General features: G+C 50.3%; 42 protein-coding genes (2 of these 42 only partly in view). 23 read left to right on the forward strand and 19 right to left on the reverse strand.

What is annotated here, in order from left to right; all coding sequences use genetic code 11:
- The 9 genes from glgB to nadE form a co-directional block, all read left to right on the forward strand.
- Positions 1-606: the final stretch of a 1,4-alpha-glucan branching protein GlgB gene (gene glgB, locus BMX22_RS06060; protein WP_074741582.1), read on the forward strand. The gene continues 1,368 nt to the left of window position 1, outside the view; the window shows 606 of its 1,974 coding nt (coding positions 1,369-1,974); the start codon falls outside the window, past its left edge; the stop codon is at positions 604-606.
- Positions 607-627: 21 nt separating this feature from the next.
- The gene (locus BMX22_RS06065; RefSeq protein ID WP_143055483.1) at positions 628-1,854 is read left to right on the forward strand and encodes a glucose-1-phosphate adenylyltransferase; all 1,227 of its coding nucleotides are present in this window, start codon (positions 628-630) and stop codon (positions 1,852-1,854) included.
- A 14-nt stretch (positions 1,855-1,868) separates the two neighbouring features.
- Positions 1,869-2,993, forward strand: coding sequence for a glucose-1-phosphate adenylyltransferase subunit GlgD (gene glgD, locus BMX22_RS06070; protein WP_074741584.1), 1,125 nt, complete (start codon positions 1,869-1,871; stop codon positions 2,991-2,993).
- A gap of 18 nt (positions 2,994-3,011) precedes the next feature.
- Positions 3,012-4,433: a glycogen synthase GlgA gene (glgA, locus tag BMX22_RS06075; protein WP_074741585.1), complete on the forward strand. Its 1,422-nt coding sequence runs from the start codon at positions 3,012-3,014 to the stop codon at positions 4,431-4,433.
- Between the two features lie 382 nt (positions 4,434-4,815).
- Positions 4,816-8,745: a carbohydrate binding domain-containing protein gene (locus BMX22_RS06080; protein ID WP_074741586.1), complete on the forward strand. Its 3,930-nt coding sequence runs from the start codon at positions 4,816-4,818 to the stop codon at positions 8,743-8,745.
- 412 nt (positions 8,746-9,157) lie between these two features.
- Entirely contained in the window at positions 9,158-13,810 is a 4,653-nt protein-coding gene (locus BMX22_RS06085) for a S8 family serine peptidase (protein WP_074741587.1), read from the forward strand.
- A 24-nt stretch (positions 13,811-13,834) separates the two neighbouring features.
- Positions 13,835-14,632 carry an HAD-IIB family hydrolase gene (locus BMX22_RS06090; protein WP_074741588.1) on the forward strand — a complete coding sequence of 266 codons (798 nt, stop codon included), beginning with the start codon at positions 13,835-13,837 and terminating at the stop codon, positions 14,630-14,632.
- A 55-nt stretch (positions 14,633-14,687) separates the two neighbouring features.
- Complete coding sequence (locus tag BMX22_RS06095; RefSeq protein WP_074741589.1) at positions 14,688-15,224, forward strand: cysteine hydrolase family protein; 537 nt, start codon at positions 14,688-14,690, stop codon at positions 15,222-15,224.
- A 16-nt stretch (positions 15,225-15,240) separates the two neighbouring features.
- The gene (gene nadE, locus BMX22_RS06100) at positions 15,241-15,990 is read left to right on the forward strand and encodes an NAD(+) synthase (RefSeq protein WP_074741590.1); all 750 of its coding nucleotides are present in this window, start codon (positions 15,241-15,243) and stop codon (positions 15,988-15,990) included.
- Positions 15,991-16,081: 91 nt separating this feature from the next.
- On the opposite strand, the gene BMX22_RS06105 is transcribed toward nadE, so the two are convergent.
- Together BMX22_RS06105 and BMX22_RS06110 are read right to left on the reverse strand one after the other, a co-directional pair.
- Positions 16,082-16,792, reverse strand: coding sequence for a GTP pyrophosphokinase (locus tag BMX22_RS06105; RefSeq protein WP_318259696.1), 711 nt, complete (start codon positions 16,790-16,792; stop codon positions 16,082-16,084).
- A 68-nt stretch (positions 16,793-16,860) separates the two neighbouring features.
- Positions 16,861-18,828, reverse strand: coding sequence for an EAL domain-containing protein (locus BMX22_RS06110; protein ID WP_074741591.1), 1,968 nt, complete (start codon positions 18,826-18,828; stop codon positions 16,861-16,863).
- A gap of 261 nt (positions 18,829-19,089) precedes the next feature.
- Here BMX22_RS06110 and BMX22_RS06115 point away from each other — a divergent pair, with 261 nt between their 5' ends.
- Both BMX22_RS06115 and BMX22_RS06120 read left to right on the forward strand, forming a co-directional pair.
- Positions 19,090-19,752, forward strand: a complete 663-nt coding sequence (locus BMX22_RS06115; protein WP_074741592.1) for a metallophosphoesterase family protein — start codon at positions 19,090-19,092, stop codon at positions 19,750-19,752.
- 207 nt (positions 19,753-19,959) lie between these two features.
- The gene (locus tag BMX22_RS06120; protein ID WP_074741593.1) at positions 19,960-20,430 is read left to right on the forward strand and encodes a TspO/MBR family protein; all 471 of its coding nucleotides are present in this window, start codon (positions 19,960-19,962) and stop codon (positions 20,428-20,430) included.
- 191 nt (positions 20,431-20,621) lie between these two features.
- Here BMX22_RS06120 and BMX22_RS06125 read toward each other — a convergent pair whose 3' ends face one another.
- The 14 genes from BMX22_RS06125 to BMX22_RS06190 all read right to left on the reverse strand — a co-directional run bounded on the left by BMX22_RS06125 (position 20,622) and on the right by BMX22_RS06190 (position 37,418).
- The gene (locus tag BMX22_RS06125; protein WP_074741594.1) at positions 20,622-21,803 is read right to left on the reverse strand and encodes an ABC transporter permease; all 1,182 of its coding nucleotides are present in this window, start codon (positions 21,801-21,803) and stop codon (positions 20,622-20,624) included.
- On the reverse strand, positions 21,790-22,920 hold the full coding sequence (locus BMX22_RS06130; protein ID WP_074741595.1) for an ABC transporter permease: 1,131 nt from the start codon (positions 22,918-22,920) through the stop codon (positions 21,790-21,792). Before BMX22_RS06130 ends, BMX22_RS06125 begins: the two co-directional genes overlap by 14 nt.
- A 103-nt stretch (positions 22,921-23,023) precedes the next feature.
- Positions 23,024-23,974 (reverse strand): ABC transporter ATP-binding protein, encoded by a 951-nt coding sequence (locus tag BMX22_RS06135; RefSeq protein WP_074741596.1) that lies wholly within the window; start codon positions 23,972-23,974, stop codon positions 23,024-23,026.
- 199 nt (positions 23,975-24,173) lie between these two features.
- Complete coding sequence (locus BMX22_RS06140) at positions 24,174-24,710, reverse strand: hypothetical protein (protein WP_074741597.1); 537 nt, start codon at positions 24,708-24,710, stop codon at positions 24,174-24,176.
- A gap of 299 nt (positions 24,711-25,009) precedes the next feature.
- Positions 25,010-26,236: a hypothetical protein gene (locus BMX22_RS16380; RefSeq protein ID WP_074741598.1), complete on the reverse strand. Its 1,227-nt coding sequence runs from the start codon at positions 26,234-26,236 to the stop codon at positions 25,010-25,012.
- Between the two features lie 62 nt (positions 26,237-26,298).
- Entirely contained in the window at positions 26,299-27,213 is a 915-nt protein-coding gene (locus BMX22_RS06150; protein WP_074741599.1) for a PP2C family serine/threonine-protein phosphatase, read from the reverse strand.
- 48 nt (positions 27,214-27,261) lie between these two features.
- Positions 27,262-28,104 (reverse strand): vWA domain-containing protein, encoded by an 843-nt coding sequence (locus BMX22_RS06155; RefSeq protein ID WP_074741600.1) that lies wholly within the window; start codon positions 28,102-28,104, stop codon positions 27,262-27,264.
- Between the two features lie 27 nt (positions 28,105-28,131).
- Positions 28,132-29,475, reverse strand: coding sequence for a protein kinase (locus BMX22_RS06160; RefSeq protein WP_074741601.1), 1,344 nt, complete (start codon positions 29,473-29,475; stop codon positions 28,132-28,134).
- A gap of 42 nt (positions 29,476-29,517) precedes the next feature.
- Positions 29,518-30,555: a leucine-rich repeat protein gene (locus BMX22_RS06165; RefSeq protein ID WP_074741602.1), complete on the reverse strand. Its 1,038-nt coding sequence runs from the start codon at positions 30,553-30,555 to the stop codon at positions 29,518-29,520.
- A gap of 266 nt (positions 30,556-30,821) precedes the next feature.
- On the reverse strand, positions 30,822-32,501 hold the full coding sequence (locus BMX22_RS06170; protein WP_074741603.1) for a [Fe-Fe] hydrogenase large subunit C-terminal domain-containing protein: 1,680 nt from the start codon (positions 32,499-32,501) through the stop codon (positions 30,822-30,824).
- A 42-nt stretch (positions 32,502-32,543) separates the two neighbouring features.
- Positions 32,544-33,605 carry a hypothetical protein gene (locus BMX22_RS06175; protein WP_143055484.1) on the reverse strand — a complete coding sequence of 354 codons (1,062 nt, stop codon included), beginning with the start codon at positions 33,603-33,605 and terminating at the stop codon, positions 32,544-32,546.
- 219 nt (positions 33,606-33,824) lie between these two features.
- Positions 33,825-34,382, reverse strand: a complete 558-nt coding sequence (locus BMX22_RS06180; RefSeq protein WP_074741605.1) for a hypothetical protein — start codon at positions 34,380-34,382, stop codon at positions 33,825-33,827.
- 406 nt (positions 34,383-34,788) lie between these two features.
- Positions 34,789-36,006: a GGDEF domain-containing protein gene (locus BMX22_RS06185; RefSeq protein ID WP_074741606.1), complete on the reverse strand. Its 1,218-nt coding sequence runs from the start codon at positions 36,004-36,006 to the stop codon at positions 34,789-34,791.
- A gap of 14 nt (positions 36,007-36,020) precedes the next feature.
- Positions 36,021-37,418: a substrate-binding domain-containing protein gene (locus BMX22_RS06190; protein WP_074741607.1), complete on the reverse strand. Its 1,398-nt coding sequence runs from the start codon at positions 37,416-37,418 to the stop codon at positions 36,021-36,023.
- Positions 37,419-38,144: 726 nt separating this feature from the next.
- Between BMX22_RS06190 and BMX22_RS06195 the strand changes: the two genes are divergently transcribed.
- A complete protein-coding gene (locus tag BMX22_RS06195; protein ID WP_074741608.1) occupies positions 38,145-39,218 on the forward strand; it encodes a sensor histidine kinase in 1,074 nt (357 codons plus the stop codon).
- Positions 39,215-39,841 (forward strand): response regulator, encoded by a 627-nt coding sequence (locus BMX22_RS06200; RefSeq protein WP_074741609.1) that lies wholly within the window; start codon positions 39,215-39,217, stop codon positions 39,839-39,841. The genes BMX22_RS06195 and BMX22_RS06200 overlap by 4 nt, the downstream gene beginning before the upstream one ends.
- An 85-nt stretch (positions 39,842-39,926) precedes the next feature.
- Here BMX22_RS06200 and BMX22_RS06205 read toward each other — a convergent pair whose 3' ends face one another.
- The 3 genes from BMX22_RS06205 to BMX22_RS06215 all read right to left on the reverse strand — a co-directional run bounded on the left by BMX22_RS06205 (position 39,927) and on the right by BMX22_RS06215 (position 44,407).
- Positions 39,927-42,311 (reverse strand): DUF2157 domain-containing protein, encoded by a 2,385-nt coding sequence (locus BMX22_RS06205; protein ID WP_074741610.1) that lies wholly within the window; start codon positions 42,309-42,311, stop codon positions 39,927-39,929.
- 180 nt (positions 42,312-42,491) lie between these two features.
- Entirely contained in the window at positions 42,492-43,967 is a 1,476-nt protein-coding gene (locus BMX22_RS06210) for a PH domain-containing protein (protein ID WP_074741611.1), read from the reverse strand.
- Positions 43,964-44,407 (reverse strand): hypothetical protein, encoded by a 444-nt coding sequence (locus BMX22_RS06215; protein WP_074741612.1) that lies wholly within the window; start codon positions 44,405-44,407, stop codon positions 43,964-43,966. Before BMX22_RS06215 ends, BMX22_RS06210 begins: the two co-directional genes overlap by 4 nt.
- A 113-nt stretch (positions 44,408-44,520) precedes the next feature.
- On the opposite strand from BMX22_RS06215, the gene BMX22_RS06220 reads away from it, so the two are divergent.
- The 10 genes from BMX22_RS06220 to BMX22_RS06265 all read left to right on the forward strand — a co-directional run.
- Positions 44,521-45,747, forward strand: coding sequence for an alanine/glycine:cation symporter family protein (locus BMX22_RS06220; protein WP_074741613.1), 1,227 nt, complete (start codon positions 44,521-44,523; stop codon positions 45,745-45,747).
- Positions 45,748-45,796: 49 nt separating this feature from the next.
- Positions 45,797-46,915 (forward strand): hypothetical protein, encoded by a 1,119-nt coding sequence (locus BMX22_RS06225; RefSeq protein ID WP_074741614.1) that lies wholly within the window; start codon positions 45,797-45,799, stop codon positions 46,913-46,915.
- A gap of 288 nt (positions 46,916-47,203) precedes the next feature.
- On the forward strand, positions 47,204-49,081 hold the full coding sequence (locus BMX22_RS06230) for a ribonuclease J (RefSeq protein WP_074741615.1): 1,878 nt from the start codon (positions 47,204-47,206) through the stop codon (positions 49,079-49,081).
- A gap of 58 nt (positions 49,082-49,139) precedes the next feature.
- Positions 49,140-51,116, forward strand: coding sequence for a DHH family phosphoesterase (locus tag BMX22_RS06235; protein WP_074741616.1), 1,977 nt, complete (start codon positions 49,140-49,142; stop codon positions 51,114-51,116).
- Positions 51,117-51,135: 19 nt separating this feature from the next.
- Positions 51,136-51,582 (forward strand): 50S ribosomal protein L9, encoded by a 447-nt coding sequence (rplI, locus tag BMX22_RS06240; protein WP_074741617.1) that lies wholly within the window; start codon positions 51,136-51,138, stop codon positions 51,580-51,582.
- Positions 51,582-52,934 (forward strand): replicative DNA helicase, encoded by a 1,353-nt coding sequence (gene dnaB, locus BMX22_RS06245; protein ID WP_074741618.1) that lies wholly within the window; start codon positions 51,582-51,584, stop codon positions 52,932-52,934. Before rplI ends, dnaB begins: the two co-directional genes overlap by 1 nt.
- A 1-nt stretch (position 52,935) precedes the next feature.
- On the forward strand, positions 52,936-54,312 hold the full coding sequence (tilS, locus tag BMX22_RS06250) for a tRNA lysidine(34) synthetase TilS (protein ID WP_074741619.1): 1,377 nt from the start codon (positions 52,936-52,938) through the stop codon (positions 54,310-54,312).
- Positions 54,266-56,218, forward strand: a complete 1,953-nt coding sequence (ftsH, locus tag BMX22_RS06255) for an ATP-dependent zinc metalloprotease FtsH (RefSeq protein WP_074741620.1) — start codon at positions 54,266-54,268, stop codon at positions 56,216-56,218. Before tilS ends, ftsH begins: the two co-directional genes overlap by 47 nt.
- 160 nt (positions 56,219-56,378) lie before the next feature.
- Positions 56,379-56,801, forward strand: a complete 423-nt coding sequence (locus tag BMX22_RS06260; RefSeq protein WP_074741621.1) for a PH domain-containing protein — start codon at positions 56,379-56,381, stop codon at positions 56,799-56,801.
- 17 nt (positions 56,802-56,818) lie between these two features.
- Positions 56,819-57,671, forward strand: the 5' portion of a protein-coding gene (locus BMX22_RS06265) for an FkbM family methyltransferase (RefSeq protein ID WP_074741622.1). 212 nt of this gene lie beyond the right edge of the window; only the first 853 of its 1,065 coding nucleotides appear in the window; its start codon is at positions 56,819-56,821; its stop codon lies off the right edge, out of view.

Below are 57,671 nucleotides of genomic sequence, written 5' to 3' on the forward strand. Positions count from 1 at the left end.
TTCCTCGCCTATATGATGGCTCACCCCGGCAAGAAGCTCCTCTTCATGGGACAGGAATTCGGTCAGATGAACGAGTGGAACTACAAGGGACAGCTCGACTGGAACCTGCTCGACTTCGACTCTCACCGCAGCCTCCTGAAGTTCAATGAGAAGCTCAATAAATTCTACATCGAAAACGCGCCTCTGTGGCAGAACGATGACTCGTGGGGCGGATTCAGCTGGATATCCAATGACGACTACAAGCAGAGCGTCATCGCGTTCAGACGTATCGACGACAACGGTGAGGAGATATTGGCTGTATGCAACTTCGTTCCCGTTGAGCGCCGCGATTACCGCATAGGTGTTCCCGCCAAGGGCACGTACAAGGTCGTGTTCAACTCGGATGCTACCGAATTCGGCGGCGCAGGGCTCTCCGAGAAGTCATACAAGTCTGAGGCGGTAGGTATGCACGGATTCGACGACAGCATATCGCTCACGCTCGCTCCGCTCTCAGTCATGTACCTCAAAGCTTCTCCCGCAAGGAAGAGGGCTGAGAAGTCATCGACGGCAGCAAAGAAAACAAAAGCTCCTGCAAAGAGGAAAAAAACCTCAGCAGCTGACAAATAATACAGACACTGGAGGAATATTATGTACACTAAGAAAAAAGTCGTAGCCATGCTGCTTGCAGGCGGTCAGGGAAGCAGGCTTTATGCGCTGACCAAGAACGTCGCAAAGCCCGCAGTTCCCTACGGCGGAAAATACCGCCTGATAGACTTCCCGCTATCCAACTGCACCAATTCGGGCATTGATACAGTCGGCGTACTCACACAGTACCAGCCGCTCGTGCTCAACGAGTACATCGGCAACGGTCAGCCGTGGGACCTTGACAAGCTCAACGGAGGCGTTCACGTTCTGCCGCCGTATGAGACTCAGGCAGGCGCCTCATGGTACGAGGGAACGGCTAACGCCATCTACCAGAATATGCGCTTCATTGAGAGATATGACCCCGAGTATGTAGTCGTCCTCGGCGGCGACCACATCTACAAAATGGACTACTCGAAAATGGTGGACTTCCATATCGCAAATGATGCTGACTGCACTATCTCCGTCATTGACGTCCCGCTCGCTGAGGCTTCGCGCTTCGGTATAATGATATGCGACGAGCAGAATAAGGTCATCGACTTCGTAGAGAAGCCCAAAGAGCCCAAGTCTACGCTCGCGTCTATGGGAATCTATGTATTCAGCTGGGACAAGCTGAAAAAATACCTCATAGAGAACGAAGAGGACGCAAACGCAAAGCGCGAGCGCGGCGAGGCATGGTCAAAGGACTTTGGCAAGGACATCATTACTTCAATGCTCCGCGACGGTCAGAGACTCTTCGCATATGAGTTCGAGGGCTACTGGAAGGACGTGGGAACTCTCGATTCTCTCTGGGAGGCTAATATGGACCTTCTCAGCCCGAGCGTACCGCTCGACCTCTACGACAAGAGCTGGAAGATATACTCGCGCAGCAGCTACAGTCCGCCGCAATATGTCGGCGATAATGCCAACATCGAAAACTCTATGATAGCAGAGGGAAGCTCCGTGGACGGCTCAGTCGACTTCTCTATCCTCTTTGCGGGCGTTACCGTTGAAGAGGGCGCTACCGTCAACTACAGCATAATCATGCCCGGCACGGTCATCAAGTCCGGCGCAGTGGTAGAGTATGCCATAGTCGGAAGCGACTGCGTGATAGAAAGCAACGCTCATATAGGCAAGAGCCCCGAGCAGGTTGAAAACAGGGACGACTGGGGCATCGCAGTCGTCGGACATAACGTAACGGTATCTGACGGCAAAAACGTTGAGCCCAAGCAGATCATCGGAGAGAACATCTGATCGGAGGAATCATAATGAGCAGTGTAAATTATAATGTTTTGGGTCTTATCTTCGCGAGTATGCATGACTCCTACGTCAGCGAGCTCACGAAGCAGAGAACTATGGGTTCTATACCCTTTGGCGGACGCTATCGCCTGATAGACTTCCCGCTTTCCAACTTCGTTAATTCAGGTGTGTCCGAGGTCGGTGTCATCACGAAGTCGAACTACGGCTCGCTCCTCGACCACCTCGGTTCAGGACGTGACTGGGACCTCTCACGTAAGAAGGGCGGCCTTCACCTCCTGCCTCCGTACAGCCAGACAGGCGGAATTTACAAGGGCAGGCTCGACGCTCTCAGCAATATATGGGGCTTTGTTGAGCATTCCAACGCAAAGTACGTTATACTCTCGAACTGCGATGTGGTCGCGACTATCGACTTCACCCCCGTGCTCAAACAGCACAAGGAGACTGAGGCTGACATCACCCTCATCTACAGCAAGGGCTTCTACGACAGCGAGAAGAACAACTGCGCTACTATACTCGAATTCAACGAGGACAACACCCTCGGCGGCGTACTCGTTGACCCGATGATATCCGGCGAGTGCAACCAGTGGCTCGATATGATGATAGTCACCAAGGACTTCCTGAAGAAAATAGTTTCCGACGCCGCGAGCCGTAATCTCTACAGCTTCACGCGCGAGATACTCCAGAACAGCTCCAACGACTACCGCATTCTCGGCTACGAGCACAAGGACTTCTTCGTACGCATAGACGGCGTGCAGAATTACTACCTCGCAAACAGGATGCTCCTCCAAAAGGAGAAGAGAGATGCGCTCTTCAGGACAGGTCAGCCCGTCTACACCAAGATAGGCGACAACGCTCCCGTGAAGTACGGTCTCGAATCAAGCATAAAGGATTCGCTCATTGCAGACGGCTGCGTCATCGAGGGTACAGTCGAGAACTCTATCCTCTTCCGCGGTGTAAAGGTCGGCAAGGGCGCAGTCATCAGAGATTCAGTCATCATGCAGGGCACCAAGATAGGCAGCAATTGCAGCATATCCTCCGTGATCACTGACAAGAACGTCGAGATAAGCGATGACAAGGTGCTCACTGGCTCTGAGACATACCCGCTCTATATAGGCAAAAACGGTAAGATCTAAGGATTTGGTGGTTCACGTATGAAAATACTATTTGCTGCCAGCGAGGCTGTACCGTATGCAGCCTCGGGCGGTCTCGCCGATGTTGTCGGCTCTCTCCCCAAGGCAATAAGCGCCAAGGGGCACGAGTGCGCGGTGGTGATCCCGCTGTATCAGTCAATTAAACCCGAACTTCGCGGAGATATGGAGTTCGTCACCAATATCACCGTTGACGTATCGTGGCGTAAACAGTACTGCGGTATTTATACTGCCGAACGCGACGGAGTTACCTATTTCTTCATCGACAACGAATACTACTTCCAGAGAGTAGGACTGTACGGTTTCTACGACGACTGCGAACGATTCGTATTCTTCGACCGCGCTGTGCTTGAAATGCTGAAGTATATCAGCTTCAAGCCCGACATAATCAATTGCAACGACTGGCAGACCGCGCTGATACCCGTATACTATCAGATATACTACAAGTATCAGCAGGGCTATGACAAGATAAAGACCGTGTTTACCATACACAATATCGAATATCAGGGCAAATACGGCAAGGAGGTACTCAGTGAGGTCATGGGTATCCCCTCATACAATACAGGGCTTCTCGAGTATGACGGCTACATCAATATGCTCAAGGGCGCACTCGAGACCTCAGATAAGCTCATCACCGTTTCCCCAAGCTATGCATGGGAGATACTCGACCCGTGGTATGCTCACGGACTCGACCGCATTCTCGTCACCAAGCAGTACAAGCTTCAGGGCATTATGAACGGTATCGACACCAAGCTCTACGACCCTGCACATGACCCGTGCATTGCGTGGCGCTACACGTCCGATGAGCTCTCGGGAAAGGTCAAATGCAAGGCGGAGCTCCTCAGCGAGCTCGGTATGAACGATAACGGCGAACCTCTCATCGGTATCGTTACGCGTTTCGTCCGCCACAAGGGCATCGACCTCATCCGCTGTGTTTTCGAGGAGATAGTCAGAAGCGGTGTAAAATTCGCAGTCCTCGGAAGCGGCGAGAAAATGTACGAAGATTTCTTCCTTGAAATGGCTCGGCGCTATCCCGAGAGAGTTTCGGTGAACGTAGGATTTATCCCCGAGCTCTCCCATAAGATATACGCCGGCGCGGATATGTTCCTCATGCCGTCTCAGAGCGAGCCGTGCGGTCTGGCTCAGATGATAGCCATGCGCTACGGAACTATCCCCATCGTACGTGAGACAGGCGGTCTGCGCGACTCTGTCCGCGACAACGGCGGTGAAAACGGCAACGGCTTCACTTTCAAGACATACAATGCGTTCGATATGCTCGATGCGGTATGGCGAGCCAAACGCGACTACTACGACTCCGACCGCTGGGAAGCTCTTGTCAAGCGGGCAATGAGCTGTGATTTCAGCTGGTCGTCGTCAGCCGATACCTATATCGAGACCTTCGAGGATATGATAAAAGAGCAGTAAGTTTAAAACTTGTCTGCACAAAAAGCACTATTTAAGGCTCTCCGCAAGGGGAGCCTTATTTTTTTGTCAGCTTGTACGTACAAATATAAATTTGTACGAATGGTAAATTGTTGACATTAACAGTTTGCATCGCGAACCATTAATTGCGGTCTGCAAACCGCCTGTTTTACGGTTTCACGTGGCAAATCAATCAGATATTGCGATGAATTTGCTAAAAAAATGGACTTGTCATAAATCCATTTTTTCACAAAAAAGTGAACTCGATATTCAAAAATTACACCATTTCTTCGTTTTTTCGGTTGTCAAATGCGCAAAAGATATGTACAATAAAATTAATAGAATATTAACATTTTACAAGTGACTATTTATAGGAGGGTTAATCATGAATGTATTAAAACGTATCCTGTCGGGCGCAGTCCTCTCAGCTGTTGCCGCGACATACGTCGGCACTGTCATGCCCCAGATAAAAAATGACGTTGTTTCTCTCGAGGCTTCCGCTGCGGGTACTGTGAACAACCCTATCATCTGGGCAGACGTTCCCGATGACGACATCATCCGCGTAGGCGATACTTATTATATGGTAAGCACCACCATGTACTTCAGCCCTGGCGCTCCCATTATGAAGTCCAAGGACCTCGCCAACTGGGAAATATGCAATTACGTTTTTGACACATATGCCAACGGCGACGTGCAGAACCTCGCAAACGGCAAGCACGACTATTCTCACGGACAGTGGGCAACCAGCCTCCGATACAACGAGAAGAAGAAAAAGTTCTACGCATTCTTCGGAAGCTATGGCTCGGGCAAGTCGTACATCTGCTCAACGGATGACATTGAGAACGGCGAGTGGTCACGCGTTGAACTCAACGGTATGTACCACGACGCTTCCATCCTCTTCGATGACGACGGAAGGAACTACCTCGTTTCGGGTGCAGGCGGTACCTGCAGCATCAAGGAGTTCAACTCCGATATGACAGGCTGGAAGTCGGGCGGACTTGAGAAGCAGCTCTTCAAGACCAACTTCAATAACCTCGCAGGCGAGGGCTGGCATATCCAGAAAATCAACGGCTGGTACTACATCTTCGGTATCGCATGGCCTTCGGGTCACGGACGTCTCGAGTTCGTGTACCGCTCAAAGAGCCTCACAGGCAACTGGGAAAGCAAAACTATCCTTGACTCAGGTCTGGGTACCTACGGAAGCGGATGCGCTCAGGGCGGTATCGTTGATACTCCCGACGGAAAATGGTACGGTCTCCTGTTCCAGGACCACGGCGCTGTTGGACGTATCCCCGTCCTCGTTCCCGTTAATTGGCAGAATGACTGGCCGATGATGGGCGTTAACGGCAAGGCTCCGATAACTCTCGACCTCGGCACGAACAAGGGTACTGATGTCGCAGGCGATGACAGCTTTGACTACAGTTCCAACGACCTGGCTCTTGAGTGGTCGTGGAACCACAATCCCGACAACACCGCTTGGTCGGTAACAGAGCGTCCCGGCTGGCTCCGTCTCAAGAACAAGCACACTGCTACCCATCTGCTCAACGCCCGCAATACGCTGACAATGCGTACAGAGGGCCCTGCTTGCAGCAGCTATATCAAGCTCGACACGAAGAATATGAAGCCCGGCGACTATGCTGGTCTTTCAGCGTTCCAGCTCAAGTACGGCTGTATCGGCGTTCACGTAAACGACGACGGCTCCAAGAAGATATATATGTCTGTGAATACAGGAAACGATGTTCCGTCATCATCCAACAAGATAGTTGCTGAACAGAACCTCAACGGCGACGAGATTTACGTAAAGGTAGATTTCAAGTTCGCTAACATTAACAGCGACGGAAGCTCCTCCAACAACATAGACAAGGCTAACTTCTACTACTCATACGACGGTCAGAACTGGACAAAGCTCGGTCAGGAACTCTCAATGACCTACGACCTCAAGCTCTTCACAGGCTACCGCAGCGGTATCTACAGTTATGCTACAAAGACCACAGGCGGCTATGCTGATATCGACTTCTTTGAGTACGACCGCCAGATGTATAACGGCTGCGACGGCAGCAAGGTCCTCAGCGGTGCTCCCGTTGTTATAGAGCCCGATGAAAACGGCTACTTCTTCCACAATACATTCGAGGAAAGTGCAGAGTCATGGACAGGCAGAGGCTCGGCTTCCGTTGAGGCAAGCAGCAAGAGCAAGTACGAGGGCAGCAAGGCTCTCTACTGCTCGGGCAGAGAATCTGCATGGAACGGTGCTTCTCGCACACTCAATAACAAGGCATTCAAGCCCGGCGAGGAGTACAGCTTCAGCGTCGATGTAATGTACGACGAGGGAAGCTCCGATTCACAGCTCTTCTACCTCACTCTCCAGTACACAGACCCCAGCGGCGAGACCGTTTACGATAAGATCGCTAAGAGCGAGGTCGCAAAGGGTGAGTGGGTACAGCTCGCAAATACTAACTACAAGATGCCTGAGGGCTCAGGCTATCAGTTCTATGTCGAGACAGACGAAGGAACAGACAGCTTCTACCTCGACGAGGCTATCGGCGGCGTTGCAGGCACAAAGATCGACGGTCCCGCACCTGTTACTACGACAACAACTATTACTACGACAACTACGACAACGACAACGACTGCTACGGCTCAGCAGACTACTACTACAGCTGCTCCGTCTTCAAAAACTGTGTACGGCGACGCTAACAAGGATACAAAGGTCTCGGTAGCTGACGCAGTTGCTATCCTCCAGTATGTCGCAAACAAGGATAAGTACAACCTCGACGCACAGGCTCTCGACAATGCTGACGTTTATATGAGAGGCGACGGCGTTACCGCAAGAGACGCGCTGTCAATACAAAAGCTCGATGCAGGTATCATCAGCGAGCTTCCCGAGAGCTACAAAGAAGGCGGCAGCGTTACGACTGCACAGACTGAAGAGGTAACGACGACATCAACAACCACCACAACTACAACAACTACCACAACTACTCCTCCCGCCCCTTCTATTGACCCTCAGAACGAATCGTTCGAGTCAGGCAACAGCAACTGGGAAGGCAGAGGCGGCGCTAACATCTCATCTGAGAAAAACCATTACTACTCAGGCAGTAATTCAGTTAAGGTATCAGGCAGGTCCGCCGCTTGGAACGGTCTGAACACAACACTCGGCAGTGACTTCAAGGCAGGCGGCACATACAGCTTTTCAGCAGCAGTTATGCAGCCCACGGACTCCGCTCAGGAAATGAAGCTCCAGCTCCAGTATACAGACGCTTCCGGCGAGACCGCATACGATAACATCGCAAAGGCTAATGTCAACAGCAAGGAGTGGACAAAGCTCGAGAATACTGCTTACACTATCCCCGAAGGCGCTACAGACCTCGTATTCTACATTGAGTCTACAGAGGGCACATTCGCTTTCTACGTCGACGACGTTCAGTTCGCAGCAGAGGGCACAAAGTCTTCCGTTACTACCGGCGGCGGTACAGTCGGCGAGATAGCAGTGAGCAACTTCGATTACGACGCTGCCCTCAAGTACAAGGCTGCTCCCGACAGCTACTTCAAACAACCCGCTAACCACGGTACTGTTGTCAAGGAAAACTACAACGGCATCAACGGCAACAAGAATATGTACGTTTACCTTCCTTACGGCTATGACAGCTCCAAGAAGTACAACGTATTCTACCTCATGCACGGCGGCGGAGAAAGCGAGGAAACTTGCTTCAACGACAATAACATCAACATCGACATCATGCTCGATAACATGATAGCAAACGGCGATATAGAGCCTATGATAGTTGTAACTCCTACATTCAACAAGGCTCCGAGCGCTGACGGCGTTTGGGAGGAAATGCGCAAGAGCATTATCCCTTACGTTGAAGGAAAATACTCCACCTATGCGGAGAACACCACCGAAGCAGGTCTCAGAGCTTCAAGATATCACCGTGCTTACGGCGGCTTCTCGATGGGCGGCGGCTCTACATGGGCTAACTTCAACAATAACCTCGATATCATCGCATACTTCATGCCCCTGTCAGGTCACTGCTGGGACGGCGCAGGCAAGGTCATAAATTCAGCTAAAAGCTCAGGATTCAAGAAGGACGAGTATTTCGTACTCGCTGCTACAGGTACCGAGGACATCGCATACGGCAACATGGTACCGATGATAAATGAACTCAAAAAGAATACAGATGTATTCACATACACATCTGACTTCTCACAGGGCAACCTCTACTTCCTCGAAGCTCGCGGCAATGTACACTGGTGGCCTCAGGTACGTCATTACATCTATGACGCACTCCCCTACTTCTTCCACGAACATCAGGAATAAGCTTTTTACCTCTCCCAGGGGACGTTCTTCGGAACGTCCCTTTTTTTGCGGAAGTTTGCTGCTATTCCCGCATAATTGCGTTATTAGGAGAAATCCTGCTGGCTGTCTCACGGCACATCCAAAAAAAACGGAAGAGCATCCCGCGCAGCTTGCTATTATCATAATAATATGTTATTAGCGGGGAGCCCCCGCTGGCGGTTTCGCGGCATACCTAAAAAAAACGGAAGAGCATCCCGCGCAGCTTGCTATTATCTGAATAATATGATATTAGCGGGGAGCCCCCGCTGGCGGTTTCGCGGCATACCTAAAAAAAAAAACGGAAGAACATCCCGCGCGGCTTGCTATTATCTGAATAATATGTTATTATTATATCATCGTATTCCTTATCACAACAATTCAGAGGTGATCATACATGAAACACAATATCAAATACAGACTTCTCTCCGCAGCGGCAGCTGCTGCTCTGGGCTGCTCGCTCTGCTCAAACGCTGTACAGGCTCTCGCAGATGAATCCGCTCTGCAAGCCATCAGCTATACCGACAGCGAACTCGTCGATGTTATCGTCAAGGTCAGCGGTGATGCCGTGCTCGCTGCTCCCGAGGCAAGCGGTCAGGGGGCTGACTACATTGAAACAGACGCTGCTCAGTCTGCTGAGGAAAGGCTCTGTGCCGTACAGGACAAGGCGGAAGAGCATATCCGCAGGCTCTATCCCGAGCTGAAGATAAAGCACCGCTTTACGCTTACGGCTAACGGCTTCTCCTGCACCTTGCCCGAACCGCTTATCTCCGAGATAGAAAGCGACCCGCTCATCAAACGCGTTGTGAAAGTAAAGTCCGACATTGCCGCAGAGCCGCAGCTCGCGACTGCAAGGGAGCTCGGCGGCATTACCGACTACTGCAATAATACCGACTGCACAGGCGAGGGTGAGGTCATCGCTGTTATCGACACGGAATTCAACACCTCTCACGATATGTTCGCACCGCTCGAAGGCAAGGATATAAAAATAGGCTCGGAGAACGTAAACGAGATATGCAGCAAGGGCGGATTTTCGTCAGATGTCGATGCGGATAAGGCATACCTCAGCAGCAAGGTGCCCTTCGCCTATGACTACAGCGACAGCACGCCATACACCCTCGACGCACGCGACCATTACCACGGTACACACGTCAGCGGCATAGCGGCAGGCAACCGAATAACCGACTCCAACGGCAATGAGATATCAGGTGTCGCACCTGATGCGCAACTCCTGATGATGAAGGTCTACGGCGGAGACGGCGGCATTTTCACCGTTACCGATGAAGCTGTAGCTGCCGCTATCGAGGACGCTGTGAAGCTGAAGGCTGATGTTATAAATATGAGCTTCGGACGCGTGTATGAGTACTATGACCTGCTATTCTATGCTGACTCAATAGAAGCCGCCGCCAATGCGGGCATCATGCTCTGCGCTTCGGCAGGCAACGTCTCCAACGACCGCTTCGGCTATGGGAACAACCTGAGTCCCGAAAACGTCGATACAGGCAATATCAGTGAGCCGTCTATCTTCCCGCAGGTGTTCTCCGTCGCATCGGCTGATAACACCGTCTCTTCCACGAATTATCTGAAAGCAGGGAATCTGGAGCTCGGATACTGCGAATGCGGCTCGACATACTGCAGCGAAGTGCTCTCCGACAAGGAATACCCTATCGCTTTCATTGATGAGGACAAGCTCCCGTATATCACGAGCGAAACTGTTGGCGGAAAGGTTGCCGTGTATTCGGGAAGCAGTGAAAACTACCTCTTTCTTGACAAGATGTGCCTCGATTACGGAGCAGCGGGTATAATCATTGCTGATGACTCATGCGACGGCAAGTACGAATCCTTCCTCTATACAACATCATTTCCCGTGGCAGTCATTACCCGAGCAGACTGCGCAGCTCTACGTGAAAGCGGGGCAAAAACCGTTGCATTTGACAGCGAAGCTGTTCCCGACCGCTTCACTCAGGTCATAAGCGCTTACAGCTCCTACGGTGTAGGTACCTCGCTTGACCTCAAACCCGAAATAATGGGCATTGGCGGCAATGTGCTCTCTGCCGGCTACAATAACAAGCTGAGCCGTATGTCGGGTACATCCATGGCTTCTCCGTATATCGCAGGCTGCGCGGCTCTGTACGACCAGCAGATGAAAAAGCAGAACGTGAACCTCTATGGGGAGAAAAGAACTCAAAGAATTAAAAATGTACTCATGAACTCCGCTGTCCCCTACTCCGAAGACGGTATTCCCATGAGCCCCAGACGTCAGGGAGCGGGTCTTGTCGCACTCGACAAGGCGGTCAACGATAAGGTCATCATGACGGGAGTTTCAGGCAAGGCGGCTATAGAGCTGCACGACGGGCTCGGTGACAAATTCAGCTTTGAGCTGAACATCACCAATATCAGCTCCGAGGATGTGACATTTACAGGCTCAAATATCACCCTCACTACCGACGGCAGCAAGCAGTACGAATCCACGGATAAGGAAGTGATATCGGGGCAGACACTGTTTGCCGCCGATAATGACCTCGACACGGATATTACTGTACCCGCGGGAAAAACCGTCACCAAAACCGTGACCGTCAAACTTCCCCCGGAACAGATCGCCTCTATCGGCAGCGTGTTCACGAACGGCTTCTTCGTCGAGGGCTATATCTCGCTCTTCAACGCGAAAAACTGCTGCGATATATCTATCCCCCTGATCGGATTCTGCGGAGACTGGTGCAAGGTACCGACCATTGATACGGACAGATATCCCCTCCTCCCAAAGGTCAGCATGGGCTACAATGAGATGCGCACGGATATAAGCTTCGCTAAAACGGCGGCAATGCTCAAAGATATAGTTAGCAATGATATATACCTGCTCAGCCTCGATCCCGACCGCCCCGATACATACCCCGAATCATACGAATACTCATTCACGAATGAACAAAAAGCACAGTTCGCGCAGCTCTGCGACGGAGTGACCTATTTCTCCCCGAACAATGATGTTTTCGGCGATTACGTCGGGTGCTACTACGTTCCCTCACGCGAAGCCTCATTTACAGGAATAGATCTTTACGACAGCGACGGAAAGCTGTTGTATGCGACCAATGATGATGCACACAACAGCTTTGAAACCAAGCTCGCGCTCCTGTCCGCTGATGCCTATTCACTCCCCGACGGCAGATACTCCGGCAGGATAGACTCATATATCCGCTATGGAGACAGCAAGAACAAGAAGCAAAGCTGCTCCGTAGAGCTGGCGATAGATACGATGCCTCCCGTGGTCGAATATGAGGAAGTCACCGAGGGAGGCAGAAAATATCTGAGACTGAAGGCAAATGACCCGTCCCTCGACGGAATATACATATTCGGTTCAAAAATAGGTCCTGTGACCGAAGACAGCATGGCTGCATTCAATGCACTCGGTCTCACGCAAAGAACGCTCAGCAACTGCTCGCTCCTTGAAACAGACGAAAGGATATTCACCAACTATCCCGCTATCTCAACACCATCAGAACTCACCGACTTCCAGACCATACTCACGGGTCTCATAAAGCCGAATAACTGCAAATTCTGCGATATTATCCCCGCAGAGCCCGATGAGAACGGCGATTTCTTCATTAATTATGATATAACAAATCTGCTTGATTACAGCGTTGCGGTCGTTGACCGTGCCCTCAACGAGTACAGCTTCCGCTCGGAATCATCGGGTCACCCAACACTGTTCACAGAGGGCGTGTGGAAGGGCATCAGCGATTCTTATGACGTGTTCTACGAGTTCAGAGACGACGGCAGTATAATACTGTCGAGCACGGATGATAAAAGCCGATATGAAGCAAGCTACACTCTCGAAGGAAATACGTTTATATACAAACAGCAGTACAATGAACGTCCTATTAAAGCATCTATAAGGTGGAGCGGCCCGTACACCGCATTTCTCGAATGGGAGGACGGCAGAAGCGAAACGCTCATGTATCAGATCAACAGCACAACTCTTGACGAGTTCAATTACTTTTCCGATGAGGAGCTTATTGAACTCGCACGCCGCTATTACGCCAGTCTGCACGGCTTCACGCCCGAATTTGCGCGTTTTGTGTTTAGCCCCGAGGACACCTCCATCTCCATCTATGTCTACGACTATAAGGACAGCAATCCCGATACACACGATGTTTACACTGTCAGCCGCGAAACTGCTGTGGGCGTCAATATCACAGGCGAGCCCGTCGACCTGAATGAGGTCGCGCGCCCCGACAAGATAGGTGTGTGGAGCGCATATACTCCGACCGTTGACTACGGTATGCCGCGTTATTTCTGCTTCACCGAATTCAGCGGAGATAAGGGAAAGGGCGTGTATGCCTATCAGTCCGACGGCATAGAACACGAATTTGAATGTGAATTCCAAGATAAAATGATAGTGTTCTCCTTCGATTCCTATGAGGACACAGGGGATGCTTCAAATTCAGCGATAATCAGCCCGATTTCCGCAAATGAGATAGGGCTCGTGTGGGACAACGGATTCTACGAGATACTGAAATATCACTACACCACCTTCGAGATAAGCGAAATCGGCTTCATGACAAACGAAAAGCTCATAGAGCTCGCACGGAAAAACTTCATAGGAACGACCGGCCGCACTCCCGCCAAAATCACGGTCGCATACAACGGCGAGGAAAATACCGCCTTAATAATGATATTCGAGAAAGATGCTACTGAAGGCGAGCAATGGACTGAGACATACACCGTAGATGTAATAACGGGCAAGGGACACAATTCCGACGGCATCAAGATAGACCTTATTGACAGCCATCAAGATGATCACGAGCTCGGAGACGTCAACGGCGACGGTAAAACAGACGCAAAGGATTCATCGGAGATACTCGTGCATTACTCAAAGATGTCCACGGGTACAGAGGGCGAACTCTCCTACGCCCAACAACAAGCGGCAGACGTCAACGGAGACGGCAGAATAGACGCAAAGGACGCCTCTGCGATACTCGGCTATTATTCCTACATCTCCACGGGAGGCACGGAAAGTCTCCGCGATCACCTATTCACTGCCCCCAAAGGCTAAACAATTACGAAAGGCAGATATCCATTGCAGAACATCATTTTCTTTGACATCGACGGCACCCTCATCACCGAGGATGCACGTCACCTGATCCCCGACAGCACCCGCAAAGCTGTCACGCTCGCACGCGAAAGCGGCTGTCTCACATTCATAAACACGGGACGTACTGCGTTCAATGTGCTTCCACAGGTGCGGGAGCTTGGATTCGACGGGCTCATCTGCGGCTGCGGTACGTATATCGAATACCGCGGTGAAGTCCTGCTGTACAACAGGCTCACGCAGGAGCACTGCCGCAGAATTGCCAAGTTACTCCGCGAATGCAGGGTAACTCCTGTATACGAACACAAGGACGGCTACTTCTTCGACAGGCTCGCGCCGCGCAATGCCGACCTTGAGGACTTCCTCGTCAGCTTTGTCGAGGAAGGGATAGACGTCAGCAGGCAGGTAACTTCACCCGAGTTCATCTTCGACAAGTTCGTGATATGGGAGAATCCCGACTCCGATATGGAGCGCTTCCGCCGCGAGATAGGCTGTGACTACGAGATGATAGACCGCGGTCACGGCTTCTGGGAGAATGTTCCGCGCGGATTCTCGAAAGCTACAGCTATGGACTTCATACTCGATAAGCTCGGCATACCGCGCGATAACGCCTACGCTATAGGTGACAGCATGAACGACCTCCCGATGCTGCAAGCCGTTGAACACAGTATAGCTATGGGCGGTGCGGAGGCCATCTACCCTTATGTCTCGTACATCACCTCTCCTATTGAAGAGGACGGGATATACAATGCGCTTTTGCATTTCGGACTCATTCGTCCTGATTGACAAACAGGTACAAAAGTGATATACTTTAACCATGATTAATCAAGGAGGTACGCATATGAAAGCACTCATAGTCATAGATATGCAGAACGATTTCACCACAGGTGTTCTCGGTAATCCGCAAACGGCTGCTGTTATTGAGAATGTTGCAGATATGATAAAGAGATTCCGCAAAAACGAACCCGACGGTCTCGTCATTGCTACGCTTGATACACATTTTGAAAATTACTCCGAGACACAGGAGGGCAGGAATCTGCCCGTCCCGCACTGTATCAAGGGTTCGGAGGGCTGGAAGATAGTCCCCGAAGTAAAAAAAGCGCTCGGAGAGAAATGTAAATACGCGGAGAAACTCACATTCGGCTGCTATGACCTCCCCGACATCATCGGCAGAGACACTCGGGTCGATGAGTTCATCGTTATCGGCGTATGCACCGATATCTGCGTCATCTCAAACGTTATGATACTCAAAGCCGCCTATCCCGAGGTGCCCGTAAGAGTCATTGCAGACTGCTGCGCGGGAGTATCCCCCGAAAGCCACGAAAATGCGCTCTCGGCAATGAAGGTTTGCCAAGTTTGCGTTGAAGATAAATACTGATACGGAGGTCACAGCTATGAGCTACTCTTTCAATGCGGAAAAGACCGCAAATGACGTCATCAATTGGGTAAGGACATACTTTGAACAGAACGCTTCACCGTCCACATACGCTGTTATCGGCATTTCGGGAGGCAAGGACAGCTCGGTCGCCGCAGCAGTCTGCGCAAAGGCTCTCGGAAAAGACAGAGTTATCGGCGTGCTTATGCCGCAGGGCGAGCAGGCTGACATCTCATTCAGTCACCTCCTCGTGGACACTCTCGGCATCAAGAGCTATACTGTCAACATCGGCGACACAGTAAGCACATTCATGAATGAGCTCAGCAAGCACATCGAGCCCTCTCAGCAGGCTGTCATCAACACTCCCGCACGTATCAGAATGACCACTCTCTACGCTATCGGAGCGTGTGTCGGCGCACGAGTTGTCAACACCTGCAACCTCTCCGAGGACTGGGTGGGCTACTCGACAAAATTCGGAGATGCGGCAGGAGACTTTTCTCCCCTCTCCGACCTTACCGTGACTGAGGTGTTACAGATAGGTGACTATCTCGGACTTCCCAAAGAACTCGTTCACAAGGTTCCGATAGACGGTCTCTGCGGCAAGACTGACGAGGAAAACCTCGGCTTCACCTATGCGGAGCTCGACCGCTATATCCGAGGTCTGACAGACCTCTCCGACAAACCCGAGCTCAAGGCAAAGATAGACCGTATGCACGCAAACAATCTCCACAAGCTGAAACTCATGCCAAAATTCGAGTACAAAGCATAAACAGAACTCCCTGAAGGATCATACTCTTCAGGGAGTTCTCTGTTATAATAAACGTTTTCTCAATGACCGATATTAACAAAGAATAGTTCTATCACTCATTCGTTTCAATATAGTCCCGTATCTCCTGCATACGCCTGTCCCAGCTCGCGCTCTCGTCGGCGCAGCGCTTCAGGTCGCCGCGCAGAACCTCGAGCTTCTCCTGCGAGAGCTCCTTTTTGTAGCGGAGCTTGTGCTCGAGGCTCGCCCAGAAATCCATTGCTATCGTTCTGAGCTGCACCTCCACTTTCGTCAAACGCTTCTCGTTTTCAAGGAATATCGGAACTGCAACTATAAGGTGCAGGCTCCTGTAGCCGTTCGCCTTCGGCTTCTCGATATAGTCCTTGCGCTCAATGAGGAAGATATCGTCCTGACTGAGGAAACAGTCGGCAAGGCGGTAGATATCGTCCATAAATGAGCAAACTACGCGTACGCCTGCGATGTCCGACAGGTTCTCCTCCATATTTGCAAGGGTGACGGGAACACCCCTGTCGTTCAGTTTGTGTATGATACTGCTGTAGCTCTTTATGCGCGACTGTATGAACTCTATCGGGTTGCTCTCCCCGTTCAGCGAGAACTGCTCGTTCAGCACGCGGAACTTGGTCTCTACCTCCATTATCGCGCATTTGTAGTAAGTAAAGAACTGCTTTATAGGCCCTGAGCCTTCCTCTATCATATCTATGAAACTGCTCTCCGTGATATCGCCGTTCGTCATTACACGCATATCACGGACAGGGTCTCTCAGGTCTTGAAATGTGTTTTTCATTATTATCTGCTCCGAATCATTTTTTAGTCAACACCGTACAGATCCCGCCTGACGGCTTTGCAGCGGATCTACGGCGTATCTTCGGCATAAGCTTTGTGCGGTGCTGACTTGGCTTTCAGTTTTTCTTTTGCAAGCACTGCGAGGAATTCTTCCTTCGGCAGCGGACGCGAGAAGTAAAAGCCCTGCAAATAGTCCGCGCCTACCTCTCTGATGAGGTTGAGCTGTGCCTCTGTCTCGATTCCCTCAACAAGCACTTTTCTGCCCATTTGCTTTATCATACGGACTGTGTTCTCGAGAAGTATGCGTCCGAATTCGTGGTCGACAGCGGACCACAGAATGCTCTTGTCTATCTTGATGATGTCGAGGTCCATAGAGAATATCGACATAACGTTCGAGTAGCCTGTACCGTAGTCGTCAAGTGAGAAGCGGAAGCCCGAGCGTTTGAGCTCCGAGACTATCTGCGAGAGCTGGTCGTAGTCGCTCGCAGCTACCGACTCGGTTATCTCAAAGTTTATGCGGCTGCGGTCAATGCCATAGCGGTCAGCCTCTTCGTTGATGCTCTGCACAAAGCCGGGCTTCATGCACTGGAGCACCGAGAGGTTGACGTTGATAGCTTCAATGGTAGTGTCGTCTTTGAGCTCTGTACTGAGGAGCTTGCATACCTCGCCAAGCACAAAGGTATCGAGCACGTCAACAAGTCCCATTTGCTCGGATATCGGGATAAACTCATACGGAGGTATCTTTCCGATAACTTCGTCATCAAGACGGAGCAGAGCCTCCGCGCCGTGAAGACTTCCGTCAGCAAGGTTGAAGGTCGGCTGGTAGTAGACCTCGAAGCTTTCCTTTTTCAGTCCGTTCACGATAGCGCTCTGTATCGCAGAACGGCGAAGAAGGTAGTTAAGGTCATTGCCGCAGAGTATCTTCTTATCGTTACCCTCCGGAACAGGGCTGTCCGCCATATAGAAGGCGTCAGCAGACGACGGCAGGCGCTTTGGCACGTCCGCGAACATTATCACGGCTTTGAGCAGATACTCGTTATCATTTATCGTCCACGGCATATCAAAGCGGACAAGTATCTCCGTCGCAAGATTCTTCACATACTCTTCGTCCTTGTCGAGAATGGTGAGCACGAAGGTCTGAGGGTTCATATTGTAAATGAACGAGCGCGATATCTTCGTTCGCAGGTAGTCACTCATCAGCGTGGAGAGGATGTCTACGTTCTCCGACCCGGTTACTCGCGGGATAATATCGGCGTTCGTGACCTTTATGCACATCACCCACAGTTCGCGCTTGTTGACGATATAGTTGTTTAGGTCAAGCTGAAGCGCCCGTCTGTTGTAAAAGCCCGTGTCGATGTCGATACGGTCGTCCTCTGACTCGACGGCTATCATAATGCCGAGGAGACCCACAGATTCAGCAAACAGCTCTACCTTGACATTAAGGAACAGCAGCTGTATGATTATTCCCCCAAAGCACACCGCAAAGAAATACATTATTGCGATACGGCGGTTCATAACTACAGCCTTCCACGTGTATATCATGGTGAACATACATACCGCAAGATAGAATCCCGCCGAAAGATAGAGGGTGATCTCCGCATATCCTCGACAGAATTCACGGTTCTCGTCATAGTAGAAGAACCAGTTCAGGAACGGATCCAGGAAAAGTGCGACCTCGGCAACTATCAGCGGCAGCGAAAAAATGATACGCCGCAATCGGCTGTAACGCGACGATGCACCTGTTACGACATTGACGTACACGAGCACTATAGGCGGTATAAGGGCGTGGAGCATAAAGTAGAAGAACTCGCTCACCTTAATCAGGTTGAACACGCTCTCATACTCAAAGCGGAACGGGTAGCAGAGCTCCACTATTATCTGAGATATCGAATTGAGCGAAAGCAGCCCCGCTATCAGCAGGAAAAGCTTGTTGTTGAGCTTGGCGGTACGCTGCTGTATGAGAGTGAAAAATATAGTAGTTATGAGGATAAGCAGCGCCGAAGCATAAAAAGCTATATGAAAGAAGTCTGGACGCATAAGTATTCTCCTTTGTATATGTGTACAGCACTATGCTGACGGGCTGAGTCAAATGGTATTTTTATACAAAGATATTATACCATAATGCTAAAAAATAATCAAGTATCAATATATTATTTTTCCAATGGCTCTTGTTGGATCACAGTAATAAAACGGAAGTTTGACTCTCGCCTGTTGATTTTTGCTGAAATGTGTGTTATACTATTAAACAGATATATAGGCTCTTAGCTTCGCGAAGACAACAAAACGGAGGAATCATAAATGGTTTACGTTACAGGAGATACTCACGGCGACCTTACCCGCTTCAAAGACCCGCAGATGAAAAAGCTGCGCAAGGGCGACACTCTCATTATCTGCGGCGATTTCGGCTTCATCTGGAACGGCTCAAAGCAGGAACGCTCCGCCCTGAGAAAGCTCGCTGCCAAGGATTTCACTATCGCCTTTATCGACGGCTGTCACGAGAACTTCGATATCCTTGAAAGCTATCCCACAGAAACATGGAACGGAGGCATGGCGCGCGTTATAGCTCCAAACCTCATACACCTCATGCGCGGACAGATTTACACTATCGAAGGCAAGCGCATTTTCACCTTCGGCGGCGGTCACAGTCAGGACCTCGAATTCAGAAGCGACACCGACTGGTGGGAGCGTGAACAGCCGACCCATGAGGAGATAATGGAGGCTGTCGACAACCTCGAAAAGCACGGCAACTCCGTAGACTACGTCATCACTCACGAGCCGCCCGCCTCGGTCAAGGACTGCCTCGGCGTGGATGTGTTCGAGCGCATAGAAGTACACGCGCTGTTCGAGGAGATAATCAAATCGTGTACGTATCAGAAGTGGTTCTTCGGCAAATGCCACATCGACAAGAATATCCCCGTAAAGTTCTACGCGTTGTTCAATAACGTTACTCCGCTCAAATGAGATAGAAGCTGTAAAATTATACTGCTCTTTTTAGTGTGCTTCCCTTAGCGGAAATTGTGGGCTACCGAGCCGTAAAGTTACGGCACCATATTCGGCAGCCTGCGAAACAGGCTAAAGGGACACCATTTAGGGCGAGCATTCGCTTCAGCAGAATAAATCCGACAGATCCGTCATAGAATTTACCATAACTTCTTTAGGAGGAGAATTATGAAAAAATTCAGTTTGACGGATCTGCTTATTTTTATCGTTTCAGCCGAATTGGTCGGCGCATTCTCAGCCCTGCTCTCGGGCGGCTTCACTGACATCTATAACAGGCTCACGCGCCCGCCGTTCTCGCCGCCCGCTGCGGTATTCCCCATTGTGTGGACTGTGCTCTACGCCCTCATGGGTATCTCCGCATACCTCGTATGGCGCACCGATACCAGTGCTTCCCGCCGCGCACTCGGAGTTTACGCCATACAGCTCGCGATAAACTTCTCATGGAGCATAGTTTTCTTTCGATTTGAAGCACTGCTCGCGGCGGCAATAGTAGCTGTACTGCTGCTTGCCGCAGTCGGAAGCATGGTGTGGAGCTTCTTCGGTGTAAACAAAAAAGCTGCATACCTCCAGCTCCCGTATCTGGCATGGAGCCTCTTTGCCGCCTACCTTGCAGCAGGCACATATCTGCTAAACAGGTAATTTTTCTTCCAGATTTTTTGCATTGAAAACCGCATCACTATGAGGTATAATTAAGTTATCCCAAGGGGGAAATCACTTATGGAGGTAATCGGTTATGTGCTTCAGAAATATCTGGTCCATTCTTTGCAAGCTCTGCGGATGCTGCTAAGATGAATGAGAAAGGACAGTCCTGATCGGACTGTCCTTTGCTTTTATTCCTGTGTTTTTGGAGCGAGTCGGGGTAGTCTGATAGCTGTACTCGTATATTTCACGCGGCTTACAACGACTGCTATGAGCAGCAGAGCTGCTGCAAAGCCACACTCGATGAGCAGATAAGCCGCGAGACGCTTGCCGTCGAATGCCTCCGAGCCGCTGAGCATCTCCACAACATTGACATACCAGTAGGCAGGCAGGAATTTCGCAGCTGCGAGAACTCCGTCTCCGAGCATAGACTGCGGGATAAATACTCCGCAGAGGAAACTTGAGCCGAGACCGATTATCTGAGTCATGAGATTTACGACCGTATCAGACGGCTCGAACGCGCATATCAGCAGTGCAATTGATGTACATACAAGCGTGTAGATGAAGCTGTTGAGCACAGCAAACCACGCATAGCCCTTGAACATACCGCCGTTTTGTATGACTGATACCACCATCAGTGCTGTCCACAGCATTACTATGAACAGAGTGCTGCCTGCGAATACCGCCATGGTATAGGTGGTCGGCTTCATACATGAGCAGTTCGTGCGGAAACGGAATTCCTTCTTGCTGAGCTTCAGCAGTACGGGACAAAGTGCGTTGATGATGACCGATATGAGAATATATGTCATATAACGGAAGTTCGCGGAGGTCGATTCGCTGAAATTCTCGGTCCCATTGGAGCGTGCAACAGTGACCTCTGCTTCGGTGAGCACGGCTTCGGCGGCGCTCTCCTGTGCGGAGGAGATGTCCATGCCGCCTGCTGTATAGGCTCTCACGGAGCTGACATAGCTGTCGAGGAGCTGTGATACCATGACTGTCGCATAGGAGTCATGTATATGATAGGTCGAGAACATCCCGTCTGACGCGCCTCCTGCGAGCTTCTCGGAGTAGCCGTCGTTGATGATGAGCACATAGTTGACAGTCTCGAAATAAAGCGCCTGCATTATCTTGTCCTTGTCGTTCTCGAGCTCTTTGAGCTTGTGCTTCCTGCCGATAAACTCGACAAGAGCTCTGCTCTCGGGCGTATCGTCCTCGTCGAAAACAGCTATTGTCATTGGCGTGTCCTTGAAGTTCCTGTCGGACGCAGCTGACTTCGCCATGGGGATAGATACAGATACGAAAACGATAACATATATCATTGAAGTGAAGATATTCTTCTTCAATATCTTCATGAAGAGCTTAAAGACTTGCATATTTTCTCCTCCTTACCATAAGAAGTCCGAGTATATAGAAGATGAGCGATATCACAAGCATAGTGAGTATCTTAGTCACAAACACCCTGTAGCCGCTGTAGAGATTGAGTGCTGATATACTGTCCGTGACAAGAGCAGCGGGATTGATGTTGTTGAACCACGGCGCTTTTTCAGCCATTATAGGCTTCATATTGGCGACCATAAGCCCGCTGAGGAAGCACATAGTCATCGACACGCTCATGCATATGCCGACCTTCGCCCCCTGCTTCATTCTGCCGATAGAGCCGATAAAGAAGCCGAATGAGACTCCGAGTATGCCGCCGCATATCGCCGCAACGTATACGAGCGGAAGCCTGTCGCCGTAGTCGACCTTCAGCACGAATGCCGTGAAGCTCACGCATATTATCATACATATCGACTGCACTATCCACGTACCTGTGAGGCTCGCGAGTATACCTACCGACTTCGGTGTTGCCGAGCAGTTCTTGCGCGCGCCAAGCTCCGAAAGGTTTGCCTGCTGACCTATCGCGACGTGAAGTCCCGTGACTGAGCCATACATAGCCACCATTGCGATAAGGTTGTAAAAATACTGGATGTAGAAGTCGAGATTGCCATTGGTCAGCTTTGCCTCCTCGGAGGTGTTTATCTCCTCGGAGAGCGCTGCGATAACTGCCTGCATCTTAGACGGGTCGCTCGTCATCGTATCGGTGATTATCTTCTCGCGGAGCATATACTGCTCGACAAAGAGCTTGAGCACGGACTGCTCTGCGCCGTCGCCTGAAACTGTGAGAGTCAGCTTGTCGCCCGAGTATATGATGCCTTTGATATCGCCGTCCTTCAGCTTTTTCAGTGCCTCGTCCTCGCTGAGGTACTCCGCGTCAAGCAGGGCTTCATCTGTGCCCGATACGCTCTCGATAACAGAGCGGAACACTTCATTATCTGCTGTCTCGACTATTGCTGTGGGGATTGCCGTGACCTTTGTCTGCTTCTCATACAGACTGCCGAAAGCTATCTTGAAAAACGTTCCAAGAATTATCGGGAAAAGTATCAGCCAGAAAATGAGGTCTCTCACGCGGAGCGAGCTCTTTATCTCGTATAATAAATTGTGCAGGAACATATCTATCCTCCGTTTTTCCGTAGGGGCGCATTCCTGTGCGCCCGTGTTTATGTCTTTGTTTGCGGGCGAGCGGAACTCGCCCCTACATTATTAGCTCTGAGCCTTATTCCTCTTTGTCGCGGAGTGCCTTGCCTGTTATTTCAAGGAATACCTCGTTGAGCGTCGGGAGCTCCGAATATACGCGTCCGAAGCCGAGCTCGCGCTTCTGCAATACTTCAAGTGCGCGTATGAGATTGTGCTTGCCGCCCGAACAGCTTATCACGAGCAGCTTTTCGTCGTATTTCACGTCGTATACGTGCGGGAGAGCCCTCATCTCCGCGAGCACATCTTCTCCGAGCCCGAGCGCTTCGATTGAGATGGTCTCGGTGTTCTTTATCATGCGCTTGAGCTCGTCCTTCGTGCCCTCTGCGACCTTTCTGCCTCTGTCCATTATCGCGATACGCGTACATATCTGCTCTACCTCCTCCATATAGTGGGAGGTGTAGATTATCGTCACGCCGTTCTTGTTGAGCTCCTGTATGCCCTCGAGTATCTTGTTGCGGCTCTGCGGGTCGACGGCTACTGTCGGCTCGTCGAGGATTATAAGCTTTGGCTTGTGAGCTATGCCGCAGGCTATGTTCAGTCTGCGGAGAAGTCCTCCCGATAGCTTCTTCGGATAGAACTTGGTGAATTCTTCAAGTCCGACGAACTTTATCGCCTCTTCGACGTACTGCTTTCGCAGCTTCTTGTCCGTGATATAGAGCCCGCAGAAGTAGTCGATGTTCTCATAGACAGTCAGTTCCTCGCTGACTACGACATTTTGCATGATGACACCTATGTCCTTCTTTATATCGTAGCTCACGGGAGTCATCTTCTTGCCGAATATCTCGATACTGCCTTTGTCGAACGAAAGCAGCGAAAGCAGGCAGTTTATCGTGGTCGTCTTGCCTGAACCGTTAGGTCCGAGCAGACCGAATATCTCGCCTTCCTTTATTTCGAGACTGAAGTGGTCGAGCGCTACGAGCTCACCGTATCTCTTGACGAGATTGTCTATTTTTACAACAGTTTTTTCCATATTTTACCTCCTGTATGGCATCTGTGTTTCTCACTGTATCCATTATAGCTCATACGCCGCAGGAATTGAAGTGTCCCATGTCAGTTTTTTCATATGACAAATGTCATATTCCGAGGATCCACCCGAAAACAAAAAAAGCCGTAAGGAAACCTGTCCTTACGGCTATAATGCTTTTCATTTTAAAGTATCAGGTCGGAGCTTATTTCAGAACAACGCCCCAGTTTGAACTGATCTTATGATACAAGCGTACCTTCTCCTTCTTCTTCTGCTTCTTTAACATCAGAAGCACTCCTGCTGTGATAAGAAGTGTAAGGAGGACGCCGAGCACTATCATCGGTATTCCCGCACCCAATGCAAAGAACAGCAATGCCCATACGATAATAGCAGCAATGAGGATAAGAGGCAGACAGAACGAAGTGAAGTTTCTGTTCTTTACCTTGATATAATGCTGAATATCGCTGATAGATAGCATTTCATAGTTACGTGCAATGAAGTTGTCCGGCTGAGCCCATTTGCAAAAAGCAGCGAGGCTGTCAAACTTTGCGTTATAATCCTGATAATCGTGAAATTTTTCATTGAAACGAGCAACACGGTAGAGCACATTGACGCTTCCGCCGGGATTGGTCTCAGCGTCCATAACGTGAATGATCGTGCCTGCTGCAGCCTGACCTTTCACATTTTTTGTGATAAGATACTTTCGGTCTACCGCTTCATCTATATTTAGCAAATGAGTCATAAAAATACCTTCCTTGACTTTAAGAATAATACTAAACGAATGTGGATACGGCGAATCAAGCCCGCGGATGTAACAGATGCTTTAGTTCCACATTTATTTTAACACAAGCTTAAAAACTTTGCAAGACAAAACAAAGATTTTAAACAAGCTCTGTGTATTAATAAACAAGGCATTCAAGTTCTGCTCGTATCAGCTATTGTGTGCAAGCCATACAAGCATGATACATCTGCATTCATAAGACGGAGCAAACTTCTCACATCTTTCAAGCTGCTGAAACAGCGTTCATTTCACGCCTGATATCAGAGCTTGTTCTTGAATTTTTCGTTAGCCTTAGCGACTTTTTTTCGTTCCTTAGCCTGCTTGAGCATATCTGCCTTTGAAAGGCTTTCACCCTCGGGGATAGCATCATCATCATCAAGGAAGCTGGAGAGGCGCTTCTTGAAAGCACCGCCGTCTCCGTTTGATAGCATAACGCTGCGCGCCTGATTGGCATTTCCTCCGTGCATTGCCGAGCCCTGATACATTGAGCTCTGACCGCCTACGCCGTATGGAGCTGCCTGCGGGAAACCGCCCTGCTGAGGATAACCGTTGGGCTGGTAAACAGAACCGTGTGCTCCGCCATTGTAGGGACTTGCCTGCGGGAAGCCTCCCTGCTGCGGGAAGCCCTGCTGCGGATAGCCCTGAGGGTAGCCCTGCTGCGGATAACCCTGGGGATAACCCTGCTGCGGGAAGCCCTGCTGTGGATAGCCCTGAGGATAACCTTGCTGCGGGAAGCCCTGCTGCGGATAACCCTGGGGATAACCCTGCTGCGGGAAGCCCGGCTGCGGATAACCCTGAGGATAACCCTGCTGCGGGAAGCCCGGCTGCGGATTCTCAGCATTCTGAGCTGCATAAGGATTATTGAATCCGCTTGCGCCCTGCTGCTGAGCGTCGGCAGGCTGGTCGTAGAACGACTTTACCTCCGAAGCGCCTGCTGATGAGGAAGCAAAGGGATTTGACTCATCAATATCGAATCCGTTGACGAACTCTGCGGGAGCTGCAAGAGAAGGAGCCTCATCGGTCGGTGCCTCCTGCGAAGCTTCGGGAGCTGTCTCCTGCGGAGCGTCAAAGTCATCATATCCGCTCATAAAGTCCTCGACCGCATTCGGTAAAAGACTCGCGCACGTAGCTGTTTCCTCCAAGGAGAGAACTACCTCACAACTGCCGTTTTCGGGTGCGGCATTCACGAGTATTCTGAGTGCATTTTCGCTCGGTTCAAAGAAGCTGTTGTCATCAATCGTGACTATCATCATCTGATGAGCTTTCTCACCGGCTGTTACCAGCAGCATCGCCGCTACCTCTTCGGCAGGGAGGGCCTCGGGATTACCTTCGTTTATAGCAATACTCGTTACGCCCGAGAATACGTTTCCTGATTCTGCAACGATAAGTGCAAGGCAGGCGTCAGGGTCAGCCTCTAAATACGGATAGCGCTGCTTCAGGATACCTGCAAGGTATTTCGCGGTCTCGTAAAGTGAATTTATTTCCATATACTGCCTATTTCCTTTCTGAAAGATTCGTGACTGTTTACAAACTGAGCACTTTTATGTTATCATTCCGTCTCAACATGCTTTTTTAGTCTTTCTGCCTTTCTGTCGGCTGCACGCTGTTTATTGGCAGAAACCTCGGAAGCTATCAGCTCCGACTTTTCCTCAAGCAGCTCCTTGTCATAGATACATGAGAGTGAGATATCGTCCTCTGTTCCGAAGTGAGCACGCTTTGTAAGGTTATTGACGATGATATTCTTGAAGCTGTCAATATCGCCCAGCTGGCTTGTAATTATGGTATGATAATCAAGGAAGTCAAATTCGCTTCCAAAGGAGGTATAGAGTCCGTCGGTCGAAGTGAACATGGCGATGAGCTTCTGCTTATCGCGGTAGAATGCGCTGAAAAGTCCGGCTGCATTTGAATTGCACATCGACGCCGTAACGTTCGCCGGGGCTGCTTCATTGTACTCCATTGGCATCACAGCCTTTCCGTCATCGAATATAGCGACCAGAGTACCGTCACCGATCTGTACGCCGAAAGTGAACTTTTTCCCTGCGACTCCGACTATCAGGGTCGTGCCATAATATGACTCCGGCGGGATAGCTTCAAATTCCTCTTCCGTGAATTTGCTCTTTTCCTCTTCTGTTACAGGATTGTTCTTTATATGCTCTTCAACAAGACGATTCCAGTCAGAGATGATCTGCTTCTGGATATTTTTGATTATCATCCTGTGATTCTTCGGAAAGCTCTCTTCAAAGCTTTTCTTGTCGGCATAGAATCTGTCTATCGTTGAGATAGTTGCCTCAACGGCAAATTTCGAGCCTATATTGCTGCGAAAGTGCTTTTTGCTGCCGTGACCGTCGGCTACGACGCATACAGCATAATCATCACAGACCTTATAGGCAGAACTGTCCTGACAAACCAGACCTGTCTTTTCATGACTCGCACCCATGACCGAGTGACTGAAACCATTGAACATTAAATCTCGGACCCCTTCCAGTATTTTTTATCAGGTGATAAGGTCGGTTTACCAGCCTGTATCGAAAGGAACATCGTCTGTTTCTGTTTTTCCGACGAGTTCCTGTATCTGCTGACCGAGGAGCTTCTGCTTTGCTGCAAAAACGTCCTCTTCGCCAAGCTCGTGGCTCGTATCGTCGGAGAGAGTCATACTCTTGCTTCCTATCTGAGAAGAGGTAACAGCGATGATCTTTATCATCTGTGCGAGCTGGCCGCCTGAATATGCGTGAACAACTGTATCGGGCGAACCTGTGAATTCGGCGAGAACATTGTCGTTAGCCTCGTTGCCGATACCAAGAGCAGCTTTAAGGCCGAACTTGTACCAGCTGTTAGCCTGGAGCTCCTTGAGTCCTGCCTTATAATCGTCTGAGGGATAACCGTCAGTCATAAGGAAGATAACGGGAGCGAACGAGAGCGAAGGCGAATTGAGGAAGCCGTTGCGCGACATTCTCACATTGAGCTCCTTCAGAGCAGCTCCAAGGCTGGTAACGCCGCTTGCACGGAGTCTTGCCCACTCAAATTCTTCTATCGGGATAGGTGTTGAATACATCCATCTTACATCGGTCGAGAAAGTGAGGACAGCTACCTTGACTTCGGTATCAGCCTCGCCGACCTTGCGTATCTCGGGGATGAGCTCTTCCATAACGGTATTGAGCTCGCCCATCTTCTTGCCCTTCATACTTCCCGAAGTATCAATAAGGAAGAAGATCACAAGGCTCTTTCTTGAAACGCCTGTTGCACTGAGGGGATCGTCGTCGAAATCGAGCGGATCGTTTACAGCTGAGTTAGCAGTATAATCGGGAGCAGCAGGATTCGTTGCCGCATTTGCGCCGATAATATTATCGTTATTCATAAAATACATCCTTTCAGTAAGCTGAAATTAGATTTGGGCTTTGATCTCGCCAAAGTCGATCTCGAGACCCTGCCATACCGGGAAACCCTTTCCCGGAGCTATATCGTAAAAAACGCCGTCAGGCATTTTTGCACGCCATTTTCTGTCTGAGCAATTCTTTATTCCGAGAACTCCGGGCTTCAGCTTGTTCTCGACAAGCTCTCCCGCGACCTTCATAAATTCCTCGGATTCGGGGTTCATCTCGCACTCATAGAACTTGCAGCCGAGGTAGAGCGGCATACGGTAGCTCCTGTTGCTGAAGCCGAGAGTTGAGAATTCCATGCCGCACTTGGGGCACTTGAACGTCTTTTCGGTAGGCTGTACGAACATAGAAGCGAAATTCGTTCTTCCGCAGCCGCACATGATTATCTCGGAACGCAGTCTGATGAAGAGCTTCTGCCATTCATTCTCGATTATACGCTTTGTCGGGTCGGTTATTCCGATCGTGAACGAGCGGATAAATGCGTCCTTTATGTAATCGGGATAAATTCTCCAGAATTTTATAACGTTGTCGTGGATACCTCTTACGGGACGGTTGGAAGCATCATTCGGGTCATATACGAATACTGCGTTCTGACCGTAGTGCTTCAGCTCTGACGATTCGGTGAGGCAAACATCTCTGACCACCTTTTCGCCCTCCATGGGATCGCCTCGGAAGAGGAGCTTGAACAGTACGACCGCAAGCGAATACTTATCGGTCTGTACGTTCGGCTGAGCGATGCCTCTTACGACCTCGGGAGCCATATATCCCGGCTTGCCGCCGATACCGAAGTTGCTGCCGTCAGGAGCGATGTTATCACAGTCGCAGACGAGCACTGCACCCGTATTAACGTTTATGAAGAAGCCTCCGTCGTTAAGGTCCTGATAGCTCTTGCCTGCTCTGTGGAGGAGGCGGAAGGAATTAACGATATTGATAACAGCTGTTATCATAGCTGTGAGGCTGCTGAACTTGACGTCCTTCTTCACAGCTCTTCCCGTGAGCGGGTCGACCTCGAGCTTGTAGGTGTTGAGTATATCAACGAAGGAATCGAAGCCATCGGGCTTGAGGTCCATGATATACCCGAATGTTCCGTCCTCGGTCTCCTTTGTTAGGTATTTCGGCCAGAGGAACTTATTGTCGGGAGGACCGTCCGCGATATTGCTGCGGAGATTCTTCAGAAACTCCTTTGGCTTTTTCATCTTGTCTATGTCATACCATTTCAGCGCCCATTTCTGTCCGTTGAAACGCACAAGGTATACCGTACCCTGTCCGCCGCTGCCGATAACACTTAAAACCTGCGCCTTTCCGCCGAATTCGAGTTCGACTTCCTGACCAATTTCAAGCTCTGTCATATAATTACATCCTTTCGTTTGTGGTGTATTCTGTCATGAGTATCAATCATCATCTTCAATTCCTGCTGTTGTAACGAGTCTATAATCGATGCGGTTCGACAGGCAGAATTTATGAACATATGAATTTTCAAAGCAGTGTATCGTGAGATTCGGACAGTATGAGAAAGCGTTTGTATCAATGAACTTTACGCTTTCGGGCAGATACAGCTTTCGGAGCTTTTCGCAGCCCGAGAAAGCCTCAGCACCTATACTGCTGACTGTATCGGGGATATCTATCGTTTCAAGGCTCGTGCAGAACGAGAACGTGCTGTCTTCTATCTCAAGTATGCCTGACGGTATCTTTACCATTGCGAGCTTAGCGCACTGGCAGAATGCGCCCTGCTTGATGACCCTGAGCGAATCAGGCAGCTCAAGACCTCTCAGACGCTTGCACGATGAGAAAGCATACTCGCCTATCGCAAGCAGCGACGAAGGAAGCTTTACCGTTCTGAGCGAACCAAATCCGTCGAAGCAGAAGCTTTCTATCTTGGTATAGCCCTCTGCTATCTCGATATTGCTTCTCAGGCGGTATCTTACAGCATCTATCGGTCGGAACACCTTATCGTCTATGCTCACACGCACCGCTTTCTTTTCTGGCACGGGTTCGTGGTCGTTTTCATCGGTGACTATCCTCATCGGTGATTCATACGGCCAGCCGATAAGATACGTAAAACAGGCAAGAACAAATTCCGCAGCATTTTCTGCAAGGAACACATCACCGAGCATGAAGCTCTTTGCCTTCATGATGGCTATCTCCCTGTTATCGTCTGCAAGGAGCATCCTGAACACGCCAAGATTGTACATATTCTGAAGCAAACGGCGTTCCTTGTCGTGGTCGGGGATGTGATCATAGAGCAGACCGATAAACTGTTTTTTGTTCATTACTGCTCTCGGACCGTTGTCCACGACTATAGCTCTTAGCTGATGCTGAAATTCGATAGTGTTCTCAAAGCCCTCGATGGTCTGCGGAACAGGTGCTCCGCAGGACGGGCAGGCGACATATTTGGTTTTCAGTTCAGTACCGCATTTTTCGCACTGCATAGTTTCCCTCCTGATATTAGCGCTCAGCGAAGAGGGGCAGCATTAAAAAACTGCTGCAAGCCAAGCAAAATTGTATTAAAATCGTAATCTATTATAGTTTAATTATATCACTTATTGGTATAAAAGTCAAGGAACATAACGCCGAACATACGGCATCATTTTGCACACATTGCACAAAAGCCCATAGTCCTTTTCGCGTCTTATTTTGCATGATAATTAAAAAAATGATAATTACCTAAATGATATAATATAAACCTATAATTATTTTATTTTTTCATATCCTTGACAAGAACTTCGTTTATGCTCTCTACAAGCGAAGTGATCTTGGATACCGACTCCTTTATCACTACCGAGCTCTCGTTCGTGGTATTGACATTGTCGTCAAGGTCGCTGAAAGCATCGATAGTCATATTGAGTATACCGATAAGCTGTTCTACACTTTCCGCGTCCATCGTCGGATTTTCCGAGCAGAATGTAACGATATTCCGAAGCAGATCCTTAACTACAGCAGCACGCTCCTTTGTAGCAGAGGTCGATTCGTCGATAGAATCCATACTGCTGGTGATATTGACGATATCCTCCTTCAGCTTATCCGAAAGCTCAAGACATTCCGCTGTGACTTCCTCAAGCTTCTCATTCTTGACAGAGAGGGTCGAATGTCTCGCGATAAGGACTGATTTCGCGTGGATAATGCAGTTATCGGGCGTATTCAGTCCACGTGCTATCGCAACAGCCATGTCCTTGCAGGAATTGAAGCCGCAGGCGTGGCAGTTGAACTCCCTGTCCTCCTTGGAAAGCTTTCCCATTTTCTTATAAATGGGCTCGAGCTGCTGATCTGACGGAACAGGAGAAGGAACAGACGGCTTGTAGTTGCGCAGGAAGTCGGATTGACGGAGCTCCTCGTCGAAGCGCTTGAAGAGCTTATCATCTCCTCTGCCCATGAATCCCGATTTGCGGCGGTTCTTCGCTTCATTCTCGACCTTTCGCATTACGTCCATAACGTCGAAAACGGTCTGATCCGTTTTTGCGGCAGGTCCGATGTTGCAGCCGAAATCACACGAGAGAACATCAAATATCTGCGGATGCTTTACTTCAGGCATCCTTGCATACATATTGAGCTCGTCGTATACATTGCGAACGCCCTTTGAAGTCGTTATATTGATATCGGGGTTATGGAGCCAGAGATTGTCCCTCAGTCCGCCAGGACGCGAGTAGATACTTCCCATCTGTCCCTGAACATCATCAAATTTATACTCATAGCTGTCATTTGTATCGGCAGGAAAGCTTATGCCGTTTCTTTCAAAGTAATCCATAAGCTTGTCGATAGTGATGTTGTAGTCTATGAGCCCCGTATCCGAAAACTCTATTTTTTTTGCGATACAGGTTGAAAGATAAGCAATGGGGTTATTGCGGCGCAGATATTGTTTCACGTATACAGCCGAGCAGGCAGCAGGGCTGTGTATAGGTGAGAGATTCTGAAGCATCTGCGGCTGGTATGTCTCTATGTACTTAACGATAGCCGAGCACGGCTGAGTAACGCGATTCCCCATGGAACCCTGTTCAATGGCTCTTATATGTGCCCAAGTGCAGATATCTGCACCGAATGATCCGTCATATACAGTACATCCCTGTCCTTTGAACCAGTCGAGCACGCCCTTCCATTTCGTGGGAAGAGCCGCCTTGATAGCAGGAGAGACGATCAGAATAAGCTTTTCTTTGATAAGGTGTGACATTCCCTCTTCGGTATCATCGATATAATCTCTTGCTCCGTGATTGCAGATACGTACACATTCACCGCAGGCAATACACTTGTCAGGGTTTACGGATATTATGAACCTGCCGTCATCGAGTTGTTTGACAGTATTGGCTTCGGGTGCGGGACAGCTTCTTATACATGAATTACAGCCTGTACATTTCTCGGGTTTAACAATAATCAATTCATTCATCGTGTGGTACTCCTTGTATGTCTAAGAATTAGAATTATACTATTATTTTTCCTTCAGAGCTTTAGCCTGCTTGACAAGTGCAGCAAGGTCTATCTTGCCGTTCTTGCCTGTGTTATTGCTCTTACTGTTATCCGATGCTTCTGTATTGTCATCCGCCTCGTCGCCGTCAGCAGCCGCCTCCAGCTTTTCAGCCGCGGACTCTTCTTCCGACCGTGCCGTTTCGGGCTCAGTTTTTTTCTTTGGCTTTTCTTCACTTTCAAGAGGAGCCGTCCTTACGGGACGTTCAGGATATTCGGGAGCGAATCTCACTGCCTCCTCGGGCTCGGTATCGCCGCTTGTCCTGAATGCCTCCTCAGTTTTGCCGAGGAGTTCCTCACATCCGCCGATACTGTCCGCGCTGCTCTCCTTGAAGCTGTCGAGCGCCGCCTTCAGTTCTCCGAGCTGACCGCCGAGCTCACTGAGCTTAGTGAGCACAGACTCTCTCGCACTGTAAAGGGCAGTTCTCTTTTGACTTTCCGCCACATTCTTGGCATCTGCGATTATCTCGGCAGCCTTGCACTCTGCCTCATATATTATCATTTTGCTCTCATCGTTAGCGTAAGCGACCGCTCTTTCAGCAGCTGCGGCAGCCGAGCTTTCGATCTCCTCCGCCTTTTCCTTCGCAGCGTCTTCGAGCATATTTGCTGATTTTTTCGCTTCGATAAAGACCGAGCTAAGAGCCGCCGCCTCGTCATCAGCCTTAGCGGCAGCCAGCTGAGTATTGACTTCCGTCATCTTTGAATCAGCCGCCTCGAGCGAGGCTTTCAGCTTTTTTATCTCTTCCTCATACTTTTTGTTTTCGTCCTCAGCCGTTTCAAGCTTAACGGCAAGCTCTTCGCTGTAGACCTGAGCTTCCGTCAGCTTTGCTCGCTCTTCGGCAAGGACTGTCTCTATGCTTTCGCGGATATCCCTGCCTTCCTTACTGCTTTCGAGCAGGAGTTTCGTCTCACGAAGTTCATTCTTCAAGCCGAATAATTCTTCGTTTAAGGAATCGATCCTGCGCAGTACATCGGTCTTGTCGTAACCGCCGTATGTAACTGTTCTTAAAAAATGAGTTCCTGCCATTTTCTTATCTTCCCCCCAAGATATCAGAATACTGTCGGCGCCGCTCTTCATCAGCTGGATCGCGCCCGACATTTCCGTTATAAACACCTTTAATTATACTACATATAAAAAGTAAAGTCAATATATATTAAATAAGAATGTGGTTAGGAACTGGCAATTTTTAACAAATCGCCACTTAACTCAGCAGTCGTATGGTCCGTCATGTATAAAATGGCGTCATTACCATTCGGATTCACACGAGCTGATAAGCGCCTGTACCTCGGGTTTCTCGTAAAGTCCGAGATCAAACAGCTTATCCGCCTGCTTGCGCGTTATTGAGCCGCGCTCGGAGTGAACGTACAGGCTGTGACTGCGTTCCTTGCCGTCCCACGAATCTATGACCTCGAGCCAGCCCTTTCTGTGAAGTGTCAGCTCAGGGTATTTTTCAGTGCTGTACAGCGTGCGCACGATAGATTCGGCGCATTTGTTGTGACCTGTATAGCCGCATGAGTAGGTATCGCCCTCGGGAGATATCCACCCAAGCTTGAAAGCGGGATCGTTGTGCTTGAACATTCTCTCCAGCGGGAGAGGAAATGCCTTATCAGATTCGATGACCTCGACAAAATGCTTGTCATTGGGGTCGAATCTGTAGTATCCTCCCCTGTCGTCAAAAACGACAGGAAGCTGTTCCTCGCGGATAAGCCCCTCAAAACCCGTACCTTCGACCTCTGTGAGCGAATCTGCATAGCGATAGCAATACTGCCCCGTATCGTTCGTATATACGGCGTATTTTTTCATTCCGAAATTATCCTCCTCAAAGTTTTCCCATATTTCCTTTATAATGCATAATACTCCATTCTTATTAATTTTAGCGCGATTAGACCTGTTTGTCAAGAGTGATATCCGCAATTATTGGTAGTTTTCGTATGATCCGACAATTTTTGGCAAGTTGCCTAAATTCAACTCTGAAAAAAAGCAAAATGACTATCCGCGCAATAATTTAATCATCATTTAAGTTTGGCGCTTGTAAAAGATCCGCCCCTTCCTTGAGGTAATACCGCACAAAGATTGTGCCGAAGGTGCGAAGTGAGATTTTTCGTCAGATTGTATAGGAAGCCCTTGACATACGTCAGTATGCCTGCGGTCTTTGTGCGGTGTTGCCTCAAAAAAACCGCCCCGTGTTTCCACGGGGCGGTCGGCAAGTTTACATATTCACAACGGTATTTACCATATTTCCGCCGTTCATCTTAGCGTTTCTCATCGTAGTGTCAAGCTTTACAAGAAGCGAGTTTACGTTGAGGCAGTCACCGGGGAGATAATGGTATGCCGCACCCGAAACTGTGAGCTGAACCGTGAGGTTGAGGACAGTAAACGGAGCGCTCATAACAGCGTGTATCTTAGGTATGAACGCCATAGACTGGCTCTCTGTGAATTCCTTGTTGAATACAAAGCAGAACTCGTTGCCGGTGATATTATATATCTCAGCAACGCTGCCGAATTCCTCTTTGAGCTTCTCAGCGATAGCAGCGAGATACTCGTCACCAAACTCATAACCGTATGTATCGTTGATGATACGGAAGTTATCCATGTCAAATACGGCAATATTGAAGCGGTCGGATTCAAGGCGTCCGCTGATATCACTATCGAGTGCATAGCGGTTCTTCATACCTGTAAGGAGGTTTGTAAGAGCGAGGTCCGAAGCCTTCTGTCTTGTGGACTTGAGCTTTGCGCCGACCTCCTTGAGGTTCTTCTCACGCTCCTCAAGCTCGATACGAGCCTTTCTTGCTCTTCTTGCAGCTATGAATATAGCGAGCTCACCGAGAACAAGAATGGCAGCCATGATAAGCTCGGTAACGTAGAATATCCTTCCTGTTCTTGCCTGCTGTCTTGCAGTGTTGGCTGCATTGATACCGATAGTAGCGATGAGCATCTCGGTAGCAGTTGTCTCAAGGGGGTAGATATCCTGAGTATAAATATCCTTCAGGTTGTCGGTATCAGCAATTCCCTCTCCGTTCTTTATAGGTTCAAGAACGGTTGAAAGCCGGTTATGGTAAGCCTCGAGGAATACTCTCGCGTGGCGGCAGCGCTTGACTGTCGCTTCGCTGAGTCCTTCATAGTTTTCAAAGGTTTCGAGCTTTTCACCTATAGAGTTGAAGGAACCTTCGATGCTCTCGGCGATAGCCGCCTGACTCTGGTCAGTACCGATGTCTGCGATGATCGTAAGAACTCGCTGGTTGATGCTCTGCAGCTCACCATTGACAGAGTTGATAGTATTCATCGTAGTGGAGGTTTTTAAACCGACCTCGGTAATGCCGTGAAAGAGGTAATAAACGAGGACCATGTTTGCTGCGGTTACTAATGCGAGCAGGATAGCTGCAAGCGTATATGCAGTGGAACGGTTTGCATTGTTAGTTTTTGCCATTACTCTGACCTCCTTTAAGCTTTTTCGGGATACAGCAGGAGCTGAATGTCGTCATCATTGATATTCTTTGCGGATATCCATGTAACGCCCGTATCCAGCGAGCCGCTAACACCGCTGCCCTGCGAAGCTTGTATAGCGTATCTTGTACCGATATATCCGATGTTGTAAGGGTTCTGGATGATAGTACCGTCAAGCACGCCCGACTTGATGTACTTGAGCTCCTGCTCGTCCGAATTGAAGCCCACAACGGTTATCGTATCAGCAAGATCAAGCTCTTCTACAGCCTGACAAGCACCGAGAGTAGTATTCGTATTTGTTGTGTACAGAACTCTGATATCGCTGTTTTCGGTCAGAAGCTTCTTAGCCTCCTCATATGCAGCCTCCTGAGTACCGCAGCGCTGACCCTCGATGAAGTAGGAACCGATATCCATAGAGCCGCCCTGTCCCGCGCCCTCGGGAGGACCGCCCTGAGTCGTTTCCTCAACAGCATCAGCCTTAGTGGGCTCCTCTGCTGCTGATGCGTCTCCGCCCAGAGCTGCCTGAACAGCAGCCTCTACAGCCTTTTCGGAAGCGCCCGCGCCTGCCGAACGTGCAGCACGCTCAGCCGCAGATTTAACTGCTTCCTCGGGAGCACCCGCCGCTGAAGCCTGAGCAGCCGCGGATTTTGCAGCATTCAGCATACCTTCGGTGGGCTTGTCCTTTTCGTCAGCCTGCGCCTGTGCCTGAGCAGCAGCCTGAGCCTGAGCAGCAGCCTGTTCCGCAGCAGCCTTAGCCTGTTCCGCAGCAGCCTTAGCCTGTGCCTCTGCACGCTTGCCCCTCAGCTGTCCGAGCAGAGGAGAGTATGTAGCTCTGAAGCCTGTGATACGGAGCTCTGCTGTAGAAGCAGTATGACCTATCACTGCTACCTTTCCTATCTCATCTTCATCCGAGAGCTCATCGAGGTAAAGACGCGCTGCATTTCTTGCAGCAACAGCGCCGCCGTCGAAGTCGGTCGAACCAACGTAAGATGTTATCTTATCATAGTTTGCACGCGAGTTGATGTTGACTATCTTGATGCCCTTGCTTGTTGCTCTGTCGAACGCCTCATTGAGCTCGTCTGTGTCGTTGGGAGCGATAACTATCGCCTTTGCGCCCTGTTTGATGGCGTCGTTGATATACTCTATCTGGCTTGCGTAGTCATTATCGCTCGAAGCACAGTAGTAGAGCATCTCATATCCCATCTCCTCACAGCAGTCATCAGCGCCCTTTTTGACCTCTTCCCAGAATGAGACCTTCTCATTTTTACAGATGACAGCAACTTTCCCGCCAATGTTCTGCGGCTTACCGCAAGCTGTAGCAGAAACAAGCATTGTCAGTGATACAGAACAGGCTGCTATTCTTTGGAAAATGCCATTTCTTTTCAGTTTGTTCATGAAAATGAACCTCCTTATTCTTTATATTTCCCTTGTTTCTTCGGATAGAGCAAGAGAATTGATACTGTTTCACGGGAAGCCTTTGGGACGTGACGGGCTCTCCGCAAAACTTTTTTGCTCATTAATGATATGTTATCCCCGATATGAGCTTCACGTACATATATATTTTATCATATTTCTCTGAAAAAAACAATAATTAAGTATGCACAATTCATTTGTAATTTTGCCGATTTTTTCGATTTAAAATTGTCAAATTGTATAATTTTTTACAGTTAGTTATTCCAAATCAAAAAACAACCTTTGGTAAATCCACAGTTTAACTGACAGAAGCAGAAGTTTACAATGAACAGCCTGCGATACTGATGTGTAAAACTATGCTATCATTTCTTGCTTTTCCGAAAAAAATATGTTATAAGCGGCGTGTCGCCGCCTCCGGTTTCGCGGCAAAGCTGAAAAAAACGGAATATTCCCCCGCGCGGCTTGCTATTTCCGTAATAATATGTTATAATCTAACTATTGTTACTTAGGCAATATATAATGATAAATATTTCGTCGGTCTGCGGCGAGGCGAGAATAAACGGAACGTTCCGGCAGTGCATGGCTATTCGCTCGCCTGCCTGATTATCAGTCGGACACCGTCCGCATCGGTTCCACCACGCCCCGTTAGTCCGCTGCGCAGATTTTACGATACTTGATTGCCACATTATAACGTGAAGGGAGCAGCTTATGGGTATCATATTGGACAAGCTCGCACTGCTGTTTCTGTGTGCGATAAACTTTTCATTCTCAGACAGCAGCGTCATTTCCGTGACGTGTCTGTTAATACTCATTATAGCCTCGTCTCTCTCGGAAGTCTTCAAAGAGCGGCGTTTCAGTTCGGTATTCCCGCTCGTGTACTCCTGCGGCTGCATATTTCTGCCCGAACTGGTTTGCGGAGCTCCGCTCATACTGTACGACAGCCTCCGCATGAAAAAATGGTACACTGCTCTCCCGCTTTTCGCGGCGGTTCTAAAGCTCGAACACTTCAGGCATATCCAGTTCCCGATACTGCTCGCAGGACTCTTCATTGCAGCAGTATTCTATCTGCGGGTGTTCCGACTTGAAGAGCAGGTCAGCTTTCTGCGCTCAATGAGGGATGAAGTCGCCGAAAAGAACCTCGAGCTCGATGACCGCAACAGGCAGCTTGCCGATGCACAGGACAATGAGGTACGCATCGCAACGCTCCGCGAGCGCAACCGTATCGCACGAGAGATACACGACAATGTCGGACATATGCTGACGCGGTCACTTTTGCAGTCGGGAGCTCTCATAGTAATAAACAAGGACGAAAATATGAAAGGACCTCTCGAAGAGCTTCGCTCCACGCTCGACAGTGCCATGACAAGTATCCGTCAGAGCGTACACGACCTCCACGACGATTCTCTCGACCTGCGCAAGGTCATCGAGGACAGCGCCTCCGCCGCCAATGAGCGGTTCACGGTAAAGCTCGACTACGATATCAGCAGCAGTGCTCCCGCGAAGATAAAGCTTTGCATCGCGGGCATCGTTAAAGAGGGAGTTTCCAATGCAATAAAGCATTCAAACGGCAATAAGCTCGATATATCCGTCCGTGAGCACCCCGCCTTCTATCAGCTTCTGATAATGGACAACGGGAGTTCGGACACCATAAACGAAACAGGCATAGGACTGAAAAATATGCGGGACAGAATAGAAGGCGTGGGCGGCTTCATCAGCTTTGCACCCTCAGACGACGGATTCCGCGTATTCGCTTCGATACCCAAGAATAAGGAGAACATATGAATATTGCAGTAATAGATGATGACAAGCTCGTAGCACTCTCGCTGAAAACGATACTCGAAAGCACAGGAAATATAACCGTAGCGGCTATGGGCACTAACGGCGAAGAAGCTATCTCGATATACCGCGAAACACATCCCGACGTTATGCTTATGGATATCCGCATGGAAGGCATGACAGGTCTTGAAGCAGGAACTCAGATACTCAAGGAAGACCAGTCTGCCCGCATACTCTACCTCACAACATTCGCAGACGACGAATACATAATCAAAGCGCTGAATATGGGAGCAAAGGGCTATATCCTCAAACAGGACTTCGACGGTATAGCTCCCGCGCTCGAAGCTGTGATGAACGGGCAGACCGTGTTCGGCGAACGCATTATCACCAAGATACCCGAACTGATGAAACCAAAGAGCGACTACGACTTTGCCTCTCACGGGATAAATGACAAGGAGCGTGAGATAATGGAGCTCGTCGCAGAGGGGCTCAGCAATAAAGAGATAGCCGCGAAGCTCTATCTCGGGGACGGCACAGTCCGCAACTACATAAGCACCCTGCTTGAGAAGCTCTGCCTCCGCGACAGAACTCAGCTTGCGGTGTACTATTATACAGAGGTAAGAAAATAAGTTGCCAAAGGCACACCGATATCGTTCACTGCACAATGAAAAAGCCTTAAAGAAGCATGAGCTTCTTTAAGGCTTTTTTTACTTTTTACCACTTCCACTCCGAGAATGTCTTGGAGGCGGCTGACTTCATTGTGTAGCCCTTCTTCTTGCAGTACTCATTGACAGCGGCAACTGCTATGAGGATAACTCCAACGATGAAGAGGTATATCCACCAGCCCATAGTCGCAAAGTACTTCCTTGTGGAGTAGATGGTGATGATAACGAGAGCAATGGATGACACTGCGAACCATGTCTTGTTCTTGGTATAGAAGGCGATGAGAAGTATCGCAGCAGTCGTACCGAGTACGAATATCGTATTTGCAGCGCTGTGGAATACCATAGCGTCGATGATAAGACCGATGAATGCGATAACGAAGAGTATCTCCGAGGTTATCCTCGAAGCGAGCCTGTGCTGCTTCCAGATGAATCTGTAGGCAAGTCCGAGCAGTGCGATTATAGCGAGGGTTATCTTGCTGTTGATTATAGAGGAATCAGACATGAGGAACGGCCTCGTTATGCAGGCAATTGCTGCGATGAAGGCGGATACCGAGAGCATTACCGCCGCAACATCCTTGTTGGTCTTCTTCTTGATGAAGCAGGCAAGGAATACTGCAAGAGCCATTAGTCTGAGGAATATAGACAGGCGGTCAAATGTCGGGAAGCCGACCACACACATCCATGAGCTGAGCAGGAGAACGTCGGTATGCGTCCTTTTGCCCTTGACAGCGACGATGGACTCGGGGAAGATGAAACGCGATATCACAAGCAGTACCACAAAGAGACCGAACATCGAGAACATCGGTATGTCCTTGTTGTCGAAGAAGTGGTCGAGAATGCGGTATGTAAGGAGTATGAGGCTTATGACCGCACCTGCTGCCGTGATGTTGCAGCTCATGAAGTGAGAAACGATGAAGTGTACAACACATATAGCGATAGTAATTGCGAAAAGCTCGCTGTATCCCGTGCAGCAGAGGAGCACAGCTCCCGCCGCTACCATGTTCGAGTAGAGCACTACCTCAGTCTTGAGGGGGTGGTGCGCATGGAAGTTGAACGCAAGCTTCGGCATAAACATAAGCAGAAGCGTTACCGCCATGTAGATGATAACGAGACCGCCGAAAACGAGTGTGAGTATCTCGTTATACTGCTCCTTGCCGTTGAGCTCATAAAGCCTGTTATTGAGGTAAAGAGCCGTAAAGAACGGGAGTATCGGAGCGGAGATGCCTGCTGTTATCTGTATGCCTGTCTCCTTGTGGAGGGTATAGCAGGTAATTATGAAAGAAACTGCTATCGGTACTACGAGGTTCATTCCATAGTATCTTTCATTGTCAGCAAGAAGAGAGAGCAGAGCTCCGAGCACCGCAAAGCCGAATGCGATAACCTTTGAAGCAGCAAAGTTCTTGGGAGCAAAGAGGTTTATCACGTATATCGCCAGTGCGATGAACGCAAAGAAAACCATTACGAAGTCCCCGCCGTACTTGGCTCTGAGACCGAATACAGCCACGAACGCGGTATACACTGCCACTACGTTCAGTACAACGAAGAGCCATGCCTGCTTCTTGGTGATACCATAGAGGAAGCACTGGAGAATGATGACTCCGAGGATAAAGAACGTAAACGGGGTCGCGCTGAAGGTTGTCCAGAGGACGTATCCGAATGCCAGTACAGCAAACAGCACCGATGTGATGTCACCGATTATTACAGTCGGGAGCTCTAATTTAGTGCCCTTCTGCGGCTTGAGGATATGAATGAACGCAGTGATGATGAACTGCACCATAATTATAACAGGAGCGAACTGCTCATAGCTGTCGGTTATCTGTACCGCAAGGAGCAGCAGACCCACAGATACGAACGAGAAGCCTATGTAGGTGAAGGCTATCTTCTTGTACAGCAGATACGCCAGCAGAGAAGCTGCCGCAATAATGAATGCACCCACTGCGTACAGCAGAGCTGCACCGTCACCCTTGAGGCTGAACCACTCTCCGAAGAGCTTGTAGCCGCCCGCAGTTATCAGCGCTACGACTGACATAAGTGTACCTATCGTATAGAATGCAGCAGATGTAAGGTCGAGCTTGGCAAGCCCCTTCAGTATCGCGCTTATGAGCAGCGAGACTACCGCCGCTCCAATGAGGATGAACACCTTTGCGGTGTCCGCCAGCTTGACCCAGTTCGCCGCAACGAACGTTACGGCAGAAAGCATGATGAAGGACGAGCCTATCATCAGCAGGACCGTCGAGGTGTTGAACTTTCCCTTCAGCGAGAAGGACTTCTGCGGGATAGGTCTGCCCTGTGCATCGTACTGCACGGGCACGCTCCCCTTTTTATTATTGGTATCGGTCACAATGAGGAAGATTATGACCCCTATTATGACCAGAGGCACTGCCATTCTGAACATCAGTGAGATAAGAACAAAGGTCAGATCGGTTCCTGCCATAGCTACCATCCTTTCTGTATGTTTATGCGGGATATCTTATGCTTATATATTAGCACATTCTTTGCCGCAGCGTAAGGTGTCAAAGGTCACTTTCTGCGTGACATTTGTAATTCTGTTCTAATTCTATCATCCGTCACGCAGGTTGTCAATGAACAATATTATTACAAGGTAACCGTTCTGTTACTTGACAGCATTCTTCGCCTTTTTCCTGACATCGTGACCCAGCGCACGCATTATCCTGACCCCTTCGCGGAGCTTCAGCGCACGAACCATATAACACGAGCTCGCCTCTCCGCAAAACCATATCAGCACATTGCACTTTCCCGAGGGCTTTTGCAGCAGCGACTGTCTGAGCTCCACCTTAACGATGTTGCTCTTGCGCGCTATGACCGTATGGAAAGCTGTCCATTTAGCACATCTGACAATGACCTTATCGTCTTTGACGGATACTCCGCTCGTGAGCATAGCCACTGTCTTGACGAGCACGAGCCACATCAGCGGTATCTCTATCATGACCGCGAAGAAGAAAGACAGCTCCGAAAACTGCGGGAACAGATCCTCGAAAATATAGTACACCGGGAAAACGCAGTTTGCGGCAAGTATCGGATTGAAAAGATAGCTCAGAAATCCCGACCACCCGGAGCGGAAATCGAGCCTGTGAGTGCTCGAAATGCCTATTTTTTCAAGCCCGCTGCCGAGATTCTTCTCGCGGCGTATCGGCATGAGCACGGGCAGATGTCTCGAATCGTAGCCATATCCCGCACAGCTGATATTGACCGTGACCGTTTTCAGGAACTTCATTATCAGATTCTGACGGAGGTCAGTGTAGTTGATATGAGCAGTATTTATACGGTATTCACGCCTGTTGGTAATGCCGCACTTGACATTGATGCTGTGTCTGTCGGCTATTATTTTGAAATGCGAGTATCTCAGCAGATTGATGATAAATGAAAGCAGCCACGCCGCCGCAATGAACGTACCGAATCCGACAGCCGCGTCGGGTATGCGGAGCAGCCACCTGTGCGTGAATCTTTCAGTAGTCTCGGTTATACGGTTCAGCCAAACAGAAATTATGTCCTGAGCGATACTGCCGCCCTTGAGAAAGAACATCGCCATATATATCGCGCCCGAAAAGCCGCTCGAGAAGAACGCCGAAAAGAGCACGACGGATATCATATTTGCCTTCGGCATATCGTCTACGCGGTTTTCACGGTCAACATCGGGGATACGGCTCATAAGCTCGCTGCATACCTTTCTCGTAACGAGCAGTCGCATATCGGTCGCCTTGAAGATACCCGCACGGGTATCACAGCTGAACTTCATACCGCCAAACGGTATCATCAGCCACGGGCGCTCTGCATTCGCAACGCTAATTTTATCGAGCGGTATTGTCTTTCGATATCTTATGATCACACCGCCGTGCTGAGTGATAGTTCTGTCACTTATGATGATCTGTGCGAAGTACCACCTGACAAAGCCGAAGACGATAATGAGACCGATAACAGCGATATCCTGCCAGGCTCCTCTTGCCCACTCATAGAGACGGCGGGCATCCATCTGCAAGATGGAGAGACCGCGGAGCAGCGGAAAAATAAGGAGCCAGATGTTCCTGGCGGAATACCGCAGTATGCGCAGAGGATGCTCATGGCAGGTCATTTCTCCGCCTCCTTTTCGGGAGCTCCTGTCTTGCGGAGGATATAAAGCGCATCCTCCTGCTTCAGGAAGAGAAGTCTGAGCTGTCCGCCGTACACAAAGAATACGATAAAATTGAGCCCCGTATACTGTGAAAAAGGCGTGGTGACAACAGTCGTGTACTGCACTGTAGAGTACAGCACCGACTGGTGAGATATGAAATAAACTCCGCTGTGCTTGGTTATCTCGGTGTCGGTGGTATCGTAGCTCAGCGACTTGAAATACAGCGGGAGATATATACAAATAAAGAAGATATCGACAGTAAGGATAGCGATACCGATTATAGCGAGCACTATAGTCAGGGAAATATACATCCTTACTGCACAGAAAAGCAGCAAAGATACTGCTGCTATTACGAGTCTAAGTGTAAGAAGTGCGTGTTTATCAGGCTTGAAGCTTCTCATTGCTACCTCCCATCACAAATTTGCTCCGTAAGGCGAAGCATAAATCATATTTCTATTATAACACAAATATTTTATAATGTATACCATTTTTATAAATTTTTCGGAGGGTTTTTATGCAGGGAATACTTGAACGGATAAACAGTGCTGTCTGGGGAGCTCCGCTCATCGCCGTCCTCCTCGGCACAGGGCTGCTTTACACGCTCCGCCTCGGATTCGTACAATTCAGGCTGCCAAAACTCCTTATAGAGACAAAAAGCAGCACCATTCCGCTAAAAAAACAGCTGAAGACGGTCTGCATGAGCCTCGGAGCATCCATGGGCACGGGAAATATAACGGGAACAGCCTCCGCCCTTGCTGTCGGCGGAGCGGGAGCGGTTCTGTGGATGTGGGTGTCGGCATTTCTCGGAATGGCGCTCGTTTACGCCGAAAACACGTTGTCCGCAGTTTATGGCAGCGAAAAGATCAAGGGTCCCATGGCATACCTCTCATGCGGTCTCGGCTCACGGAGCGCAGCCGCAGTTTTCGCAGTATTCTGCATATTTTCCTCCTTTGGCATGGGCGGCATGGTACAGGTCAACACCTTCACCGAGAGCTTGTGCGGATGCGGAGCAGAGCACCGTGTCCTCACAGCAATAGCCGTATTCCTCCTTATATCGGCGATCATTTTCGGCGGAGCGCGACGTATCGGCACTGCCGCACAGTATCTTCTCCCCCTCGCGGGTATAGCCTATGCCGCCGTTTGCATCCCCGTTATCGCGATGAACCACGAACACCTCACCTCCGTGGTATCACGGATATTCGGCGAAGCTCTCGGATTTCGGCAGGCAGCAGGCGGACTCGCGGGACAGGCGATAGCCGTCGGTATCAGGCGGGGTGTCTTCTCAAACGAAGCAGGGCTCGGGAGCTCTCCGCTGCTGCACAGCTCTGCGGATAGTATGAACTCTCAGGCAGCATGGAGCATGGCAGAAGTTCTCGCGGACACGGTCTGCTGCACGCTGACGGCGGTCACTGTGCTCTGCGCGTGCGATACATACTCTGCCGCAGATTCGCTCGCCTGTCTCCTCGGGAGCGCGGCTTTCCCCTTTCTTACCGCTGTAAACGGGCTTTTCGCACTATGCACAGTCATAGGCTGGTACTACTGCGGCGAGACAGCCTTCCTCCACCTTACCCACGGCAGGGCGCGGCGGCTATTCTGTCTGACATTTGCCGCGATTTCGGCTTTAGGAGCAGTTTTCAAAGCTACGGCGGTATGGACGCTCTCCGACATCTTCAACGGTCTTATGGCTTTCCCGAACCTGCTTGGACTGATAATGCTCCGAAAAGACGTCAAGCGTGAATAAACCGCATGATTTCGGGCAAGCTTACTGTAAAAACATGGAGGACAGAATTATGGCTTATATCGGTGAAAATGCACATTTCAGCTTCCGCAGCGGTCTATGTGAGGCACTGCCGCGCTCCTCGGTCAGTTCGGCAGAAACCGCATCTCTCGGGCGAACTCTCACTCGATTTTTCGGGCGTTTCTGCGTGGGCTGCGAGGACTACAAGCGCCTGAGCGCACTCTACGCTCTGTGCAGCGGCATTTCCGAATGCGGCGGTGAAGTCTGCATATGTGAGAGTACGGATATGCCGTCGTTTCGCTTCGGGCTGCCGCTCCTGTCGGCAGACTGCGGAGTGTTCGTCGGCAACAGCAGTCCCCTGAAAATGGCATTTTTCGATAATCGCGGCTTTGAACTCCCTCAGAGACAGCTCGCGGAGATAATGCGCGCGGAGCCTCCTGAGCCTGCCGAAAAATCGGGCAGCATAAGTGCGATGACCTCCTTTGGGAACATCTACATCAACAACCTCCGCGACAGTCTCGGCGGACTGACCGAGCCTATACCCGCAGGCATCAGCTGCGGCAAAAGAGCCGTCCGTACGCTTTGGCAGCAATTCTTCACGGGCGAGGACAACGAGCTCGTGATACAGATATCCGACAGCGGCAGCCGCGCGAATGCCTACTCCGCGAAATACGGCTTCATTTCGGCAGATAAGCTGACACTCGCATACTGTATCAAGGCTTTGCGTGCAGGTGATACCGTACTTCTGCCCGACGATTTCCACTACGCTGCGGAGCTGTGCAGCACTCTCCACAAAGGAACTATACTTCGATATCCCGCCGAAAACGGCGTCCCCAATGTGAGCGGACAGTCGCGATTCCTGCGCGACCCGCTCTTTATGTGTGCCGACCTGCTCCGCGACCGAGAAGAATTCTTCTCGCTGATGTCCGAGCTGCCGCAGATATCGGGTGCGCGCCGAGAGATAGCCTTCACGGACGCGGAGAGCTACTGCAAGCCAAAGAAGCTGCAAACCTCCCGCGGGCGCGTGATAATTACCCGCAGCGGCAGAAATATGCTTTCGGTGCTTGCTCAGGCACTCTCAGCCGAGACATCAGCGGAGCTCTGTGCGGAATGGTGCGAAAAGCTGCGAAAAGCCGACAAATGCCGCCGTCCGCCTGAGAGCTTTGTCTGATTTTGCTATTGACATATTCTTCCGATTTTAGTATAATAGTAAATGTATAGCTACGTCCTGCCGTGATTTTCGGGAGGACGCGAAAACAAGGCTTTTATGGCGCAACGCCATTAAGATAAAATATTTTATCCTTTCGTTCGGATAAAAAAGACGGCTCAAATGAAGCAGGCTGAATCGGTACCCTCAGTACCTGCCGTGCTCTTTCCGACCCGCAAAATCTGCAATACGCTATTCCATACGGGTCCCGCGCCGTCCTCAGAAAAACAAAGTATTTGAAAGTGAGGTCATATAGTGAACGAGAATAACAACAATAATAACCAGAAAAAGACCCGCAGGAGCACAGGCGGAAGCACTGCTGCGCCCAAAAAGCGGGTATACAGAAAAAAGGCAACGGCTAATGATACTGCCGCACAGGCTAACAAGCCCGCTGCACAGTCTGTAAAGCCTGCTAACAAGAACGCCGCTCCGGCAAAGGAGAAGAAAACCCGTCAGCCCAAGGAGGTCAGAAAGACTCCCGTCAAGATAATCCCCCTCGGCGGTCTTAACGAGATAGGCAAGAACATGACTGTTTTCGAGTGCTCAAATGACATATTCATTCTCGACTGCGGTCTCGCCTTCCCCGACGCGGATATGCCCGGCGTAGACATAGTTATCCCCGATTTTACTTATGTTGAGCGCAATGCCGACAAGATACGCGGCATAGTCATCACACACGGCCATGAGGACCACATCGGCGGACTCGCTTACCTCCTGAAAAAGGTCAATGTCCCCGTATACGGCACAAGACTCACTATCGGACTCATTGAGGCTAAACTCAAGGAACAGGGACTCCTCGGCAAAGTGACTCTCAACGTCATTGCTCCGAAAAAGACCGTGAAAATGGGCTGTATGGCTGTTGAATTCATCAAGGTCAACCACTCAATACCCGATTCGGTAGGCATGGCTATACACACTCCCGCGGGAGTAATCGTACACACGGGCGACTTCAAGGTCGACTACTCCCCTATCGACGGAGAGATAATCGACCTCGCACGCTTCGGTGAGCTCGGCAGCAAGGGCGTCCTCGCGCTCATGGCTGACTCAACGAATGCCGAGCGTATGGGCTACACTCACTCGGAGCGAACTGTCGGCGAATCCTTCGACCGCCTCTTCAAGAAGGGCGAAGGCAAGCGTATCATAATCGCGACATTCTCGTCGAATATCCACCGCGTACAGCAGATAATCAACTGCGCCGAGCGCTACGGCAGAAAGGTAGCTGTATTCGGCAGAAGCATGATAAACGTCATAAATACGGCAATAGAGCTCGGTTATCTCGACGTGCCCGACGGCATCATCATCGACATCGAAATGATGAACAAGTATGAGAGCGAGCGCATCGTCCTCATCACTACGGGAAGTCAGGGCGAGCCGATGTCCGCGCTCACACGCATGGCGATGAACGACCACAAAAAGGTCAACATCACGCCCATGGACTTCATCATCATCTCGGCTACTCCTATCCCAGGCAACGAGAAGTTCGTTACACGAGTTGTCAACGAGCTCATGAAGTCGGGTGCAGAGGTAGTATATGAGGCTATGTACGAGGTACACGTTTCGGGACACGCCTGTCAGGAGGAGCTCAAACTCATGCAGGCGCTTACCAAGCCCAAGTTCTTCATACCTGTACACGGCGAATACAAGCACCTGAAAAAGCACGCCGACCTTGCGCTTCAGATGGGTATGCCCAAGGAAAATGTCATAATCGCAGAAATAGGCAACGTCATCGAGACTGACGGCGTTTCCATGAAAATAGTATCTCAGGTGCCTTCGGGACGCGTCCTCGTTGACGGTCTCGGAGTCGGCGATGTAGGCTCTATCGTCCTCCGCGACAGAAAGCACCTCGCACAGGACGGTCTCATCATAATAGTTATCGGTATCGAGAAGGCGACCAATGAAATAGTCGCAGGTCCCGATATCATCTCTCGCGGATTCGTTTATGTAAGAGAGTCCGACGAGCTCATAAGTCAGGCTAAGGCTGTGCTCAGCCACACACTTGCAGGCTGCTCATATGCAGAGCTCCGCGAGTGGAACAGCCTCAAGGGCAAGATGCGTGACGCTCTGTCCGACTACATCTACGAGAAGACGAAGCGCAGCCCCATGATACTCCCCATTATTATGGAGACCTGACAAACAATAAGCAAGTGACAAAAACTGAGAGGCAAGAAGCAGGAGAGGAGGCGAAGGTTTGAAAACAAAGTTTCCTGTGATATATTTCGTTCCGCTGGCAATATTGCTCGCGGATATCACATTCGTTTCGGCATCCGTATACACCGAGCGGTATGTTCCCGCGCTTATCGGCTGCGGAATAGCCGGCGCTCTTATACTCATAATGATGATAGTCTCGCTGGTCTACTCCAAGAACTCGCTCAGACACTTCTCAAAGATGAACACTCACCTTGAAACTTCCGCGGCACAGTATATGCACACGCTGCCTGCTCCCGTCGCGATAATCGACGACAGTCGTGACATCGTGTGGTACAATCAGGTGTTCGCCGAGAAGATAAGCCTCGGCTCTGACGCTTACGGACGCAGCTTCGGTGATTATGTGCAGCTTGACCTCGACTCGCTGCTGACAGACGGCTTTGCCTACTGCCACGTCAACGGCTCGGTCTACAAAGTCGTCAGTGAGGAGTTCAAGGAGAAAGATTTATCCTTCAGCATCATACACTTCAGCGACGAGACCTCTTACTTCAACCTCAGAAAGCGCTTTGACGAGGAGCACCCGAACGTGGTCATCCTCTCAATAGACAACTACGACGAGATAATGCAGAACGCAAAGGAGAGCGAAAAGGCGCTCGCCTCGGTCGAGACGGAGCAGCTCATCGAAAAGTTCATGAGCAGCACGAACGGCTTCATCAAAAAGATATCCTCGAACACGTTCTACGCAGTCATTGAGAACCGCCACCTTGAAGAAAAGATAACAAACAAGTTCAAGATACTGGATATGGCCCGCAATATCAAGATAGCAGGCAAGTACCCCCTCACCTTCTCCATAGGCGTGGGACAGGGCGCTTCCTCCCTCGCCGAGAGCGAAAAAATAGCCCGTCAGTGCCTTGATATGGCGCTCGGACGCGGCGGCGACCAAGCCGTAGTCAAGACCGACAGCGGCTTCCGATTCTTCGGCGGCGTATCCAAGGGCGTTGAGAAGATGTCACGCGCCAAGACGCGTATCATAGCAAACGCTATGGAGGACGTCATCCGCAACTCCAACAAGGTCTACATCATGGGTCACCGCTTCGGCGACCTCGATTCAGTCGGAGCTTCGTGCGGTCTTGCAGGAGCCATACGGCTTCTCGGCAAAGAGGTACATATTGTCGTCGACAGGAACAAAAACCTTGCCTCGCATCTCATAGACCTCGTAGAATCACAGTCAGAGAGAGACCTGTTCGTCACTCCGTCCGCGGCTGTATCGTCGGTCGAGAACAACGACCTGCTCATAGTCGTCGACACCCACAATCGCGACTTCATCGAGAGCCGCGAGCTCTATGACAGGATAAAGCGCGTAATAATCATCGACCACCACCGCAAGACGGTAAACTATATCGACAACGCGGTCATCTTCCACCACGAGCCGTACGCTTCTTCGGCTTCGGAAATGGTGACCGAGCTCATACAGTATTTCAGCTTCGACACTGACGACAACCTCCCAAGCATATGCGCGGAGGCTCTGCTCTCGGGCATCATGCTCGACACCAAGAACTTCGTTATGCGCACGGGAGTAAGGACATTTGAAGCCGCCGCTTACCTCAAAAAGCAGGGCGCGGATACAGTATCCGTAAAGCTTCTGTTCTCGAACTCCTTCGACGCATACAAGCGAAAGACTCAGGTGGTCGCAAATGCGAAGCTCCACAAGAAATGCGCTATCGCAGTCGCTGACTTCAAGTCGGACGATATCCGCGTAGTCGCTCCGCAGGCAGCCGACGAGCTGCTCAGTATCTCCGACGTTGACGCATCGTTCGTGGTCTACTCCACGGGCAGTGTCACCAATATATCTGCCCGCTCGCTCGGCGCACTGAATGTTCAGGTCGTAATGGAGGAGCTCGGCGGAGGCGGTCACCAGACAATGGCTGCCGCTCAGCTTGAAAACACTTCCCTCCAGGAAGCCGTCAAGCTTCTGATAAATGCCATAGATTCAAGACAGGAAGAAACATACACCGAATAAACCGAAAGGACAGGATAATATGAAGGTAATCTACTTACAGGATGTAAAAGGCTCGGGCAAAAAGGGCGAAATGAAAAATGTAGCAGACGGCTATGCAAGGAATATGCTCCTCCCCAAGGGTCTCGCTGTGGAGGCTACTCCCGAGAACATCAACAAGCTCAACGGACAGAAGGCATCCGCTCAGCACAAGATAGACATGGACGTCAAGGCTGCCAATGAGGCTGCTGCCGCCGTAAAGGGCAAGCAGGTCGTTATCAAGGCTAAGGCAGGCTCTAACGACAGGCTCTTCGGCTCTGTGACTTCTGCTCACGTGGCTGAGGCGCTCGACGCTCAGTTCGGCGTCAAGATTGACAAGAAGAAGATAACACTCAGCACCGATATCAAGAACTTCGGCTCCTACAAAGCGACTATCAAGTTCTACACTGGCATATCCGAGACCATTGACGTCGAGGTAATCGAAGGATAATGGAAAACACCGTAATGATACCCGACAGTGACCTCCCGCACAGCACCGACGCCGAACAATCCGTCATCGGAGCCATACTCTCCGACCCGACTGTAGCTCCGCTGGTCATCGAGAAGGTCAGAGCCGAGTATTTTTTCACAGAGCAGCACAAGGCTATCTTCGGTATCATAGTGCGTATGTTTACATCGGGTATGCCGATAGACATCGTAACTGTCCTGAACGAAGCCGAGAAAATGCATATTTTCGAGTCTCCTGCCGAGGGCAGACGCTACCTCGCCGAGATAGCGAATACGCTCCCCACTACCGAGAACATCGAAAGCTACTGCAAGATAGTCGCGGACAAGTATCTCATAAGAAGCCTCGGCTATACCGCGAGAACTATCCTCGAGGAGATACACGGCGGTGAACAGGACGCATCGCTCCTGCTCGACTCCGCCGAGCAGCGTATCTACGATATCAGACAAGGCAGAAGTGTACAGGGGCTCGCTCCCATAGGCGACGCCGTCCTCGAGGCATATGACCGCCTCGGCAAGATAACAGGTGAAGACAAGGACAAATATGTCGGCGCCAAGACGGGATACACTCTCCTTGATACGATAACATCGGGCCTTAACAAGTCCGACCTCATCATCATCGCTGCCCGCCCTGGTATGGGCAAGACCTCGTTCGCGATGAATATCGCTACAAATGTCGCCCGCAGGGAAAATGCCAAGGACGTCGTTATATTCAACCTCGAAATGTCCAAGGAGCAGCTCGCGACGCGTCTGCTCTCAACGGAGGCGCTCGTTGAGTCAAGCTCGCTCCGAAACGGACGCATACAGAGCGACGAATGGGCAAGACTTGCCGCAAGCGCCGCCTACCTCAGCACATTCCCTATGTATATAGATGATACTGCCAGTATGACGGTACAACAGATGAAGGCGAAGCTCCGCCGAGTGAAAGACCTCGGGCTTGTCATCATCGACTATCTCCAGCTAATGGAATCGACCTCGAAGTCAGACAACCGTGTTACCGTCATCTCCGAGATAACGCGTCAGCTAAAGGTAATGGCTAAGGAGCTGAACGTTCCCGTCGTGCTCCTTTCACAACTCTCGCGAGCGGTCGAAAGCAGAAACGACAAGCGCCCCATGCTCTCGGACCTGCGTGAATCGGGTTCTATCGAGCAGGACGCCGATATCGTCCTCTTCCTCTACCGTGATGCATACTACAACAAGGAGAGCACGCGCCAAAACGTTTCCGAGTGTATCGTCGCCAAGAACCGTCACGGTGAAGTCGGCTCCGTCGAACTCATATGGGACGGACAGTTCACGCGATTCTCCAATATGGACACTTCCACTCCGCCAGAGGGATAATATGTTAGAAAAAATCGTCAAGCTCTCACATAAATACAATATGTTCAACAGCGGCGACATCGTTGTCTGCGGTCTCTCGGGAGGCGCAGACAGCGTTTGTCTTTTACTGAGTCTTTGCGAGCTCCGCGAAAGGCTCGGGATACAGGTCGAAGCCCTGCACGTCAACCACTGTCTGCGCGGCAGTGAGAGCGACCGCGATGAGGAGTTCTGCCGCAGTCTCTGCAAAAAGCTCGGAGTGCTGTTCACCGCGGAGAGGTGTGACGTCAGCAGATACGCGGCTGAGAAGTCGCTCTCTACCGAGCTTGCCGCGCGCGAGCTCAGATATGAAATCTTCCTCAGAAATACTCAGGGCAAACTGTTAGCCACAGCTCACAATGCTGATGACGACCTCGAAACCGTGCTGCTCAACCTCGCAAGAGGCACGGCTCTGAAAGGACTTGCGGGGATACCTCCCGTCCGCGGGAACATCGTACGCCCCCTTCTTGCGGTCACACGCGCCGAAATAGAGGCATTTCTCGCCGAACGCGGTCAGGACTTCGTCACCGACAGCACCAACCTCTCCGACGACTACACCCGCAATAAGATACGCCACCGCATAATCCCGCTTCTGCGCGAAATAAACCCGTCGCTGAACAGGACATTCGTCAGCTCGGCAGACAGTCTGCGCGACGAAAACGCCTATATAGAAGCGATGACGGACTCTGCCGAGAATGAGTGCCTGTCGGGAAACAAGCTGACAGGACTCGCAGGATATGACACCGTGATACGCTCGCGCTGCATATCAAGACTGCTCGTCAGGAACAAGCTGCCCGTCTCGCACGAGAGGCTGCGCGAATGCGAGCAGATACTCATACACGGCGGAAAGCTCAATGTTTCGGGAGATATCTACTTCATCTCCGACGGAACTTCCGCAGAACTGAAAGCAATCCCCGCGAATGAAGCCCCCAAGGAGGCAGCGGCTCTGCTGAAGGTCGGTAAAAACTCGATATTCAGCGGCGTAACACTGATATGCGAGCTGCTCGGAAAGGAAGAATACGACAAGCACCGAGATGTTAACAAAAAATTAACATTTTACGTGTTAGATTATGATAAAATAAAAGGTGAAGCTGTGCTTAGAAGCCGTAGGAACGGCGATAAGATACAGCTCTGCGGACGTGACTTTCGCTCGTCCGTGAAGAAACTTATCAATGAAAAGATCCCGCCCGAGGAGAGAAGTACCCTTCACTTCATCGAGGACAGTGAGGGTACCGTTTTTGCAGAAAAGCTCGGTATCGCCCAGCGCGTCGCTCCCGACGGGAATACTAAGCGGCTGTTTGTCATTTCAGTCGTGAATGATAAACAGGAATGGAGTGAAGCAATTGACACCAAGAAGAAATAAAGGCATACTTACCTACATCTTTATCCTACTCATCGCAGTTTTCTGTATCTATTTCGTAAGCTCAAAATTCGCGGACAAAGCCGAGCACGTCGATTATACCACAATTATCGAGTATTTCGACAACTACCGCGTGTCCTACTATGAGCTCGACCTCGGTACGGGAGAGCTCACCTACGAGCTTGACGGCGATGGCGTAAAGAAGAAGTACAATGTCCCCAATGTGGACATCTTCCTCATGGATACCAAGGACTATCGTCAGAACTACAACGCCGACCATGATGAGCCGCTGAAACAGGACTACATCAAGATAACCGACAGAACATGGCTCTATTCGATAGTGCCTGTGGTACTCACAGTGCTGCTCGGTATCGGCATACTCTACTTCCTCATGAAGCAGAGCAGCGGCGGCGGGAAGTATACCTCCTTCGGCAAGGCTACCCTGAAGGCACAGGCTGACACCCGCAAGGCTACATTCGCGGACGTAGCAGGTGCGGACGAAGAAAAACAGGAATTGCAGGAGATAGTCGACTTTCTGAAACATCCCAACAAATACGCAAGCATAGGCGCTAAGGTTCCGAAGGGCGTACTGCTCCTCGGTCCTCCCGGTACAGGTAAGACCCTCCTCGCACGAGCTGTTGCAGGCGAGGTAGGCTGTCCGTTCTTCCCGATATCGGGCTCGGACTTCGTTGAGATGTTCGTCGGCGTCGGAGCTTCACGTGTGCGCGACCTCTTCGAGCAGGCGAAAAAGCACGCTCCGTCGATAATCTTCATCGACGAGATAGACGCTGTAGGCCGTCACAGAGGCGCAGGTCTCGGAGGCGGTCACGACGAGCGTGAGCAGACCCTCAATCAGCTCCTCGTTGAAATGGACGGCTTTACAGGCAATGAAAGCGTTATCGTTATCGCTGCTACGAACCGCCGTGATATACTCGACCCCGCACTGCTTCGTCCGGGTCGTTTTGACAGACAGATAGTTGTCGGATATCCCGATGTCAAGGGCAGAGAGGATATCCTCAAAGTCCACGCAAAGAACAAGCCCCTCGGTCCTGATGTTGACCTCAAGGTCATTGCGCAGACAACACAGGGCTTTACGGGTGCTGACCTCGAGAATCTCCTCAACGAAGCCGCTCTCCTCGCAGCCCGCAATAACAGAAAGGCTATCACCGAGAAGGACATCGAAGAGGCTACTCTTAAAGTCATCGCAGGTCCCGAAAAGAAGTCGCGTATCGTCACCGAGCACGACAAGAAGGTCACTGCCTATCACGAGGCAGGCCACGCTGTTGCGGCGTATAACCTCCCCACGCAGGATAAGGTACACCAGGTAACGATAATCCAGCGCGGCATGGCGGCAGGTCTGACGGTGACCCGTCCGGATACGGATGACAGGCACGTTTCACGCAATCAGATGCGCGAGAGCATCATAATGCTGCTCGGCGGACGAGTTGCGGAGGAGACCTTCCTCGACGATATCTGCACGGGGGCATCAAATGATATCGAGAGAGCTACCAATGTAGCACGCAGCATGGTCACAAAGTACGGCTTCTCCGACAAGATAGGAACTGTCGTTTACGGCTCTGACAGCGACGAGGTATTCCTCGGCAAGGACTACGGTCACACCAAGAATTACAGCGAGGCTATCGCGGCTGAGATAGACGAAGAGGTCAAGTCAATCATTGAAAAGGCTTACTCGGAGTGCAGAGTTATAATCAAAGCTAATACCGATAAAATGCATCTGCTCGCAAAGTATCTGCTCAAATTCGAGAAGATAAACGGAGATGACTTCGAGCGGCTGATGAAAGGTGAGATAACCGAGGCTGATATCGAAAAGGAAGAACAAGTCAAGGAGGAAGCCCCCGGGACCTCTGAGACTGCCGAATCCGAATCAAATACCGAATCGAACGAATAATATTATGACCCGCAGTGAAAAACTGCGGGTCTTTTCATGAAAGCCGTTCCGCACATACGCGCGTGACAATTGGAAATATGCCGCAAGATGTTGACTAATCAGTTTTTTTGTGGTAGAATAGTATAGTGATATACTATTCCACTTTTAAGGAGGTCTCATCATGGCAAGAGAAGATATCGACTACGTCTGGACTGACAAAAAGAGGACGCTGTTCGGGCTTCCGTGGTCGTTCACGCGATACTACCTCACAGAAACCAAGTTCATAACTCAGGTCGGCTTCCTCACTGTAAAAGAGGACGAGATAGACCTGTACAAGATAATCGACAAGTCCGTCAGCAGGCCATTATTCCAGCGAATGTTCGGATGCGGAACTATCACTATCCACTCCAAGGACGCTGATACCCCGACGAAGATTGTTCACTGCGTTAAGAACGTCCGTCAGGTATCCAACCTCATAGACAAGTACCTCAACCGTATGCGCGACAGATATGGCATTCGCGGCAGAGATATGGTCGGTATCATGCATGGAGACCACAGTGACCATGACCACGACGATTTTGACCACGACCACTACGATTATTGAGCTTTCGGAGTATTAAAATGTTACCCTTCATAAAAGAAAAAGTTTCAACATGGGATAAGCTCAAGGCTGAGACGCGTCCTATCTTCATATACGGTATGGGCGACGGAGCTTTGAAGATAATGTCAGTTTTCAGAGAAAAAGGCATAGTCCTTTCAGGTATTTTCGCAAGCGATGATTTCGTGCGCGGTCACTCCTTTGAGGGCTATCGCGTACACAAGCTGTCGGAAATAGAAGAAATGGTCGACGATTTCGTAGTTGTACTTGCTTTTGCGGCAGGTTATCAGGAGATAGTCGACAAGATCCACGAGATAGCCGCCAAACACCCCCTGCTCGTTCCCGATGTACCTGTAGCGGGCGGCGGTCTGTTCACGTATGAATACTGCGTCGAGAACGCTGAGAAGATACAGCAGGTATACGACAGCCTTGCGGATGACTACTCCCGCAAAGTTTATGCCAATATCATCAACTTCAAGATAAGCGGCAATATCGACTATCTCACAAGCGTCACTACTCCCAAGGCTGAGATATACAAGGATATTATCAAGCCTCATATGTATGAGACATACGTCGACCTCGGCGCTTACAACGGCGACACTATCCGCGAGATGCTCGAGTTCACTCACGGCAGATACGCTGCGATATATGCTCTCGAACCCGACAGGAAGAACTTCAAGAAGCTTGCTAAGTTCGTGGACGGTATGCCCCATGTCTACGCGTTCAACGCAGCTGTATGGAGCACTGATACCGAGCTCCCGTTCGCTTCAAAGGCAGGCAGGCAGTCGGCTATTTCAGCTTCTGCGGAGACAACGGTCGAGGCACGCTCTGTCGACAGTATTCTCGGAAAGCGCGCGGCTACGATAATCAAAATGG

It is taken from the genome of Ruminococcus sp. YRD2003 (genome assembly GCA_900109435.1).
GTDB classification, from domain to species: domain Bacteria; phylum Bacillota; class Clostridia; order Oscillospirales; family Ruminococcaceae; genus Ruminococcus; species Ruminococcus flavefaciens_G.

What these genes read in the sequence shown, in the direction of transcription:
- BMX22_RS06225 (WP_074741614.1), top strand. Translation starts at nt 45,797, where the DNA reads ATGGCTTATATCGGTGAAAATGCACATTTCAGCTTCCGCAGCGGTCTA.
- BMX22_RS06195 (WP_074741608.1), top strand. Translation starts at nt 38,145, where the DNA reads ATGGGTATCATATTGGACAAGCTCGCACTGCTGTTTCTGTGTGCGATA.
- BMX22_RS06150 (WP_074741599.1), bottom strand. Translation starts at nt 27,213, where the DNA reads ATGTTCAATGGTTTCAGTCACTCGGTCATGGGTGCGAGTCATGAAAAG.
- glgD (WP_074741584.1), top strand. Translation starts at nt 1,869, where the DNA reads ATGAGCAGTGTAAATTATAATGTTTTGGGTCTTATCTTCGCGAGTATG.
- BMX22_RS06125 (WP_074741594.1), bottom strand. Translation starts at nt 21,803, where the DNA reads ATGCAAGTCTTTAAGCTCTTCATGAAGATATTGAAGAAGAATATCTTC.
- BMX22_RS06175 (WP_143055484.1), bottom strand. Translation starts at nt 33,605, where the DNA reads ATGGCAGGAACTCATTTTTTAAGAACAGTTACATACGGCGGTTACGAC.
- rplI (WP_074741617.1), top strand. Translation starts at nt 51,136, where the DNA reads ATGAAGGTAATCTACTTACAGGATGTAAAAGGCTCGGGCAAAAAGGGC.
- BMX22_RS16380 (WP_074741598.1), bottom strand. Translation starts at nt 26,236, where the DNA reads ATGGAAATAAATTCACTTTACGAGACCGCGAAATACCTTGCAGGTATC.
- BMX22_RS06185 (WP_074741606.1), bottom strand. Translation starts at nt 36,006, where the DNA reads ATGGCAAAAACTAACAATGCAAACCGTTCCACTGCATATACGCTTGCA.
- BMX22_RS06215 (WP_074741612.1), bottom strand. Translation starts at nt 44,407, where the DNA reads ATGAGAAGCTTCAAGCCTGATAAACACGCACTTCTTACACTTAGACTC.
- BMX22_RS06165 (WP_074741602.1), bottom strand. Translation starts at nt 30,555, where the DNA reads ATGCAGTGCGAAAAATGCGGTACTGAACTGAAAACCAAATATGTCGCC.
- BMX22_RS06170 (WP_074741603.1), bottom strand. Translation starts at nt 32,501, where the DNA reads ATGAATGAATTGATTATTGTTAAACCCGAGAAATGTACAGGCTGTAAT.
- ftsH (WP_074741620.1), top strand. Translation starts at nt 54,266, where the DNA reads ATGATAAACAGGAATGGAGTGAAGCAATTGACACCAAGAAGAAATAAA.
- BMX22_RS06115 (WP_074741592.1), top strand. Translation starts at nt 19,090, where the DNA reads ATGGTTTACGTTACAGGAGATACTCACGGCGACCTTACCCGCTTCAAA.
- BMX22_RS06155 (WP_074741600.1), bottom strand. Translation starts at nt 28,104, where the DNA reads ATGAATAACGATAATATTATCGGCGCAAATGCGGCAACGAATCCTGCT.
- BMX22_RS06110 (WP_074741591.1), bottom strand. Translation starts at nt 18,828, where the DNA reads ATGCGTCCAGACTTCTTTCATATAGCTTTTTATGCTTCGGCGCTGCTT.
- BMX22_RS06220 (WP_074741613.1), top strand. Translation starts at nt 44,521, where the DNA reads ATGCAGGGAATACTTGAACGGATAAACAGTGCTGTCTGGGGAGCTCCG.
- BMX22_RS06180 (WP_074741605.1), bottom strand. Translation starts at nt 34,382, where the DNA reads ATGAAAAAATACGCCGTATATACGAACGATACGGGGCAGTATTGCTAT.
- glgA (WP_074741585.1), top strand. Translation starts at nt 3,012, where the DNA reads ATGAAAATACTATTTGCTGCCAGCGAGGCTGTACCGTATGCAGCCTCG.
- BMX22_RS06105 (WP_318259696.1), bottom strand. Translation starts at nt 16,792, where the DNA reads ATGAAAAACACATTTCAAGACCTGAGAGACCCTGTCCGTGATATGCGT.
- BMX22_RS06095 (WP_074741589.1), top strand. Translation starts at nt 14,688, where the DNA reads ATGAAAGCACTCATAGTCATAGATATGCAGAACGATTTCACCACAGGT.
- BMX22_RS06140 (WP_074741597.1), bottom strand. Translation starts at nt 24,710, where the DNA reads ATGACTCATTTGCTAAATATAGATGAAGCGGTAGACCGAAAGTATCTT.
- BMX22_RS06190 (WP_074741607.1), bottom strand. Translation starts at nt 37,418, where the DNA reads ATGAACAAACTGAAAAGAAATGGCATTTTCCAAAGAATAGCAGCCTGT.
- BMX22_RS06120 (WP_074741593.1), top strand. Translation starts at nt 19,960, where the DNA reads ATGAAAAAATTCAGTTTGACGGATCTGCTTATTTTTATCGTTTCAGCC.
- BMX22_RS06200 (WP_074741609.1), top strand. Translation starts at nt 39,215, where the DNA reads ATGAATATTGCAGTAATAGATGATGACAAGCTCGTAGCACTCTCGCTG.
- BMX22_RS06135 (WP_074741596.1), bottom strand. Translation starts at nt 23,974, where the DNA reads ATGGAAAAAACTGTTGTAAAAATAGACAATCTCGTCAAGAGATACGGT.
- dnaB (WP_074741618.1), top strand. Translation starts at nt 51,582, where the DNA reads ATGGAAAACACCGTAATGATACCCGACAGTGACCTCCCGCACAGCACC.
- nadE (WP_074741590.1), top strand. Translation starts at nt 15,241, where the DNA reads ATGAGCTACTCTTTCAATGCGGAAAAGACCGCAAATGACGTCATCAAT.
- BMX22_RS06065 (WP_143055483.1), top strand. Translation starts at nt 628, where the DNA reads ATGTACACTAAGAAAAAAGTCGTAGCCATGCTGCTTGCAGGCGGTCAG.
- BMX22_RS06085 (WP_074741587.1), top strand. Translation starts at nt 9,158, where the DNA reads ATGAAACACAATATCAAATACAGACTTCTCTCCGCAGCGGCAGCTGCT.
- BMX22_RS06080 (WP_074741586.1), top strand. Translation starts at nt 4,816, where the DNA reads ATGAATGTATTAAAACGTATCCTGTCGGGCGCAGTCCTCTCAGCTGTT.
- BMX22_RS06160 (WP_074741601.1), bottom strand. Translation starts at nt 29,475, where the DNA reads ATGACAGAGCTTGAAATTGGTCAGGAAGTCGAACTCGAATTCGGCGGA.
- BMX22_RS06130 (WP_074741595.1), bottom strand. Translation starts at nt 22,920, where the DNA reads ATGTTCCTGCACAATTTATTATACGAGATAAAGAGCTCGCTCCGCGTG.
- BMX22_RS06205 (WP_074741610.1), bottom strand. Translation starts at nt 42,311, where the DNA reads ATGGCAGGAACCGATCTGACCTTTGTTCTTATCTCACTGATGTTCAGA.
- tilS (WP_074741619.1), top strand. Translation starts at nt 52,936, where the DNA reads ATGTTAGAAAAAATCGTCAAGCTCTCACATAAATACAATATGTTCAAC.
- BMX22_RS06260 (WP_074741621.1), top strand. Translation starts at nt 56,379, where the DNA reads ATGGCAAGAGAAGATATCGACTACGTCTGGACTGACAAAAAGAGGACG.
- BMX22_RS06210 (WP_074741611.1), bottom strand. Translation starts at nt 43,967, where the DNA reads ATGACCTGCCATGAGCATCCTCTGCGCATACTGCGGTATTCCGCCAGG.